The organism is Kitasatospora sp. NPDC006697 (genome assembly GCF_042869935.1).
Lineage (GTDB): Bacteria > Actinomycetota > Actinomycetes > Streptomycetales > Streptomycetaceae > Kitasatospora.
On record NZ_JBIAGU010000002.1, the window covers coordinates 281,479 to 336,366 of the forward strand.

The 54,888-nt window shown below is 73.2% G+C and carries 53 protein-coding genes (2 of these 53 cut by a window edge); 27 read left to right on the plus strand and 26 right to left on the minus strand.

The window, feature by feature from the left end; genetic code table 11:
* Positions 1-498: the beginning of a glycosyltransferase family 39 protein gene (locus tag ACFYNO_RS04395; RefSeq protein ID WP_388005010.1), read on the minus strand. 765 nt of this gene lie to the left of the window's left edge; only the first 498 of its 1,263 coding nucleotides appear in the window; the start codon lies at positions 496-498; its stop codon lies off the left edge, out of view.
* 127 nt (positions 499-625) lie between these two features.
* Positions 626-1,402 (minus strand): sigma factor-like helix-turn-helix DNA-binding protein, encoded by a 777-nt coding sequence (locus ACFYNO_RS04400; protein WP_388005013.1) that lies wholly within the window; start codon positions 1,400-1,402, stop codon positions 626-628.
* A gap of 76 nt (positions 1,403-1,478) precedes the next feature.
* On the opposite strand from ACFYNO_RS04400, the gene ACFYNO_RS04405 reads away from it, so the two are divergent.
* Positions 1,479-2,762: a DUF6350 family protein gene (locus ACFYNO_RS04405; protein ID WP_388005016.1), complete on the plus strand. Its 1,284-nt coding sequence runs from the start codon at positions 1,479-1,481 to the stop codon at positions 2,760-2,762.
* 16 nt (positions 2,763-2,778) lie between these two features.
* On the opposite strand, the gene ACFYNO_RS04410 is transcribed toward ACFYNO_RS04405, so the two are convergent.
* Entirely contained in the window at positions 2,779-3,513 is a 735-nt protein-coding gene (locus tag ACFYNO_RS04410; protein ID WP_388005019.1) for a hypothetical protein, read from the minus strand.
* A gap of 322 nt (positions 3,514-3,835) precedes the next feature.
* Here ACFYNO_RS04410 and purN point away from each other — a divergent pair, with 322 nt between their 5' ends.
* Both purN and purH read left to right on the plus strand, forming a co-directional pair.
* The gene (gene purN, locus ACFYNO_RS04415; RefSeq protein WP_388005020.1) at positions 3,836-4,540 is read left to right on the plus strand and encodes a phosphoribosylglycinamide formyltransferase; all 705 of its coding nucleotides are present in this window, start codon (positions 3,836-3,838) and stop codon (positions 4,538-4,540) included.
* The gene (gene purH, locus ACFYNO_RS04420) at positions 4,537-6,120 is read left to right on the plus strand and encodes a bifunctional phosphoribosylaminoimidazolecarboxamide formyltransferase/IMP cyclohydrolase (RefSeq protein WP_388005022.1); all 1,584 of its coding nucleotides are present in this window, start codon (positions 4,537-4,539) and stop codon (positions 6,118-6,120) included. Before purN ends, purH begins: the two co-directional genes overlap by 4 nt.
* Positions 6,121-6,186: 66 nt before the next feature.
* Here purH and ACFYNO_RS04425 read toward each other — a convergent pair whose 3' ends face one another.
* From ACFYNO_RS04425 to ACFYNO_RS04435, 3 genes are all read right to left on the minus strand, one after another.
* A complete protein-coding gene (locus ACFYNO_RS04425) occupies positions 6,187-6,642 on the minus strand; it encodes an RDD family protein (protein ID WP_388005025.1) in 456 nt (151 codons plus the stop codon).
* A gap of 88 nt (positions 6,643-6,730) precedes the next feature.
* A complete protein-coding gene (locus ACFYNO_RS04430) occupies positions 6,731-7,417 on the minus strand; it encodes an RDD family protein (RefSeq protein WP_388005028.1) in 687 nt (228 codons plus the stop codon).
* A 77-nt stretch (positions 7,418-7,494) separates the two neighbouring features.
* Positions 7,495-7,905, minus strand: coding sequence for a DUF2752 domain-containing protein (locus ACFYNO_RS04435; protein ID WP_388005030.1), 411 nt, complete (start codon positions 7,903-7,905; stop codon positions 7,495-7,497).
* Positions 7,906-8,200: 295 nt separating this feature from the next.
* Between ACFYNO_RS04435 and ACFYNO_RS04440 the strand changes: the two genes are divergently transcribed.
* From ACFYNO_RS04440 to ACFYNO_RS04465, 6 genes are all read left to right on the plus strand, one after another.
* Positions 8,201-8,614, plus strand: coding sequence for a DUF3017 domain-containing protein (locus ACFYNO_RS04440; RefSeq protein ID WP_388005032.1), 414 nt, complete (start codon positions 8,201-8,203; stop codon positions 8,612-8,614).
* A 175-nt stretch (positions 8,615-8,789) separates the two neighbouring features.
* Positions 8,790-9,782 carry a malate dehydrogenase gene (locus ACFYNO_RS04445; RefSeq protein WP_388005034.1) on the plus strand — a complete coding sequence of 331 codons (993 nt, stop codon included), beginning with the start codon at positions 8,790-8,792 and terminating at the stop codon, positions 9,780-9,782.
* A 72-nt stretch (positions 9,783-9,854) separates the two neighbouring features.
* On the plus strand, positions 9,855-11,204 hold the full coding sequence (locus ACFYNO_RS04450) for a hemolysin family protein (protein ID WP_388005036.1): 1,350 nt from the start codon (positions 9,855-9,857) through the stop codon (positions 11,202-11,204).
* 30 nt (positions 11,205-11,234) lie between these two features.
* Positions 11,235-12,275 (plus strand): tryptophan--tRNA ligase, encoded by a 1,041-nt coding sequence (gene trpS, locus ACFYNO_RS04455; RefSeq protein WP_388005038.1) that lies wholly within the window; start codon positions 11,235-11,237, stop codon positions 12,273-12,275.
* On the plus strand, positions 12,275-12,847 hold the full coding sequence (locus ACFYNO_RS04460) for a 2'-5' RNA ligase family protein (RefSeq protein WP_388005041.1): 573 nt from the start codon (positions 12,275-12,277) through the stop codon (positions 12,845-12,847). Before trpS ends, ACFYNO_RS04460 begins: the two co-directional genes overlap by 1 nt.
* A 247-nt stretch (positions 12,848-13,094) precedes the next feature.
* A complete protein-coding gene (locus tag ACFYNO_RS04465) occupies positions 13,095-14,903 on the plus strand; it encodes a stealth conserved region 3 domain-containing protein (RefSeq protein WP_388005044.1) in 1,809 nt (602 codons plus the stop codon).
* A gap of 74 nt (positions 14,904-14,977) precedes the next feature.
* Here ACFYNO_RS04465 and ACFYNO_RS04470 read toward each other — a convergent pair whose 3' ends face one another.
* On the minus strand, positions 14,978-18,538 hold the full coding sequence (locus ACFYNO_RS04470; protein ID WP_388005047.1) for a CDP-glycerol glycerophosphotransferase family protein: 3,561 nt from the start codon (positions 18,536-18,538) through the stop codon (positions 14,978-14,980).
* A gap of 185 nt (positions 18,539-18,723) precedes the next feature.
* On the opposite strand from ACFYNO_RS04470, the gene ACFYNO_RS04475 reads away from it, so the two are divergent.
* On the plus strand, positions 18,724-19,662 hold the full coding sequence (locus ACFYNO_RS04475) for a YihY/virulence factor BrkB family protein (protein WP_388005050.1): 939 nt from the start codon (positions 18,724-18,726) through the stop codon (positions 19,660-19,662).
* Between the two features lie 7 nt (positions 19,663-19,669).
* Here ACFYNO_RS04475 and ACFYNO_RS04480 read toward each other — a convergent pair whose 3' ends face one another.
* The gene (locus ACFYNO_RS04480) at positions 19,670-20,989 is read right to left on the minus strand and encodes a D-alanyl-D-alanine carboxypeptidase family protein (protein WP_388005053.1); all 1,320 of its coding nucleotides are present in this window, start codon (positions 20,987-20,989) and stop codon (positions 19,670-19,672) included.
* A gap of 128 nt (positions 20,990-21,117) precedes the next feature.
* On the opposite strand from ACFYNO_RS04480, the gene ACFYNO_RS04485 reads away from it, so the two are divergent.
* The gene (locus ACFYNO_RS04485; protein ID WP_388005056.1) at positions 21,118-21,360 is read left to right on the plus strand and encodes an SCO4848 family membrane protein; all 243 of its coding nucleotides are present in this window, start codon (positions 21,118-21,120) and stop codon (positions 21,358-21,360) included.
* Positions 21,361-21,422: 62 nt separating this feature from the next.
* On the opposite strand, the gene ACFYNO_RS04490 is transcribed toward ACFYNO_RS04485, so the two are convergent.
* Genes ACFYNO_RS04490 through sdhC form a run of 4 tightly spaced genes read right to left on the minus strand, consistent with a single transcriptional unit; the run spans position 21,423 to position 24,851 of the window.
* Entirely contained in the window at positions 21,423-22,199 is a 777-nt protein-coding gene (locus ACFYNO_RS04490; protein WP_388005059.1) for a succinate dehydrogenase iron-sulfur subunit, read from the minus strand.
* Complete coding sequence (gene sdhA, locus ACFYNO_RS04495) at positions 22,199-23,941, minus strand: succinate dehydrogenase flavoprotein subunit (protein WP_388005062.1); 1,743 nt, start codon at positions 23,939-23,941, stop codon at positions 22,199-22,201. Before sdhA ends, ACFYNO_RS04490 begins: the two co-directional genes overlap by 1 nt.
* 31 nt (positions 23,942-23,972) lie before the next feature.
* On the minus strand, positions 23,973-24,464 hold the full coding sequence (sdhD, locus tag ACFYNO_RS04500; protein ID WP_388005065.1) for a succinate dehydrogenase, hydrophobic membrane anchor protein: 492 nt from the start codon (positions 24,462-24,464) through the stop codon (positions 23,973-23,975).
* Between the two features lie 6 nt (positions 24,465-24,470).
* A complete protein-coding gene (sdhC, locus tag ACFYNO_RS04505) occupies positions 24,471-24,851 on the minus strand; it encodes a succinate dehydrogenase, cytochrome b556 subunit (protein ID WP_388005068.1) in 381 nt (126 codons plus the stop codon).
* 239 nt (positions 24,852-25,090) lie between these two features.
* Between sdhC and ACFYNO_RS04510 the strand changes: the two genes are divergently transcribed.
* On the plus strand, positions 25,091-25,423 hold the full coding sequence (locus ACFYNO_RS04510; protein ID WP_388005071.1) for a hypothetical protein: 333 nt from the start codon (positions 25,091-25,093) through the stop codon (positions 25,421-25,423).
* On the plus strand, positions 25,405-25,830 hold the full coding sequence (locus ACFYNO_RS04515; RefSeq protein ID WP_388005074.1) for a hypothetical protein: 426 nt from the start codon (positions 25,405-25,407) through the stop codon (positions 25,828-25,830). The genes ACFYNO_RS04510 and ACFYNO_RS04515 overlap by 19 nt, the downstream gene beginning before the upstream one ends.
* Positions 25,831-25,866: 36 nt before the next feature.
* Here the strand turns inward: ACFYNO_RS04515 and ACFYNO_RS04520 are convergent, their stop codons facing one another.
* From ACFYNO_RS04520 to ACFYNO_RS04535, 4 genes are all read right to left on the minus strand, one after another.
* On the minus strand, positions 25,867-26,385 hold the full coding sequence (locus ACFYNO_RS04520; protein WP_388005497.1) for a 2-oxo-4-hydroxy-4-carboxy-5-ureidoimidazoline decarboxylase: 519 nt from the start codon (positions 26,383-26,385) through the stop codon (positions 25,867-25,869).
* 301 nt (positions 26,386-26,686) lie between these two features.
* Entirely contained in the window at positions 26,687-28,186 is a 1,500-nt protein-coding gene (locus ACFYNO_RS04525) for an alpha/beta hydrolase (protein WP_388005077.1), read from the minus strand.
* Positions 28,187-28,195: 9 nt separating this feature from the next.
* Positions 28,196-28,957: an SDR family NAD(P)-dependent oxidoreductase gene (locus ACFYNO_RS04530; protein ID WP_388005080.1), complete on the minus strand. Its 762-nt coding sequence runs from the start codon at positions 28,955-28,957 to the stop codon at positions 28,196-28,198.
* Between the two features lie 123 nt (positions 28,958-29,080).
* Positions 29,081-31,207, minus strand: a complete 2,127-nt coding sequence (locus ACFYNO_RS04535) for a protease pro-enzyme activation domain-containing protein (protein ID WP_388005083.1) — start codon at positions 31,205-31,207, stop codon at positions 29,081-29,083.
* Positions 31,208-31,693: 486 nt separating this feature from the next.
* On the opposite strand from ACFYNO_RS04535, the gene ACFYNO_RS04540 reads away from it, so the two are divergent.
* From ACFYNO_RS04540 to ACFYNO_RS04580, 9 genes are all read left to right on the plus strand, one after another.
* Positions 31,694-32,908 carry an amidohydrolase gene (locus ACFYNO_RS04540; RefSeq protein ID WP_388005086.1) on the plus strand — a complete coding sequence of 405 codons (1,215 nt, stop codon included), beginning with the start codon at positions 31,694-31,696 and terminating at the stop codon, positions 32,906-32,908.
* 225 nt (positions 32,909-33,133) lie between these two features.
* Positions 33,134-34,192: a BMP family protein gene (locus ACFYNO_RS04545; RefSeq protein WP_388005089.1), complete on the plus strand. Its 1,059-nt coding sequence runs from the start codon at positions 33,134-33,136 to the stop codon at positions 34,190-34,192.
* Positions 34,193-34,491: 299 nt separating this feature from the next.
* Positions 34,492-36,099 (plus strand): ABC transporter ATP-binding protein, encoded by a 1,608-nt coding sequence (locus tag ACFYNO_RS04550; protein ID WP_388005092.1) that lies wholly within the window; start codon positions 34,492-34,494, stop codon positions 36,097-36,099.
* 5 nt (positions 36,100-36,104) lie between these two features.
* Positions 36,105-37,265, plus strand: a complete 1,161-nt coding sequence (locus tag ACFYNO_RS04555) for an ABC transporter permease (protein WP_388005095.1) — start codon at positions 36,105-36,107, stop codon at positions 37,263-37,265.
* Positions 37,262-38,533: an ABC transporter permease gene (locus ACFYNO_RS04560; protein WP_388005098.1), complete on the plus strand. Its 1,272-nt coding sequence runs from the start codon at positions 37,262-37,264 to the stop codon at positions 38,531-38,533. The genes ACFYNO_RS04555 and ACFYNO_RS04560 overlap by 4 nt, the downstream gene beginning before the upstream one ends.
* Complete coding sequence (locus ACFYNO_RS04565) at positions 38,530-38,940, plus strand: cytidine deaminase (RefSeq protein ID WP_388005101.1); 411 nt, start codon at positions 38,530-38,532, stop codon at positions 38,938-38,940. Before ACFYNO_RS04560 ends, ACFYNO_RS04565 begins: the two co-directional genes overlap by 4 nt.
* A 119-nt stretch (positions 38,941-39,059) precedes the next feature.
* On the plus strand, positions 39,060-40,337 hold the full coding sequence (locus tag ACFYNO_RS04570) for a thymidine phosphorylase (protein ID WP_388005104.1): 1,278 nt from the start codon (positions 39,060-39,062) through the stop codon (positions 40,335-40,337).
* Positions 40,338-40,416: 79 nt separating this feature from the next.
* Positions 40,417-40,755, plus strand: coding sequence for a helix-turn-helix domain-containing protein (locus ACFYNO_RS04575; RefSeq protein WP_388005107.1), 339 nt, complete (start codon positions 40,417-40,419; stop codon positions 40,753-40,755).
* A 107-nt stretch (positions 40,756-40,862) separates the two neighbouring features.
* Positions 40,863-41,159 carry a putative quinol monooxygenase gene (locus tag ACFYNO_RS04580; RefSeq protein ID WP_388005110.1) on the plus strand — a complete coding sequence of 99 codons (297 nt, stop codon included), beginning with the start codon at positions 40,863-40,865 and terminating at the stop codon, positions 41,157-41,159.
* Positions 41,160-41,219: 60 nt separating this feature from the next.
* On the opposite strand, the gene ACFYNO_RS04585 is transcribed toward ACFYNO_RS04580, so the two are convergent.
* Complete coding sequence (locus tag ACFYNO_RS04585) at positions 41,220-42,479, minus strand: MFS transporter (RefSeq protein WP_388005113.1); 1,260 nt, start codon at positions 42,477-42,479, stop codon at positions 41,220-41,222.
* Positions 42,480-42,546: 67 nt separating this feature from the next.
* On the opposite strand from ACFYNO_RS04585, the gene ACFYNO_RS04590 reads away from it, so the two are divergent.
* The 3 genes from ACFYNO_RS04590 (at position 42,547) to ACFYNO_RS04600 (ending at position 45,304) form a co-directional block, all read left to right on the plus strand.
* Positions 42,547-43,488: a LysR family transcriptional regulator gene (locus tag ACFYNO_RS04590; RefSeq protein WP_388005116.1), complete on the plus strand. Its 942-nt coding sequence runs from the start codon at positions 42,547-42,549 to the stop codon at positions 43,486-43,488.
* Between the two features lie 94 nt (positions 43,489-43,582).
* Positions 43,583-44,731, plus strand: a complete 1,149-nt coding sequence (locus ACFYNO_RS04595) for an adenosine deaminase (RefSeq protein WP_388005119.1) — start codon at positions 43,583-43,585, stop codon at positions 44,729-44,731.
* A 195-nt stretch (positions 44,732-44,926) separates the two neighbouring features.
* Positions 44,927-45,304: a hypothetical protein gene (locus ACFYNO_RS04600; RefSeq protein ID WP_388005122.1), complete on the plus strand. Its 378-nt coding sequence runs from the start codon at positions 44,927-44,929 to the stop codon at positions 45,302-45,304.
* A gap of 87 nt (positions 45,305-45,391) precedes the next feature.
* On the opposite strand, the gene ACFYNO_RS04605 is transcribed toward ACFYNO_RS04600, so the two are convergent.
* The 5 genes from ACFYNO_RS04605 to ACFYNO_RS04625 form a co-directional block, all read right to left on the minus strand.
* Positions 45,392-45,574 (minus strand): PspC domain-containing protein, encoded by a 183-nt coding sequence (locus ACFYNO_RS04605; RefSeq protein WP_388005125.1) that lies wholly within the window; start codon positions 45,572-45,574, stop codon positions 45,392-45,394.
* 59 nt (positions 45,575-45,633) lie between these two features.
* The gene (locus tag ACFYNO_RS04610) at positions 45,634-46,272 is read right to left on the minus strand and encodes a VanZ family protein (RefSeq protein ID WP_388005128.1); all 639 of its coding nucleotides are present in this window, start codon (positions 46,270-46,272) and stop codon (positions 45,634-45,636) included.
* 121 nt (positions 46,273-46,393) lie between these two features.
* Entirely contained in the window at positions 46,394-46,711 is a 318-nt protein-coding gene (locus tag ACFYNO_RS04615) for a hypothetical protein (protein ID WP_388005131.1), read from the minus strand.
* Positions 46,708-48,240 carry a sensor histidine kinase gene (locus ACFYNO_RS04620; RefSeq protein ID WP_388005134.1) on the minus strand — a complete coding sequence of 511 codons (1,533 nt, stop codon included), beginning with the start codon at positions 48,238-48,240 and terminating at the stop codon, positions 46,708-46,710. Before ACFYNO_RS04620 ends, ACFYNO_RS04615 begins: the two co-directional genes overlap by 4 nt.
* Positions 48,241-48,301: 61 nt before the next feature.
* The gene (locus ACFYNO_RS04625; protein ID WP_388005137.1) at positions 48,302-48,979 is read right to left on the minus strand and encodes a response regulator; all 678 of its coding nucleotides are present in this window, start codon (positions 48,977-48,979) and stop codon (positions 48,302-48,304) included.
* 262 nt (positions 48,980-49,241) lie between these two features.
* On the opposite strand from ACFYNO_RS04625, the gene ACFYNO_RS04630 reads away from it, so the two are divergent.
* Positions 49,242-50,006, plus strand: coding sequence for a SigE family RNA polymerase sigma factor (locus ACFYNO_RS04630; protein WP_388005140.1), 765 nt, complete (start codon positions 49,242-49,244; stop codon positions 50,004-50,006).
* A 156-nt stretch (positions 50,007-50,162) separates the two neighbouring features.
* Here ACFYNO_RS04630 and ACFYNO_RS04635 read toward each other — a convergent pair whose 3' ends face one another.
* Positions 50,163-51,122, minus strand: a complete 960-nt coding sequence (locus ACFYNO_RS04635) for an AraC family transcriptional regulator (RefSeq protein WP_388005143.1) — start codon at positions 51,120-51,122, stop codon at positions 50,163-50,165.
* Between the two features lie 147 nt (positions 51,123-51,269).
* Here ACFYNO_RS04635 and ACFYNO_RS04640 point away from each other — a divergent pair, with 147 nt between their 5' ends.
* The gene (locus tag ACFYNO_RS04640; RefSeq protein WP_388005146.1) at positions 51,270-52,259 is read left to right on the plus strand and encodes a zinc-dependent alcohol dehydrogenase family protein; all 990 of its coding nucleotides are present in this window, start codon (positions 51,270-51,272) and stop codon (positions 52,257-52,259) included.
* Positions 52,260-52,266: 7 nt separating this feature from the next.
* Here the strand turns inward: ACFYNO_RS04640 and ACFYNO_RS04645 are convergent, their stop codons facing one another.
* From ACFYNO_RS04645 to ACFYNO_RS04655, 3 genes are all read right to left on the minus strand, one after another.
* Positions 52,267-52,899, minus strand: coding sequence for an ATP-binding protein (locus ACFYNO_RS04645; RefSeq protein ID WP_388005500.1), 633 nt, complete (start codon positions 52,897-52,899; stop codon positions 52,267-52,269).
* A gap of 244 nt (positions 52,900-53,143) precedes the next feature.
* Positions 53,144-54,064 (minus strand): aldehyde dehydrogenase family protein, encoded by a 921-nt coding sequence (locus ACFYNO_RS04650; protein WP_388005149.1) that lies wholly within the window; start codon positions 54,062-54,064, stop codon positions 53,144-53,146.
* Positions 54,057-54,888, minus strand: the 3' portion of a protein-coding gene (locus ACFYNO_RS04655) for an aldehyde dehydrogenase family protein (protein WP_388005152.1). The gene runs 665 nt beyond the window's last position; the window shows 832 of its 1,497 coding nt (coding positions 666-1,497); its start codon lies off the right edge, out of view; its stop codon occupies positions 54,057-54,059. Before ACFYNO_RS04655 ends, ACFYNO_RS04650 begins: the two co-directional genes overlap by 8 nt.

Below are 54,888 nucleotides of genomic sequence, written 5' to 3' on the forward strand. Positions count from 1 at the left end.
CAGCTCGTCGGCGATCAGGTAGATGCCGATGGCGGCGGCCACCGAGCTGAGGATCGCGACCACCATGCCGGCGCCGTACGCGCCGATCCCGGTGACCTGCGAGACCAGCCGCATCAGCGCCGGGTAGAGCGGGAAGAAGGCCACCGAGTTCTGGTGCAGGTGCTGCACGCCGCCGACCGCGGCGATCGACTCGGGGTGGTAGCCCTGCACGGCGATCCGCTGGTACCACTTGCCGTCCCAGCTGCCCAGCACGTCCCAGGTGTGCTTGCCACCGCCGAGCGCGAGGTCCTTCGTCAGGTAGGAGCCGCTGGACGAGAGCAGGGCCATGAAGACGGCGAAGCCGCTGGCCTTGGCGGCGGTGAAGACGGCGACCGGGGCGGCGAGCCTGGCCGCCGTGGCCCGCACCGCGGCCCAGCCGCGGGCGGTCGCCGATCCGTCCTCGGGCTGGTCGGAGTCCCCCGCCCGGTCCGGCTGGGCGGGGCTGGATATCGCACTCAAGTTCTGGGCTCCACGGGTGGGGGCGGCAGCGGGTGGGTGGAACTCGGGGCAGGGTAGCCCGGAGTCTATGGCACGCCTTCCAGCCGGGGCAGGGCCGCTCGGAACCGATTCCCTCCCGAACGAACCGTCAGTGGCCCGGGGCGGACTGCTCCCCGCAGCCGGTGGTGCAGGGCGGCAGCGGGACCAGCGGATGGCCGGTCAGCTCGCCGCCGATCGCCCCGGCGGCGGCCAGCACCAGCAGGGCGCAGGCGGCCGGGCCCGCCGCGGTGCGCAGCAGCCCGCCGGCCCGCAGCCGGCGGGTGGCGGCGGTCGGCCGGCCGGCCGGGCAGGCCCGCTCGGCGGCGCGGTAGAGCAGGCCGCCCAGGCGCTCGCCGAACTCCGGCGCGGCCGGGTCGGCGCCGACCAGGGCGGGCACCAGCCGGGCCAGCTCGGCCCGGCCGGCGGCGACCCGGGCGGTGGCGGCGGCGGTGCTGGACTCCACCTCGGCGGCGATCTCGGCCGGGGTCAGACCGAGCGCGTCGTGCAGCAGCACCGCGCGGCGGCGCGGGCCGGAGAGCCGGGCCAGCGCGGCCAGCAGCGCCCGGTCGCGGCCGGCCGGGTCCTCCGGGCCGGGCACCGGGACGGTCCGGCGCAGCGTCAGCCGGGGCCGGCGCGGCCGCCACGGGGCCAGCGCGTGCTCGCAGGCCCGGGCCCGCAGCCAGGCCGCCGGGTCGTCGCCCGCCCCGGTCAGCGCCCGCCAGCGCGGCCAGGCCGCGCCGAACGCCCGGCGCACCGCCCGGTCGGCCCGGCGGCGGCTGCCGGTCAGCAGGTAGAGCTGTTGCCGCAGCTCGGGTGCGCAGGCGGCGTGGACCGCGTCGAAGGCGGTGCTGAGGGTGACGGCTGCGGGACCGCTCTCCTGGCGCATAGTCAGATCATCAGAGACACGGCGGCCGTCTCGCTCCTGCACAGGGCAGGACGGGTGACGCTGGACCATGTGCTCCATGACCCACCACCTGACGGGCCGTCCGTTCGCGCGCCCCGTCGGCGCGCCGGCCACCGCGCCGGCCCTCGCCGGGGCCGGCGCGGCCCTGCTCGGACTCGCCTGCACCGGTGTGCCGGTGCTGGTCTGCTGGCTGTTCTCGGCCCCGCCGGGCGACACCCCGGCCGACGCCGCCCGGCTGGCCGGGGCGCTCTGGCTGCTGGCCCACGGCGGCCCGCTGGTCCGCGCCCCGGGCGGCGCGCCGCTCACCGTCACCCCGCTGGCCCTCACCGCGCTCTGCGTGCTGCTGCTGGCCCGGGCCGGCGCCCGCACCGCCGTGCCGGGGGCGCCCGGGCGGGCGGGCGCCCCCTGCGGGGCGCTCTGCGCGGGCTACCTGGCGGTCGCGCTCCCGGTCGCGCTCGGCTGCCGGGGTGCCGGGGTGCTGCGCTCGCAGCCGCTGCCGGACCTGCTGGCGGTGGCCGTGCTCGGCTGGGCCGGGGCGGCGCTCGGCGCCCGCACCGGCCCGCGCTGGTGGCCGCCGGCCCGCCGCCGGCTGGTCGCCCGGCTCGGCCTGGCCGTGGACGCGCCCCGCTGGTGGCAGCGCCCGCCGCTGCCGCCCGGTGTGCTCGGTCCGGCCACCGGGGCCGGGCTGCTGGTGTTGGTGGCCGGCGGGGCGCTGCTGGTCGGCGCCGACGCCGTGCTGCGCGGCGATGCCACCGAGGCGGCGGTGCGGCAGGTGGCCGGCGGCAGCTGGGCGGGCGAGCTGGAGCTGCTGCTCTGCTGTCTGCTGGTGCTGCCCAACGCGGTGCTCTGGTCGGTCGGCTACGCCCTCGGTCCGGGCTTCCGGCTGGGCACCGGCACGCTGGTCGCGCCGGGCCGGGCCCAGCTGGGCGCGCTGCCGGACTTCCCGCTGCTGGCGCTGGTGCCGGGCTCCGGAACCGGCTGGCAGTTCGCGGTGCTGGCGGTGCCGCTGCTGGCGGCGGTGCTGGTGGCGGTGCTGCTCGGCCACGCGGCGGCCGGGCCGCCGGAGGCGGAGCCGTGGAGCGCCGCCGCGACGGCCCGCACCGCGGCGGCCGTGGCGGGCGCGGTGGCGGCGGCGGTGACGGCCGGGGCCTGGCTGGCGGGCGGGGCGCTGGGCCAGGGCCGGATGGCCCGGCTCGGCCCGGTGCTGCTCTGCGGGCCGGTGGCGGGCGGCTGGTTCCTGCTGGCGGCGCTGCCGGTGGCGCTGGGCCTGCGCTGGTACCTGCTGCGCGGCCGGCGGCCGGACCCGGGGCCGCCGGTGGAGCAGGAACCGGCGGAGCGGTGACCGGGCGCTCCGGAGGTCAGTTCTGCGGGTCCTCGGCGGCGGCCAGCCAGGACGGTGCGAGCCGGTCGCAGTTCTGGGTGGCCTGGCTGGTCAGGGCGTCGGCCCGGCAGGTGTAGTAGGGCCGGTAGGCGAGGTGCATGGTGAAGGTGCCGAGCACCAGGGCGAGCGCCACGGCGCCGGTGAAGAGGCCGCCGAGCGCGGCCGGCACCTGCGGCCGGGCCTTCTGGGCGTACGGCCAGGCGTTCGGCGCGGCGGGCGCGGCCGGGGCGGCGGCGGGCTGCTGCTCGCCCGCGGCGGCCGGGCGCTCTGTCTCGCGGGCCCGCAGCGCGCTGATCGCCCAGTACACCGCGAGCGAGCCGAGCAGCAGCGCCAGGCCCATCATCACGGTCGGCGCGACGGAGCTGCTGTAGCCGACGAAGAGCGCCCCGAACCCGCTGCTCAGCGCGTACCGGGCACGCCGGTGCACCGGGTTGGTCGGGTCGAAGGCGGGCGGCTGCGGGCCCTGCGGCCCCTGCGGGCCGGGCCATCCGGGACCGCCGCCGCCCTGCCAGTTCGGGCTCCAAGGGTGCGGCGGCGGCACCGGCGGCCGGCCCTGCTCGCCCTCGCCGCCGGACCCTTCGGCGCCGCCGGCCCGGTCGTCGCCGGAGCCGACCGGTTGCTGCGGGAGGCGCGGGCGCCACGGCTGCTCCGGGGCGTCCTGGGGCGGCGGCGCGAAGGGGTTGCGCTCGTCGCTGCTGTTGCCGCTGCTCATGTCGGTCGGGGTCCTCATCGTCGGGGGGCGTCTGGCCCGGTGGGCGGCGCCCGCAGGGCGGGTACCGCGACCCATGATCCCGCAGGCCGTCCGGCGGGTGCGGTCGGCCTGCCGCTAGCGGGTGTCCGGGCGGATCGGGCCGGGCCGGTCATCTACGCGCGGAGAGCAGAATCCCAGGTACAGCCCGCGTTCAACCAGCCGTTATCGTGGTGACGGTCGGCAGCTCGTACAGGTTCCCGGGGCCCGCACCGCCGCGCCGCACCCGGTCCGCCGACCGACCGCCGACCCGCCGCCTGTCCGTAGTGGCCCCACCACCGGGTGGATGTACCAGCGGGCGGGCACCCGAACGTACGGAGACCCGCAGCCCGTGGCCGCCGCTTCCTCGCTCGTCTTCCCGCCCCCGGCCGGTCGGCCGGCCCGACTGGTGGTGCTGGTGTCCGGCTCCGGCACCAACCTGCAGGCGCTGATCGACGCCGTGGCCGACCCGGCCTACGGCGCCGAGATCGTCGCGGTCGGCGCCGACCGGGACGGCATCGCCGGCCTGGAGCGTGCCGAGCGGGCGGGGATCCCGACCTTCGTGCAGCGGGTGAAGGACCACCCGGACCGGGCCGGCTGGGACGCGGCGCTGACCGCCGCCACCGCCGCCGCGCAGCCGGACCTGGTGGTCACGGCCGGTTTCATGAAGATCCTCGGCCCCGGCTTCCTGCAGGCCTTCGCCGGCCGGATCGTCAACACCCACCCCGCCCTGCTGCCCGCCTTCCCCGGCGCCCACGGCGTGCCCGACGCGCTCGCGTACGGCGTGAAGGTCACCGGCTGCACCGTCCACCTGGTCGACGCCGGCGTGGACACCGGGCCGATCATCGCGCAGGGCGTCGTCGAGGTGCTCGACGCCGACCACGCCGATGGCGGCGAAGCGCTGCACGAGCGCATCAAGACCGTCGAGCGCCAGTTGCTCGTCGAGGTCGTGGGCCGGCTGGCCCGCGAAGGTCACCGCATCGAAGACCGAAAGGTATGGATCCCGGCATGAGCGCCGCTCCCAACGCCACGCCCGTCATCAGCGAGAACGTCCGCCCGATCCGCCGTGCGCTGATCAGCGTCTACGACAAGACCGGGCTGGAGGAGCTGGCCCTGGGCCTGCACGCGGCCGGGGTCGCGATCGTCTCCACCGGCTCCACCGCCGGCCGGATCGCCGCCGCGGGCGTGCCGGTCACCGAGGTCTCCGAGCTGACCGGCTTCCCGGAGTGCCTGGACGGCCGGGTCAAGACCCTGCACCCCAAGGTGCACGCCGGCGTGCTGGCCGACCTGCGGCTGGAGTCGCACCGGGCGCAGCTGGCCGAGCTGGGCGTGGAGCCCTTCGACCTGGTGGTGGTGAACCTCTACCCGTTCACCGCGACCGTGGCCTCCGGCGCCACCCCGGACGAGTGCGTCGAGCAGATCGACATCGGCGGCCCGTCGATGGTCCGCGCGGCCGCCAAGAACCACCCCTCGGTGGCCGTGGTGGTGGACCCGGCCCGCTACGCCGACGTGCTGGCGGCGGCCAACCAGGGCGGCTTCGACCTGCTGACCCGCAAGCGGCTGGCGGCGGCGGCCTTCGCCCACACCGCGGCCTACGACGTCGCGGTGGCCCAGTGGTTCGAGACCTCCGGCTACACCGAGTCGCAGGAGGCGTTCCCGTCCTTCCTCGGCGCCACCTGGGAGCGCTCGAACGTCCTGCGCTACGGCGAGAACCCGCACCAGCAGGCCGCGCTCTACACCGACGGCACCGGCGGCCTGGCCTCCGCCGAGCAGCTGCACGGCAAGGAGATGTCCTACAACAACTACGTGGACACCGACGCCGCCCGCCGCGCCGCCTACGACCACGAGCGCCCGGCGGTGGCGATCATCAAGCACGCCAACCCGTGCGGCATCGCGGTCGGCGCCGACGTGGCCGAGGCGCACCGCAAGGCGCACGCCTGCGACCCGCTCTCCGCCTTCGGCGGCGTGATCGCCGTGAACCGCCCGGTCACCGTGGAGCTGGCCGAGCAGATCGCGCCGATCTTCACCGAGGTCGTCGTCGCCCCGGACTACGAGCCGGGCGCGGTCGAGGTGCTGGCCCGCAAGAAGAACATCCGGGTGCTGCGCGCGCCCGAGGCGCCCTGCGAGCGCCGGGAGGCCCGCCGGATCAGCGGCGGCCTGCTCTTCCAGCAGGTGGACAAGGTGGACGCGCCGGGCGACGACCCGTCGACCTGGACCCTGGCCACCGGCGAGGCGCTCTCCGAGGCCGAGCTGGCCGACCTGGCCTTCGCCTGGACCGCCTGCCGGGCCGTCAAGTCCAACGCGATCCTGCTGGCCAAGGACGGCGCCTCGGTGGGCGTCGGCATGGGCCAGGTGAACCGGGTGGACTCGGCCAAGCTCGCCGTCGAGCGGGCCGGCGACCGGGCCAGGGGTTCGTACGCCGCCTCGGACGCGTTCTTCCCGTTCGCCGACGGCCTGCAGATCCTGCTGGACGCGGGCGTCAAGGCCGTCGTCCAGCCGGGCGGCTCGGTGCGCGACGAGGAGGTCGTGGCCGCCGCCGCGGCGGCCGGGGTCACCATGTACTTCACCGGGACCCGGCACTTCTTCCACTGACCGGTGGAAAGGCCGACGGGCCGTGGGACCAGGCGGTCCCACGGCCCGTCGGCTCTTCCGCGGTGCTTACTGCACCTTGATGACCACGCTGCCGACGATCTTGTCGGCGAAGGTCTGGCGCTTCTCGTCCCAGAGCGGCCAGAGGAAGCCGATGAAGCAGGCGAGGGCGTCCAGGATGTGCGCGATCCGGCGGCCGATGCCCAGGCCGGCGCCGAGCACGGTGCCGTTGTCCAGGCGGACGGTGCGCAGGCCGACGACCTTCTTGCCCGGGGTCTGGCCGCCGGTGCCCTCCATGTAGCCGAAGACGACCAGGCCGATCAGGCTGACCAGGCTGCCCACCGCCTGGTTGACCGCCAGCTGCAGGAGCACGGTGGGTATCGCCACGATGACCCAGTCGATCAGACCGGAGGCGAACCGCAGCGGCCAGCCCGCCAGCACGGGGGCCGGCGGCTGCGGGGTGAAGGCGTAGTTGGGGTCGAGGTTGGGCTGGTAGCCCGGCTGCTGCTCGTACGGGTTGCTCATGCTGGTCCCCCTGGGACTTGACGGTGCATCGGTGAGGTGGCCCGGCACCCGCGGAGGGCGGGCGGCGGGAGCTGTGCGGGACTGCCGGTCAGGCGCGGATGACCAGGCTTCCGGTGACCTTGTCGGCGAAGCACTGGCTCTTCTCGTCCCAGAGCGGCCAGAGCCAGCCGAGGTAGCAGGCCGCGCTGTCCAGGACGTGCGCCAGCTTGCGGACGAAGGCCATGCCGAAGCCCAGCGGGCGGCCGTCGTACTCGCGGACCAGCCGGATGCCGAGCGCCTTCTTGCCGATGGTCTGGCCGTTGCTGCCTTCCATGACCAGCAGCCAGATGCCCAGCACCAGGGTGAGCAGGAAGCCGACGATCATGACCGCCAAGCCGCCGCCGCTCATCCCGCTGGAGGTGGAGGCGAGGGTCGGCACGCAGTCCGCGGTGGTCGGGTCGTTCGGGTCGTAGGTCGGGCAGCTGGTGGGGCGCAGCGAGGTCGCCACCATGCTGGCGCCCACGAAGATGCCGATCGTCGCCGGCAGCGAGACCACCAGCGAGTCGATCAGGTAGGCGCCGACCCGGGACCCCCAGCTCGCCAGCACCGGCGCGGGCGGCGGGGCGTAGCCGTACTGCGGCGCCGCGGCCTGCTGCGGGTAGCCGTACTGCGGGGCGCCCTGCTGCGGGTAGCCGTAGCCCGGCGGCTGCGCGTACGGGCTCTGCTGCGGCGGGACGCCGTAGGGCGCCTGCTGCGGCTGGCCGTAGGGGTTGTTGGGGTCGGGCGGGTAGGACACTTCGGGCCTCCGGGCGGGACGTGCACGTCTGCGCTAGTGGGGACGGTCGGGGGACAGCGGGTGAGACTAGTGGAGCGTCATGACAGGTGGACACCCAGGCGGTTGAGCTGCCAGACCCAGGCGGCGGCCGCCGCGGCCGCGATCAGCGCCGTGCGCCGACGGCTCGTCAGGCGCCACCACCGCTCGCCGGTGCCGAGCGGCGCGGTGAGCAGGCCGAGCACCGCGAGCACGGTGACCGGATTGGCCGTCAGGGCGGCCAGCCAGTACCCGTGTCCGGCCTCGATGAAGACGGTGGTGCTCCCGCAGGCCGGGCAGGGGATGCCGGTGAACCGGCGCAGCGGGCAGAGCACGCCGGGATCGTGCGCGTCGTGCAGGACGGCGACCCCGAGGGCCGCGCCGGCCGCCAGCAGGCAGCGCAGCGCGGTGCGGGACAGGCGGGTGCGCAGCGGGCCGGGGGCCGGCCGGGCGACCCGGACCGGGATGGTCACCGGAGCTGCGGGCGCGGGGGGAGGCGGGCCGGGTCCGGCGTCCGGTGCGGATCGTTCATGGTGCTTCCCCCTGACTGGTGCTCGCGCCTATGGTCGGTGCCGCCGACACACGGTGTCCAGGGCATTGACGAGGTCCGGACGCATCTGTGGCGCAACCGCAACCGGATCAATACGTTCCGTTAAGGCTGCCCTATGCTACGCGCGTGGATCATGGGCGGTGCCGCAGATCCGGGAGGATGGCATCATGACGGGCCGGACTCGCCACGGCCAGGACAGCGCAGCAGGGAACAGGCAGATGAGCGCGGTACGCACGAACCGGTCGACCCGCCGACGGAACGTCAGGGGCAGGGGCACGCCGCCGCCCGAGGGGGCCGGGCCGGCGCTGGGCCGCGGCCACTCGCTGCCCGCCCGCCAGTGGCCGATAACGCTGGTGCTGCTGGTGGCCGGGGCCGGACTGGCCGTCACCTGGGCCTCGGACTTCCGGTACGGGCTGCTGCTGCTCGGCTCCTCCTTCCTGATCGGCGCGGTGCTGCGGCTGCTGCTGCCGGACGTCGGGGTGCTGGCGGTGCGCAGCCGGTTCACCGACGTGCTGGTGCTGCTCTTCTTCGGTGCGGTGCTGGTGCTGCTCGCCCTGGTGGCGCCGCAGAACCCGTGGCTGCACGTGCCCGCGCTGGAGAACATCGGCAAGTACGTCGGCCACCGCCGCTAGCGGCCCGCCGGGCGCCGCCGGGGTGCTGTGACGCACCAGCCACGGCGCCGATCGGGTCCACGGGCCGCCCTTGCGATAACCTGACGCCGGTTCTCTCGATGTCGAGAGAAAACATCCTCGGCTCCAGCGCGCCGACGTGCCTGGGGCATGCTGGCGATCGCTGGAGAAGGAAACCATGACTCGCACCCCCGTCAACGTCACCGTCACCGGGGCGGCCGGCCAGATCGGCTACGCCCTGCTGTTCCGCATCGCCTCGGGCCACCTGCTCGGCGCGGACGTGCCGGTGAACCTGCGCCTGCTGGAGATCACCCCCGCGCTCAAGGCCGCCGAGGGCGTCGCGATGGAGCTGGACGACTGCGCCTTCCCGCTGCTGCGTGACATCACCATCACCGACCAGCTGAACACCGCCTTCGACGGCACCAACGTAGCGCTGCTGGTCGGCGCCCGCCCGCGCACCGCCGGCATGGAGCGCGGCGACCTGCTCGCGGCCAACGGCGGCATCTTCGGCCCGCAGGGCAAGGCCATCAACGACAACGCCGCGGACGACATCAAGGTCCTGGTGGTCGGCAACCCGGCCAACACCAACGCCCTGATCGCCCAGCGCAACGCCCCCGACGTGCCGGCCGCGCGGTTCACCGCGATGACCCGCCTGGACCACAACCGGGCCGTCGCCCAGCTGGCCAAGAAGGCCGGCGTCACGGTCGAGGACGTCAAGCGCGTCACCATCTGGGGCAACCACTCCGCCACCCAGTACCCGGACCTGTTCCACGCGGTGATCGGCGGCAAGGCCGGCTTCGAGGCCACCGGCTCGGACCAGGCCTGGCTCGAGGACACCTTCATCCCGAAGGTCGCCAAGCGCGGCGCCGAGATCATCGAGGTCCGCGGCGCCTCCTCGGCCGCCTCGGCCGCCAACGCCGCCATCGACCACGTGCACACCTGGGTCAACGGCACCGCCGAGGGCGACTGGACCTCCATGGGCATCGTCTCCGACGGCTCCTACGGCGTGCCGGAGGGCATCATCTCCTCCTTCCCGGTCACCACCAAGAACGGCGAGTTCGAGATCGTCCAGGGCCTGGAGATCTCCGACTTCTCCCGGGCGAAGATCGACGCCTCGGTCGCCGAGCTGGTCGCCGAGCGCGACGAGGTCAGCAAGCTCGGCCTGATCTGAGGCCGATCCGGCAGCGGTGGCCCGGCGGACCCTTCGGGGGCGCCGGGCCACCGGCGTTTACACTGGGCGGCCGTGACCGAAACCCTCCAGGACGCGGCTCTCGTCCTGGTCTTCATCGTCCTGGGCGGCCTCTTCAACATCGCCGAGATCTCGCTGATCTCGCTGCGCGAGGGGCAGATCCGCGCGCTCGCCGAGCGCGGTACCAAGCCGGCCGCCCGCGCCGCCCACCTGGCCGCCGACCCGAACCGGTTCCTGGCCGCGGTGCAGGTCGGCGTCACCTGCATGGGGTTCCTGTCGGCCGCCTTCGGCGCAGACACGCTGGCCGGCAAGCTCTCCCCGGCGTTCGTCCGGCTGGGCCTGTCCAGCGGGGTGGCGGACGCCGTGGCGCTGGTCTCGCTGACCCTGCTGATCTCCTACATCTCGCTGGTGCTCGGCGAGTTGACGCCCAAGCGGATCGGCCTGCAGCGGGCCGAGTCGCTCGCCCTGCTGGCCGCGCCGGTGGTGGACGTGATGTCGGTGGCGCTGCGGCCGGTGATCTGGCTGCTCGGGCGGTCCACCAACCTGATGGTCCGGCTGCTCGGCGGCGACCCCAAGGCCGGGCGCGGGGTGATGAGCTCCGAGGAGCTGCGCGGCCTGGTCGCGGCCAACACGGAGCTCGGCAGCGACGAGCGGGCGCTGATCGCCGACGTCTTCGCGGCCGGCGAGCGGCAGCTGCGCGAGGTGATGGTGCCGCGCACCGAGGTCACCTTCCTCGACGCCGACCAGCCGCTGAACGAGGTCCGCGAGGAGACCAGCACCTCGCCGCACTCCCGCTACCCGGTGGTGGACGGCTCCTACGACTCGCTGGTCGGCTTCGTGCACGTGCGCGACCTCTACCGGGCCCACGGCGAGCGGGCGCTGCGGGTGCGCGAGATCGCCCGCCCGGTCAAGCTGCTGCCGGCCACCAAGAAGGTGCTGGAGGCGATGAGCGAGATGCGCCGGGAGGGCCACCACCTGGCGATCGTGGTGGACGAGTACGGCGGCACGGCCGGCATCGTCACCCTGGAGGACCTGGTCGAGGAGGTGATCGGCGAGATCCGGGACGAGTACGACGCCCAGGAGACCACCGCCACCCGCCGGCTGGCCGGCGGCGGGATGGAGGTCAACGGCCTGCTCAACCTGCCCGACTTCGCCGAGGAGACCGGCGTCACGCTGCCCGAGGGCCCGTACGAGACGGTGGCCGGCTACGTGGTCGCCGAGCTGGGCACGCTGCCCGCGGTGGGCGACTCGGTGCGCACCGAGGACGGCCTGCTGCTCACCGTCGCCGGGCTGGACGGGCGGCGGATCGACCGGATCCGGGTCAGCGCCCCGCCGGCCGGGTCGCCCGGGGACGGGCCGCCGGCCGAGCAGCCCGGCGAACCGGGTCCCGAAGCGGGGTCCTGAGCCGGGGCGGAAGCTGGAAGAATGGCGGTCATGGTCAACGACGCGCTCCCCACCGAGGCGAAGGCTCGCCCCCGGGTGCTCTCCGGCATCCAGCCCACCTCCGGCTCCTTCCACCTGGGCAACTACCTGGGCGCGGTGCGCCAGTGGGTGGACCTCCAGGAGGCCACCGACGCCTTCTACATGGTCGTCGACCTGCACGCGATCACCGTCCCGCAGGACCCGGCGGCGCTGCGCGAGAACACCCGGGTCTCGGTGGCCCAGCTGCTCGGCGCGGGCCTGGACCCGGAGCGCTGCACCCTGTTCGTCCAGTCCCACGTGCCGGAGCACGCGCAGCTGGGCTGGGTGATGAACTGCTTCACCGGCTTCGGCGAGGCCTCCCGGATGACCCAGTTCAAGGACAAGTCGGCCAAGCAGGGCAGCGACAGCACCACCGTCGGCCTGTTCACCTACCCGGTGCTGATGGTCGCCGACGTGCTGCTCTACCAGGCCGACCAGGTGCCGGTCGGCGAGGACCAGCGCCAGCACCTGGAGCTGACCCGGGACCTGGCCGAGCGCTTCAACAGCCGGTACGCGCCCACCTTCACGGTGCCGACGCCGTACATCCCCAAGGCGACCGCGAAGATCATGGACCTGCAGGACCCGGCCGCCAAGATGAGCAAGTCGGCGGCCACCACCAAGGGCCTGATCAGCCTGCTGGACGAGCCCAGGCTCAGCGCCAAGAAGTTCAAGAGCGCGGTGACCGACACCGACACCGTGGTCAGCTACGACGAGGAGCTGAAGCCGGGCGTCGCCAACCTGCTGCGGATCCACTCGGCGCTCAGCGGCCGGACCGTCGACCAGCTGGTGCAGCACTTCGAGGGCAAGATGTACGGCGCGCTCAAGACCGAGCTGGCCGAGCTCTACACCGAGTGGGTGGCCCCGTTCCAGCAGCGCACCCGCAGCTTCCTGGACGACCCGGCGGAGCTGGACCGGGTGCTCGCGGTGGGCGCCGAGAAGGCCCGCGCGGTGGCGAGCACGACCCTGGAGACGGTCTACGACCGGATCGGCCTCCTGCCGGCCACCAAGCGCTGATGGCGCGGTCGCTCGCGCCGGCCGACGGCGGCGGCCAACCGGCTGCCGCCGGCTCCGTCGTGACCATCGGGGTCGCCGTCACCGTGCCCGAGCCGTACGGCTCCGCGGTGCAGGACGCCCGGGCCGGGCACGGCGATCCGCTGGCGCGAGCGATACCCACCCACGTGACCCTGCTGCCGCCCACCGAGGTGGCGGCCGGGGCGCTGCCCGCGGTCCGCGCCCACCTGGCGTCGGTGGCGGCCGGCCGGCGCCCGTTCCGGATGCTGCTGCACGGCAGCGGCACCTTCCGCCCGGTCTCCCCGGTGGTCTTCATCCGGGTCGAGGGGGGCGCCCAGGAGTGCCGGGAGCTGGAGGCGGAGATCCGCTCCGGCCCGCTGGCCAGGGAGCTGGCCTTCCCCTACCACCCGCACGTGACGGTGGCGCACGGCCTGCCCGAGCCGGTCCTCGAGGAGGCCCAGCGCTCCGCCCGGGCCTTCCACGCCACCTTCCCGGTGACCGCCTTCACCCTCTCGCGGTTCGGCGAGGACCAGGTCTGGCGCCCCTGGCAGGCGTATCCCTTTACCCGGCAGTGAATGCTTGCGCGGAATCGCCAATGATGTTTCCCAGTATTCTCCCAGGGTTTCCCGGGCTCTAGAATTTCATTACTTTCTTATCCGCTCCACCGTGTTCTGAGCGTTATACTCGGGCCTCAATGGTCTACGGGGATCAGCGACCAGAAAGCACACGTCTGGAGAGATGATGCGCTGTCCGAGGCCGGTCCGGCGTGTAATCCGCGCCGTCGCGCGTCGGGTCGGACTGCTGCCGGCGGCCGCCGCGCCGGTGCCGCAGCCGGTCGAGCCGCCCGAGGTGGTCCCCGAGCCGGAGCCCGAGCCGCCGACCCCCGAGGAGCTGCGGGCGGCCCGCGAGGACCGGCTGCTGGAGCTCCATCCCGAGCTGGTCAGGGGCCCGGACGGCCGGATCGCCGAGGTGCGCGACGACCTGCTCTCCGGCGACGCCTTCCTGCGCAGCTTCGACGAGGCGGCCGGGGTGCTGACCGCCGCCGGGGTGCGCTACGCGCCGATCCACGGCCGGCGGCGGCGCCAGTGGGTGGTGATCGCCCCGGGGCAGCGCGAGGCGGTGCTGGCGGCCTGTGCCGAGGCCTTCGAGGGCGAGGCGGTCTACGCCGACCTGCTGGGCCACGACGTGACCCTGACGACCGTGCTGGCCGAGGAGCTGCCGGCCGCGGTGGCCCGGCTGGAGGGCCGGACGGACCAGGAGGGGGCGGAGCCGGCGGCGGTCGAGCGGCCGCGGGTCAAGGGCGTGCGGCTCTACCGTGCCGTGGTGACCAGCGGGCGGACCCTGGCCTACGGCTCCGGGCACGGCTGTGACCTGGACTTCTGGGACGCGGCGGACGGCGACCAGGGCGCCGTGGCGGCGATCCACGAGCCGCCGTTCGGCTGGTGGGTGCCCTCGCTGGAGGCGGACGCCTCGGTGCGGATCGGCGGCCGCGACTACCCCGCGCCCGCCGTCTTCGCGCAGCCGCTGCTCTCCGACGTCACCTTCCCGATCGACGCGGTGGTCACCTGGGTGGATGACACCGACCCGGCCTGGCGGGAGCGGCGGGCCGGGACCCTGGCCGCGCTGCCCGAGCGGCCGGCCACCGGGGACAGCGCGGAGCGCTTCCGCAACCGCGACGAGCTGCGCTACTGCCTGCGCTCGATCGCGATGTACGCGCCCTGGATCCGGCACGTCTTCCTGCTCACCGACGGGCAGTGCCCGGACTGGCTGGCGGTGGACCACCCGGACGTCACGGTGGTGTCGCACCGTCAGATCTTCGCCGACCCGAACGTGTTGCCGGTCTTCAACTCGCATGCGATCGAATCGCAGCTGCACAGAATTCCGGGCCTCTCCGAGCATTTCCTCTATTTTAATGATGATATTTTTATCGGAAGGCCAGTCAAACCCGAACAGTTTTTCCAGGGCAACGGCGTGCCGCTGGTCAACCTCGACTCCCGGGTCATTCCGCCGGGGGGAGTGGAATCGGCCGACGACGAGTACGTCGCCCCGCAGAAGAACACCCGGGCGCTGATCCGGCGCGAGCACGGCCGGGGCACCGCCCACGTGCTGAGCCACGCCCCGCACCCGCTGACCCGCTCGCTGCTCGCCGAGAGCGCCGAGCTGTTCGCCGCCGAGCTGGCAGCCACCGCCCGTTCCCGGTTCCGGTCCCGCACCGACGTCGCCCCGGTCACCCTGGCGGTCGGCCACGGCTACCTGACCGGCCGGGTGGCCTGGGGCCGGATCGGCCACCGCTACGTCGACGTGGACCGGTTCGCCGCGCTGGAGCGGCTGCCGGAGCTGGTCCGGGAGCGGGACGCCGACAGCTTCTGCCTCAACGACGGCGACCTGGACCGGGTGCCGCGGGCCGAGCAGGACCGCCGGATCACCCTCTTCCTCCAGGACTACTTCCCGGTCGCCGGCCCGCTGGAGCGCACGCTGCCCGCGCCGGCCGCCCGGCAGCCGGCCCCGGCCGAGCAGCCCGTCGGCGAGGGCGCCGGGGAGGAAGGGGCCGAGGACCCCGAACCCGACCCCGCCGGCAGCCTGCCCGCACCCGGCCCCGCCCCCGACCTGCGGTCGGTGCCGACCGTCTGACGCCCCGCCATGCGGCGGACGCGACAACGGGCCGGGCCCCCGCCATCGGCGGGGGCCCGGCCCGTTCGCGTCGCTCAGCCCAGCAGGTTGTCGACCACCCGGGCGGCGGCCCGGCCGTCGTCCAGGTCGGCGTAGCGCTCGCGGAAGCGGTCGTACGCCGCGCGGTGCTCGGCGGCCACCTGGTCCACCCGGCCCAGCGCCTCGACCAGTTCCTCGGAGGTCCGCAGCAGCGGGCCGGGCGCCTCCCGCTCGAAGTCGAGGGTGAACCCGCACAGGTTGTCGCGGTAGTGCTCCAGGTCGTAGGTGAAGAAGAGCACCGGGCGGCCGGTGTTGACGAAGTCGAAGACCGAGGCCGAGTAGTCCGTCACCAGCACGTCGGCGACCAGCAGCAGGTCGGCCATGTCGGGGTAGCGCGAGACGTCCCAGACGTAGCCGTTGCCCGCCTCCGGGACCAGCCCGAAGCAGTTGGCGTGCGGGCGGACCAGCAGCACCTGGTCCTCGCCGAGCGCGGCCCGGGCCGCGGCCACGTCCAGCCGCAGGTCGATCTGGTAGCCGCCCTGCGGACGCTTGCGGTCCTCCCGGTAGGTGGGCGCGTAGAGGACGACCTTCTTGCCCTCCGGCAGGCCCAGCCGGCGGCGCACCTCGGCGGCCCGCTTCTCCCGGTCGGCGGAGAACAGCACGTCGTTGTGCGGGTAGCCGGTCTCCAGCAGCTCGCCCTCGAACTTGAAGGCACTGCGCAGCACCGGGCTCGCGAAGCTGGAGCCGGAGACCAGCTTGGACCACTGCGGCACCTCGCGGTCCAGGTGCTTCAGGTAGTTGCTGTCGATGAACCAGATCTTCTCGAAGTCGTGGCCGATCCGCTTCAGCGGCGTGCCGATCCAGGTCTGCAGCACCACCTGGTCCGGGCGCACCACGAAGAAGTCCGGCAGCTGGGCACTGGTCACCAGGTACTTGGTGGTGGCCATCGCCTCGAACCACTCCGGGCTCCACTGGCGCAGCGCCCGGGCGCTCTCCGGCAGGTCGGCCTGGCCGTCGTCCACCGTCCACAGGTGCTCCAGCGGCAGGCCGCGGCGGACCAGCTCCTGGTGGATCGCCCGCGGCGAGCCCGAGTAGGTGCCGCCGCCGGCCGTCATGTAGAGCACCGTCTCGCGCAGCGGCTTGCGCTGGGCGGCCGGGTAGGCCTCGCGGCGCTGCAGGCGCTGGCGGTAGCCGCTGCGCTCGTGCGGGCCGAGGTCGGAGTGCGCCTCCAGCCAGAGGGTGTCGTAGTGGCGGCGCTCCAGCGCCACCTCCTTGCCGCGGGCCCGGACGGTCAGCGGGAACTCGCCGTGCGCCTCGACGGCCACGTGCACGGCCGGCCAGTTGAACTCGGGGTCGCCGCCGAGCGGGCGGAAGAAGACGTCCCAGGTGCCCTTGTGCAGCGGCACCCGGCCGGCGATCGAGACCGGCGGCACGGCGGGCAGCGGGGTCTCGAACCGCCCGTCGCGGATGGTCACCGGGAGGTGGTACTCCTCCTGGCGCCAGCCGTGCTTCACCACGAGCTCGTAGCGGTGCTCGCCGGGCAGCGGGAACCGGCCGGCCAGGGTGAAGCCCTCGCCGTCGGTGCTGGAGACCCGGTCCACGAACGGCTGCACCAGGTGGTCGACGAACTGCAGGTGGCCGGACTCGGTGGGCTTGGTGAGCAGGCCGCGGGCCAGGCCGGCCGGGGCCAGCGGGTTGTACGGGTGGTCCAGGTGGGCCAGCTCCACCCGGTTGTCGACGATCAGCGGCAACTCGGTGCCGTCGGCCAGCAGCAGCTGGGCGAACCAGTGGTCGCTGGTGCGGGTGTCGCCGGTCGGGTCCAGGGCCAGCCAGGCCGCGCGCATCGCGGTCAGCTCGCTGACCGGGAACCGGCCGGTGAACGGCACCGGGCGGCCGGACGGGACGCCGAACTCCACCGGGAAGTCCACGCTGTTGCCGGACTCGCTGTGCTTCAGCTGCAGCCGCATGCCGGCCAGGTCGTTGCCGCGCGCGGTGCCGGTCAGCTCGACCTGGCCGTCCACCACCTTGACGCTGTCGACCGCGGCCCGCAGCTTCTCCACCGTCAGGACCACGAAGCTGTCCCGCAGCCGGGGCACGATCCGGGTGGTGGCGTCCACCCAGTGGATCGGGAAGTTCTGCGCGGTGTCGGCCCAGCCGCCGGAGACCCGGCCCTTGTAGACGCCGGACTTGCCGGCGCCGGCCACCAGCACCCGCCAGGTGCCCTCCTGCCACTGGCCGCGCCGCTTCAGCTTGGCCGGGTCGATCAGGGTGCTGAAGCCGGACCAGTCGCAGCTGTACAGGTCGTGCGGGGAGGAGGCGGTGGCCTCGGGGGAGTAGGTGGTCTTGGCGGCGAAGGTGACGAACCGCTTCCCCTTGGCCTCGCGCAGCACGATCATCTTGACCAGGTCGTGCTTGTGCTCGGCGCCCAGGTGCTCGGGGAAGGCGTGGCCGGTCAGCTTCAGCTTGCCGTCCACCCAGGCCGAGTCGTAGATCCGGCTGCGCATCACCAGGGCGTTGTCCAGGCGCAGCACGTCGGCCGGCACGCTCTTGCGGCCGCCGCGCAGGAACGGGTAGTCGGCGTACGGGCGGAGCAGGCCGCGGGCCGGGGCGGCGCCGTTGCTCTCCGCCTCGAACCGCATCTGCTCGATCATCTCGTCCACCCGGCCCTGCAGGGTCAGGTGGTACTTCAGCCGCAGCGGCGCGCGCAGCTTCTTGACCTGCTCCGGGCCGATCGCCCGGAGCAGCCGGCCCACGCAGGTGACGTAGGCGTCGCGGTAGTCCTGCTCGCCGTCGACCACCGACCAGAAGAACATCGGGATCTCCTCGACGAGGTTGTTCTCGTCGTAGGAGCGCAGGTACTCGCGGTACTTCGGCTCGGTCTGCTTGAGCAGCCAGGCGCGGACCAGCTCCATGGAGGTGACCCGGTCGATCAGGCCCTTGGGGTTGGTGCGCATCTGGGTGATCGACATCTCGCCGACCTCGCGCTCGCGCCAGTGGTAGATCGGCTCGGAGAGCACGTCGACGCTCTTGGCCAGGTAGTGGAGCGGCACGCTGACCGGGGCGTCCTCGTAGAGGATGCCCTCGGGGTAGAGCAGGCCGGCCATGTCCCAGAAGCTGCGGCGGTAGACCTTGTTCCAGGCGGTGCGGTCGGTGACCAGCTCCGGGCGCTCGCTGATGTGGGTCTTCAGCACGGTCTCGCGGAACGGCTTGGAGTGGCCGCCGGACGGGTAGTGGCCGACGGCGCGGAAGCGCAGCACGTTGCCGGTGCAGAAGTCGGAGCCGGTCTGGTCCAGCGTGCTGATCATCAGCTCGTAGGCGCTGGGCGGCAGGGTGTCGTCGCTGTCGACGAAGTTGATGAACTCGGTGCCCTCGGTCAGGTGCAGCAGACCGGTGTTGCGGGCCGCGCCGAGGCCGGCGTTCTTCTTCCGGACCAGCCGGAACCGCGGGTCCCGGGCGGCGAACGCCTCAGCGATCGCCGCGCTCCCGTCCTTGGAGCCGTCGTCGACCATGATGCATTCCAGGTCGGACATGGTCTGGTTCGCGATGGACTCCAGGCACTCCTGGAGGTATCGCTCGACGTTGTAGATCGGGACTACGACGGAGAGACGGGGGGCCATCAGCTGCGCGGGCCTTTCATCGGCGAACTACTTCGGCGAACTACTTCGGCGAACGGGGGGACGACCTGCGAGCCGGGGCGCCGGCACGGGCACAGGAGGTACACCCGCGATCCTATCCTTTGCCACAAGCGGCTCCGGGGCGGCGATCCGCCCGTGCACGGGCCGGGACTGGGAAGCTGGCACCCATGGGATTCCTCACCAGGCTGCCGCTGATCGGACCGGTCGTGCTGGCGGTGCTGCGCAGCCGTCCGTACCGGGTCTACCAGCACTTCACGGACGCCAAGGGCAACCGGCTGGCGGGAGCCGTCACCTTCTTCGGCTTCCTGGCGCTCTTCCCGCTGTTGACGGTGGCTCTGGCCATCGCGGTCTCGGCGCTGACCCCGGGCCGGGTGGACTCGCTCAAGCACCGGATCGCCGACCAGGTGCCCGGCCTGGCCGGCTCGCTCGGGCTGGACTCGCTGATCGCCAACGCCGCCACCGTCGGGCTGATCAGCGGGCTGCTGCTGGTCGTCTCCGGGCTCGGCTGGGTGGACACCATGCGCTCCTCGATCCGGGACATCTGGCAGCTGCCGGACGAGGACGGAAACGTCTTCAAGACCAAGGCCTGGGACTGCGTGGTGCTGGCCGGGCTGGGGCTGGTCTCGGTCCTCTCACTGGCCGCCTCGGCGACCGCCACCCGGCTGACCGGGCGGCTGGCCGACGCGCTCGGGCTGGCCGACCGGGGGCCGGGCCACTACCTGCTGGCGGCGGCCGGCTTCGTCATCGCGGTCGGCGCCGACCTGCTGCTCTTCCTCTACCTGCTCGGCCCGTTCCCGCGGATCCGGCACGAGCGGCGGCGGGACCTGCTGACCGCCGCGCTGATCGGGGCGGTCGGCTTCGAGCTGCTGAAGGTGCTGCTCTCCTCCTACCTGGGTACGGTGGCCGGGCGGAGCCTGTACGGCGCGTTCGGGGTGCCGGTGGCGCTGCTGCTCTGGATCAACTTCGTCTGCCGGCTGCTGATGTTCTGCGTCTCCTGGACGGCGGTGGCCGACCCGTCGGCCGCGGCGGCCCGGGCTCGGGCCGCCGCGGAGGCCGCCTACCGGGCGGCCGGCGAGCTGGAGGACGGGCCGCGCCCGCCGGCCTGACGGCGGATCAGCGGCGGCGGACCGCGGTGGCGCCGCCGCCCGGGTGCTCGCCGGGGGCGGTGGCCGGGCCGTCCGCCGGGCCGGCCGCGGCGGGCCGGCGCGGACCGGTCCGCAGGGCCAGGGCGCGGGCGCCCTCGCGGCGGCGCCGGTTCAGCAGCCAGCCGGCCGCGGCCGCGCAGAGCGTCACGGTGCCGAGCACCGCCCAGCCCTCCGGACCGAAGACCCGGGCGCCGTGCCGCGGCAGCCGGCCGGCCACCGGGCGCCCGGCGGGCTCGGCCCCGGCGGCCTGGGCGGCCTGAGCGGGGGAGGCGGACGCGGCCGGGGCGGCCTGCGGGGCGGCGGCCCCGGCGGGCGGGCTCTCCGGGGTCCGGGCGACCAAGGTGCCGACCGGGTGGGCCCCGGCGCCCGCAGCGAAGCCCCAGTCGAGCAGGGCGGCCGTCTCGTCGTAGACCTTCATGTAGGTCTCCGGGTGCATCACCGCGACCAGCAGGGTCCGCCCGTCGCGCTGGGCGGCGCCGACGAAGGTGGAGCCGGCGTTGGTGGTGTAGCCGTTCTTGACCCCGATCAGGCCCGGGTACTTGCCGAGCAGCCGGTCGGTGTTCTGGATGCCGAAGGTGCCGCGCCGCCCGGTCGTCCGGTCCACGGCACCGGGGAACTGGGCGTCCTTGGTGGCGCAGTAGGAGCGGAAGTCGGGGTCGCGCAGGCCCTCGCGGGCGAAGAGCGTGAGGTCGTAGGCGGAGGTGAGCTGGCCGTCCTCGTCGTAGCCGTCCGGCGAGACCACGTGGGTGTCGGCGGCGCCGAGCAGCCGGGCCTCCTCGTTCATCTGGCGCACCGTCTCGTCCACGCCGCCGTTCATGTGCGCCAGCACGTGCACCGCGTCGTTGCCGGAGCTGAGGAAGACCCCGCGCCAGAGGTCCTCGACCTTGTAGTCCAGGTCCTCCTTGATCCCGACCAGGCTGCTGCCCGCCCCGAGTCCCGCCAGCTCCTCCGGAGCCACCCGGTGCACGGTGTCCCGGCCGAACTTGGGCAGCACGGTGTCGGCGAAGAGCATCTTCAGGGTGCTGGCCGGGGGCAGCCGCAGGTGCGGCTGGTAGGCCGCCAGCACGTCGCCGCTGTCGGCGTCGGCCACCAGCCAGGACATCCCGGTCAGGCCGTCGGGCAGCTTGGGCGCGCCCGGGGCCAGTGAGACCTGTACGCCCGTCAGCCCCAGCCGCTCGCCGCCGACCGCGGCCGGCGGCGGCACCGGATCGGCGGCCGCGGCACCGGCCGGAGCGGCGAGCAGCAGGATTCCGCCCAGCGCCACTGCGAATCGGGTTGTACGACTCATCGGGTGATCATTCGAATACACACGGTGTCCATACCCGGTCCAACGCCCGCCGCCCCGCCGCGCCGCCAGCATCCCCCGCACGGGGACCCCCGACTGGGCCGAACGGCCGCCCGCCCATACTGGGTGCCATGAAGCTCAGCCGCCGCACCTCCTGGTTCCTCGTCGCCTTCGGGGTCTGGTCCGTGATCATCTGGACCACCTTCGTCAAGAACCTCTGGGCCGACTCCGCCCACCAGGCCTTCACCAACGGCGACCACTCGCACCCCACCGCCTTCTTCTGGATCCACCTCGCCCTCGCCGTCACCTCCTTCGTGCTCGGCGTCCTGGTCGGCCTGGTGGGGGTGCGCGGCCTGCGGGCCCGGGAGCAGTAGGGGACCAACGCCTGAGGGCCCGTCCGGTGGGTACCGGACGGGCCCTCAGGCGTTGGCTTCGATCAGAAGCGGCGCGTCACCAGGGCGCGCTTGACTTCCTGGATCGCCTTGGTGACCTCGATGCCGCGGGGGCAGGCCTCCGAGCAGTTGAAGGTGGTGCGGCAGCGCCACACGCCCTCGCGGTCGTTCAGGATCTCCAGGCGCTGCTCGGCGCCCTCGTCACGCGAGTCGAAGATGAAGCGGTGCGCGTTGACGATGGCGGCCGGGCCGAAGTACTGGCCGTCGTTCCAGAAGACCGGGCAGGACGAGGTGCACGCGGCGCACAGGATGCACTTGGTGGTGTCGTCGAAGCGCTCGCGGTCCTCGGCGGACTGCAGGCGCTCGCGGGTCGGCTCGTTCCCCTTGGTGATGAGGAACGGCATGACGTCCTTGTAGGCCTGGAAGAACGGGTCCATGTCGACCACCAGGTCCTTGAGGACCGTGAGGCCCTTGATGGCCTCGATGGTGATCGGCTGCTCCGGGTTCACGTCCTTGAGCAGGGTCTTGCAGGCGAGCCGGTTGCGGCCGTTGATCCGCATGGCGTCCGAGCCGCAGATGCCGTGCGCGCAGGAGCGGCGGTAGGTCAGGGTGCCGTCCTGCTCCCACTTGACCTTGTTGAGCGCGTCCAGGACGCGCTCCTTCGGGTCCATCAGGAGCTGGTAGTCGACCCAGACCGGGTCCGGGTGCTCCTCCGGGTTGAACCGGCGGATCCGCAGGGTCACGGTGACCAGCTGGGTGGCACCGGACTCGGCCGCGTCCAGCGCCGCCGAGTGCGGGGCGTCGATCGTGGGGGCGCTCATCAGTACTTACGCTCCATCGGCTGGTAGCGGGTCGTGACGACCGGCTTGTAGTCGAGGCGGATCGAGGTGGTGCCGTCGGCGGCAACCTCCTGGTACGCCATGGTGTGCTGCATGAACTTCACGTCGTCACGGGTCGGGAAGTCCTCGCGGAAGTGGCCGCCGCGCGACTCCTCGCGGGCCAGCGCGGAGACGACCAGCACCTCGGCCAGGTCGAGCAGGTTGCCCAGCTCCACCGCCTCGAGCAGGTCGGTGTTGTAGCGGAAGCCCTTGTCCTGGATCGCCACGTGCTTGTAGCGCTCGCGCAGCGCCGCGATGTCCTCGGCGGCCTGCTTCAGGGTGGCGCCGGTGCGGTAGACCATGGCGTTGACGTCCATGGTCTCCTGCAGCTCCTTGCGGATCTGCGCGACCGACTCGGTGCCGGTGGACTCGCGCAGGCCGTCGACCAGCGCCTGCACCTTCTCCGCCGGGTTGGCCGGCAGCGGCACGTACTCGTTGCCGTTGGCGTAGTCCGCGGCGGCGATGCCCGCGCGGCGGCCGAACACGTTGATGTCCAGCAGCGAGTTGGTGCCCAGGCGGTTGGCGCCGTGCACCGAGACGCAGGCGACCTCGCCGGCCGCGTACAGGCCGGGGACGACGTCGGTGTTGTTGCTCAGCACCTCGCCCTCGACGTTGGTCGGGATGCCGCCCATGGCGTAGTGCGCGGTCGGCTGGATCGGGATCGGGTCCGTGTAGGGCTCGATGCCGAGGTAGGTGCGCGCGAACTCGGTGATGTCCGGCAGCTTGGCGTCCAGCTGCTCCGGCGGGAGGTGGGTCAGGTCCAGGTAGACGTGGTCGCCCTCCGGACCGCAGCCGCGGCCTTCGCGGATCTCGGTGTAGATCGCGCGGGAGCAGACGTCACGGGACGCGAGGTCCTTCATGACCGGGGCGTAGCGCTCCATGAAACGCTCGCCGTCCTTGTTGCGCAGGATGCCGCCCTCGCCGCGGGCGCCCTCGGTGAGCAGGATGCCCATGCGCCAGATGCCGGTCGGGTGGAACTGGAAGAACTCCATGTCCTCCAGCGGCAGGCCGCGGCGGTAGACCAGCGCCTGGCCGTCACCGGTGAGGGTATGGGCGTTGGAGGTGACCTTGTAGAACTTGCCGGTGCCGCCGGAGGCGAAGACCACCGACTTGGCCTGGAAGACGTGGATCTCACCGGTGGCCAGCTCGTAGGCCACGACGCCCGCGGTCCGGCCCTCGTTGAGCAGCAGGTCCAGGACGTAGAACTCGTTGAAGAACTCCACGCCCTCCTTGACGCAGTTCTGGAACAGCGTCTGGAGGATCATGTGGCCGGTGCGGTCGGCCGCGTAGCAGGAGCGGCGGACGGCGGCCTCGCCGTGGTTGCGGGTGTGACCGCCGAACCGGCGCTGGTCGATCCGGCCGGCCTCGGTGCGGGAGAAGGGCAGGCCCATCTTCTCCAGGTCGAGGACCGCGTCGATGGCCTCCTTGCACATGATCTCGGCGGCATCCTGGTCGACCAGGTAGTCACCGCCCTTGACCGTGTCGAAGGTGTGCCACTCCCAGTTGTCCTCCTCGACGTTGGCGAGGGCGGCGCACATGCCGCCCTGGGCCGCGCCGGTGTGGGACCGGGTCGGGTACAGCTTGGTGAGCACCGCGGTGCGGGTGCGCTTGGTCGACTCGATGGCCGCGCGCATGCCGGCGCCGCCGGCGCCGACGATGACGGTGTCGTACTGGTGAATCTGCATGAGAGTTGACTCGCCTCTGGTCCTGCGCCGATTAGATGTTCGGGTCGAAGGTGAAGATCACCAGGGTGCCCAGCAGGACCGTGAAGACGGTCGCGGCACCCATCAGGGTCTTCAGCCAGAGCCGGGTGGAGTCCTTCTCCGCGTAGTCGTTGATGACCGTGCGCATGCCGTTGGCACCGTGCAGCATGGCCAGCCAGAGCATCAGCAGGTCCCAGCCCTGCCAGAGCGGAGAGGCCCAGCGGCCGGCGACGAAGGCGAAGTTCACCTTCGAGACGCCGCCGTCGAGCAGCAGCATGATGGTCAGGTGGCCCAGGATCAGGACCACCAGCACCACGCCGGACAGGCGCATGAAGAGCCAGGCGAGCATCTCGAAGTTGGTCCGGGTGCGGCGCGGGGTCCTCTTGGTGCGCACCCGAGGCGGCTCGATCACGAACGCGTCGGCCGGGTTCCCGGTGCCGAGGCCCTTGCCGGTGTGGGCCTGGGAGGAGGAGACCAGCTCCAGGTCGGTGGTGTCAGTCGACATGCCGGATCACTTCCCGAACCAGGTGAGCAGGGTGTGCTGCAGGATGCCCCAGAACGCGCCGGCCATCAGGACCACCCAGACGCCGACGACGCTCCACAGCATCTGCTTCTGGTACTTGGGGCCCTTGGACCAGAAGTCCACCGCGATGACCCGCAAGCCGTTCAGCGCGTGGAACAGGATGGCGGCGGTGAGGCCGTACTCCATCAGGTTCACCAGCGGGGTCTTGTAGGTCTTGATGACCGAGTCGTACGCCTGAGGCGAGACCCGGACGAGTGCGGTGTCCAACACGTGGACGAGCAGGAAGAAGAAGATGAGGACGCCAGTGACTCGATGAGCCACCCAGGACCACATGCCTTCGCGGCCGCGGTACAGCGTTCCAGCCGGCACGGGAAACCCTCCGGAAGCGGTTGAAGGGCTCGGCCGGCTTCGGTGTCGGTCAGCCCGGCCGGGTATGGTCCACCGGCCGCGGTCATCCTATCGACGCGTCTGAGGGAACCGCCTCCGGGGGGTTTGAGTGTGATCAATCAGGCACGGGCGGGCTAATCACGGCCCTTCGGGTGACGCAGGGTCACCAGAGCCCTGGGATAGCGTGACGGCTCCCCGTCGTCCGTCCCCGCGAGGCCGCCATGCCGTTCCGTCCCCGCCCCTTTCCGACGGCCCTGCCGGTGCTGGCCCTCGCGCTGCTGCTGGCCGGCTGCGCCACGGTGCGGCCCGGGCCCGGCAGCACCGACCTGGCCGGCGCCGGGCGGGTGCTGGACGCGGCCGCGCTGCGGGGGGCCGCGGTGACGGCGGGCGACCTGGGCGGCGGATACACCGTCAGCCTGCTGCCGGCCGGTCAGGGCGGGCCGCCGGCGGGGGCGGTGCAGCGCCGGGTCTCCGACGTGCCGGCCTGCCAGCCGGTGCTGGACGCGATCGGGCCGGCCGATCCGGCGGCGGCCCGGTGGCCGAGGCGGACCTGACGGTGGCCCGGACGGCGGCCCCGCGCACCCCGCTCTACCTGGGGCTGCTGGCCTACCCGGCCGGGCGGGCCGCGGCGCTGGGGACGGAGCTGGACCGGGTGCTGGCGCAGTGCACCTCGTTCACCTCCACGGTGCCGGGCACCCCGGGGCGGACCCGGCACCAGCTGAGCCGGGAGCCGCTGCCGAGCGGCGACACGCCCACGGACGGAGGAGCCGATTCGCTGACCGGATTCACCCTGCTGAGTGGTGACGGCGCCACCGCGCTCGCCCAGCGGGCCGAAGTGGCCCGGGTCGGCACGGTGCTGGCGGTGCTCTCCACGGTCGGGACGGCGAAGGAGCCGGCCGCCGGGCCGGACCCGGCGGTGCTCACGGCGCAGGCCCGTCGGCTGCGGGCGGCCCAGGGCTGAGGCACTGGGCCGCTGGACCGCCGGCAGCCGGCGGGGTCAGGAGCTGCTGCTCGCCACCAGGTGCTCCAGGCGGTTGAGCGCGATCCGGCGCAGCTCCTCGGCGGCCACCAGGCGCTCCTCGTCCGGCTCGTTGGTGAGCCGGGTGCGGATCGAGCTGAGCACGGTGTCCAGCATCTCCTCGGGCTCCACGCCGAACAGGCTGACCACGAAGACGTGGCCGAACCTGGCCTCGTAGGCCGCGTGCGCGGCCCGCAGCGCGGTGTGCGCGGCCTGGCTGCCCGGGGCCCGCATGCCGAGCAGCGGCTGCGGCATCCAGCTCTCGTCGGCCAGCGCCTCGGCCAGGTCGCTGGGGCGCAGGTCGTAGGAGGCCTCGCTCGCCGCGGCGAGCAGGGACTCCAGGTCGGGGTAGGGGCGGTGGGCGGTCAGTCGCAGTGCCCAGCGGTGGCTGCCGCAACAGGCGAGCAGGGCCTCCTCGGCGGCACCTGGATCGGCCTCGTTGAAACGGTGCAGGCCGACCGCCGGGAGGGCGGCATCGGTCGGACGGGGTGCGGGGATACCGACATGATCATGAGGATGGTCAGTCGGGATGTCGCTGGCCAGCGGGTCCTCCTCAGGAGGGCGGAAGTAGCGTGAGGGTGAACGGTGAGGTCGTAACCAGCATGGATCACGGCGTGGCGCGGACGGGGTCACCCACGCGGGGCCGTGCTCCTCCCGGGCAGCGGCACCACGGTAGTTGAGCGCTCATCAGTTGGGGAGAGCGCTGGCCGAATTCACCCTGACGAGCTATCAAGTTGTGACCACTGGGCGACCGGGTCATGAACGGGACCGGCCAGGACTACTCCGGATCCGAACCGGCTCAGGCGGGGCAGCTGGTCCCCTGGGGCGGCAGCGTGCCGCTGACCAGGTAGGCGTCGATCGCCGCGGTGGTGCAGGCGTTGCCGCTGCCGAACGCGGCGTGCCCCTCGCCCTGGCGGGTCAGCAGCACCCCGTCGGCCAGGCCCTTGGCCAGGTTGACGGCCTGCTGGTAGGGGGTGGCCGGGTCGTCGGTGGTGCCGACCACCAGGATCGGCGCGCTGCCCTCGGCCCGGACCGTGTGTGGGCGCTCGGGGGTCTGGAACGGCCAGTCGGCGCAGGCCGGTTGGGCCAGGTCCTCGGCGGTGGTGTCGCGGTTGAGCAGCCCGGCCGCGGTCTTCAGGGTGTGCAGCGCCTGTTGCACCTGCTCGGCGGTGGGCGCCGGGCTCGGCGAGTCGGCGCAGCTGATCGCGGTCTGGGCGTCGTCGGAGGCCGTGTAGTGGCCGTTCTGACGGCCGTTGTAGCTGTCGGCGGCGGCCAGCAGCTCGGAGCCGTCGCCCAGCCGCATCGCGCTCGTGAGCGCCTCGCGCAGCTGCGGCCAGGCGGAGGACTGGTCGCCGTACAGGTAGAGCAGGGCGCCGGTCCAGCCGAGTGCGGAGGTCAGCTTGCGGTGGTCCGGGTCGGCGGTGGCCAGCGGGTGGTCGCGCAGCCCGTCCAGGAAGACGGCGGCCCGCTCGGCGGCCGCGGCCGGGTCGGTGCCCAGCGGGCACTGGTCGGCGTGCGCGGTGGCGCAGTCGGCGGCGAAGGCCTCCAGCGACTTCTCGAAGCCGACCTGCTGCTGCACCGCGGCGTCCAGCCGGCCGGCGGCCGGGTCCACCGCGCCGTCCAGCACCAGCCGGCCGGTGTGCTTCGGGAACTGCTCGGCGTAGAGCGCGCCCAGGTAGGTGCCGTAGGAGACGCCCAGGTAGTCGAGCTCGGGCTGGTCGAGCGCCTGGCGCAGCGCCTCCATGTCCCGGGCGGTGTCCCGGGTGCCGACGTGCGGCAGCAGCGGGCCGGCCGCCCGCTCGCAGGCGGCCGCGTAGTCCTTGGCCCGCTGGGCGCGCCGAGCGCTGCGGGCCGCCGGGTCGGCGGGGTCGTCCTGCTGGTCCAGGGCGTCCCGCCGGCCGTCCGTCAGGCAGTGGATCGGGGAGCTGTCGCCGGTGCCGCGCGGGTCGAAGCCGACGATGTCGAAGCGGTCGTGCAGCGGCCCGTCGAAGAGCCTGGTGCCGTCCCGGACCATGGCCACCCCGGACTCGCCCGGGCCGCCCGGGTTGACCACCAGCGAGCCGACCCGCTCCGCCGGGTGCGCGGCCGGCTCGCGGACCAGCGCCAGCTCCAGGCCCGGTCCGTCCGGTCGGCTCCAGTCCAGCGGCACCCGCAGCCTGCCGCACTCCAGGCCGCCGCCGCAGGCGGTCCAGCGGATCGCGTCGGCGGCGCCGCTCGGCGCGGCCGGCCGCGGGCCGCCGCCGGTGCAGCCGGCCAGCAGCAGCGCGGCGGCCAGCACCGGCAGCAGGCGGGAGCTCATGGCCAAGGCCTAGTCCCGGTGGACCTTGTAGTTGGAGGCCTGGGCGCGCGGCCGGACCACCAGCAGGTCGATGTTGACGTGCGAGGGCCGGGTGACCGCCCAGGCGACCGTGTCGGCGATGTCCTCGGAGCTGAGCGGGTGGGCCACGCCCTGGTAGACGGCCGCGGCCTTGGACTCGTCGCCGCGGAAGCGGGTGAGCGCGAAGCCCTCGGACTTCACCATGCCCGGGGCGATCTCGATCACCCGGATCGGCTCGCCGACCAGCTCCAGCCGCAGCGTGGCGGCGATGGTGTGCGCGGCGTGCTTGGCCGCCACGTAGCCGCCGCCGCCCTCGTAGGCGGCCAGCGCGGCGGTTGAGGAGAGGATCAGCACGGTGCCGTCGCCGCTCTCCCGCAGGGCCGGCAGCAGCGCCTGGGTCATGTGCAGCACGCCCAGCACGTTCACCTGGTACATCGCCAGCCAGTCGGCCGGGTCGCCCTGCTCCACCGACTCGGCGCCGAACGCCCCGCCGGCGTTGTTCACCAGCAGGTCGATCCGGTCCAGGGTGCGGGCGAAGGCGTCCACCGCGGGGCGGTCGGTGACGTCCAGGGTGACCGCGGTGGCCGTACCGCCGGCCGCCTCGATCTCCTTGGCCAGCTCCTCGATCCGCTCGGTGCGGCGCGCGGTGAGCAGCACCGAGAAGCCCTCGGCGGCCAGCCGCCTGGCGGTGGCCGCCCCGATCCCGCTGCTCGCGCCGGTGACCACCGCGACCCTCTGCCGCCAGCTCTCCATCTGCCGCCCTCGCCGTCTCGTCGTCGTGCCGTACCGGTCCGCCGCCCATCATCGCAGGCGGCGCGGGAACGCGCGGGGCCCGCGGCCGTTCGGCCGCGGGCCCCGCAACGGGTTGATGACCGCTTACTGCTGGTCGTCACCCTGGCTGTTGTCGTCCTGCGCGGCCGGGTGGCCGTGCAGCTTCAGACCGAGCTCGAAGGACTTGAAGAAGCCGGTGCCCGGGGTGCCGACGCCGGTGGCGGTGTCGTAGCCCTTGGCGGCGGCCAGGCCCTGGTCGGCACCGATCTTGTAGAGCCGGACCTTCAGCACGCCGTTGACGGTGCCCAGGTCGACCACGTTGCCCCGCTTGGTGTGCACGGCGGAGTCGTTGACGTCGTGGAAGGCGCGGGTGCCGGCCCGGTCGTAGAGAGCCGGGTTGGCGAAGCCGACCGGGCGGCCGCCGCGGTCCTGGATCACGTTGGCGATCATCGCCGCGAACTCCGGCGAGGAGACCGAGGTGCCGCCGTAGCCGCCCTCGCTGTAGGCGCCGCCGGCCGGGGTGTAGCCGACCAGGGTGGAGGCCACCAGGTCACCGCTCATCGCGACGTCCGGGGTGGCGCGCAGCGGGGTGGCCGACTGGGTGCCGTCCGCCGCGGTCTTGGCGATCGAGTCCGGCACCACGCCCTGCTGGTACCACGGCTGCTGGACGTCCTTGGAGACACCGCCGCCGCCGCCGAAGTAGAAGAAGCCCGGCAGCGGGTTCCAGGACTTCTGGTCGGCCGAGAGCACCGAGCGCTGGTCGCCCATGGAGACCTCGTGGCCGTAGTCGCCGGCCTTGTTCTTCAGCTCCAGCGCGGTGCCGCCGACGCCGGTGATCCACGGCGAGGCGGACGGCCACTGGGTCTGCGCCTGGTTGGTGTCGGCCTGGCAGTTCACACCGGTCGCGGCGGCGGTCGGCGAGTTGTCGCCGCAGTCGCCGGAGGAGGCCATGAAGGTGATGCCCTCGATCGCGCCCTGCTCGAAGACCTGGTTGTCGGCCGCGATCACGGCCGGGTCGATGTCACCGCTCTTGCCGTGCATGATCTCGCCCCAGGAGTTGGAGACGACATCCGCCAGGTGGTGGTCGACGATGTTGCTCAGCGCGGCGGTCAGGTCCTGGTCGTAGCAGGAGTTGGCGCCGACGTAGACGACGTTGGCGTCCGGCGCGAGGCCGTGCACCATCTCGACGTCCAGCGCCTCCTCGCCCGACCAGTCGCCGCAGTCGCTCTGGTGCTGCCACTGGTCCTTGGTGACGACCTCGGAGTACTGGCCGGGAGCGAACGGCTTGTCACCGTGCAGGGTGGAGAAGTGGTCGGCGTCGGCCTCCATGGTGCCCAGCGCGTAGGCGTCCACGATGGCGACCCGGGCGCCCTTGCCGGTCATGCCGGACTTGGTCACGCCGTAGGCCTGGCGGAGCTGGCCCGGCAGGTACGCGCACGGGGCGAACGGCTCGTTCTTCTCGTAGCCGGCCGGCGCGCCGTAGGCGGTCTTGGAGCCGTAGCCGTCCTCCGAGCAGGTCGGGTCGGTCGGCAGCGTCTTCGGGGTGGTGGCGTTGGCACCGGCGATACCGGTGCCGCCACCGCCGACGCCGCTGTTCGCGCGGGCGCCCTCGGCGGCGGCCTGCGAGATCGCGTGCGAGGAGGCCTTCTGCACCGAGTCGGACAGGCCGGCGACGGCGAGCACGGCACCGGCGACCTGGGCCGGGACCACCGCGTCGCTGGCGGGGGCCTTCAGCACGCCGTCCGCGGTGCGGTAGTTGTGGAACTGCGCGCCGAGCGCCTTGGTCAGCTGGTCGGTGGTGCCGCTGACGTCGAGGTAGTGCGGGGTGCTGGCGCCGATCTTCAGGCCGGCGCCGGTCAGCCAGTCGCTGACGGCCTTGACCTGCTCGGGGCTGGCGCCGAACTTCGCCTGCACCTGGTCGGCCGAGAGGAACTGGCCGTACAGCGGCGAGTTCTGGTCCGAGACGGCCTTGGCGAAGGCGTCCAGGCCGGCCTGGTCCCGGCTGGCGAGGTAGACCCGGGCGGTGGCGGAGGTGCCCGCGGGCACGGCACCGGCGTCGGCCTGGGAGGTCGCCCAGTCCGGGTGCGTGCCCGGCAGCGCCTTGGCGGCGGAGCCGGCGGGGGTGGTGTCGGCGATCGCCGGGGTGGCGATCGCGATGGTTCCCAGAACGAGGGCGGCGGCGGCCGGAGCGGCCACTGCTATCCGGGAGAGCCGGCTGCGGTTGGCTGGCACGTGGGTTCCCCACTCTCACTTGGGTCACCGCGCCCGCGGGGGCGGACGGGTGACGGCGACTCGGCCGCACTTTGTGGGCACCGCCGGACGCGGGCAGGACGGATCGCGCCAGCCGGAGTCGGCGGCTGCCGGTGACCGGTGGTGCGGGGTTTGACTGTGCGGACGTTGTCTATTCGTTCGAACGGTCGAAGCTCAAGACTTCGCCTGAATTTTTTGCCAGCGCATGACCTGACCGACCGGATCTTGATACACGGCGGCCACCCGCCCGTAGCGAGCCGGCCACATGCTGGGTACAGCGCGGCTGACCGGGCGTTACTCCCGAGGGGCCGCCCTCGTTGCACAGGTTCATCGCGGGGGGCGCTCACCGCGAAGGAAGGCGGCTGAAACGTGAGGTCATACCCAACCGCAGGCCGCGTATGCGCCGATTCGGGGAGTGATTCTGCCGAAGTCAGGCCAAACTCCCGCCGGGCCCATACCCTTGTTGAGGTGAACCGTCCTCATACATTGACGCTCCGTTCGCGGGTGTCGGCGCTGGAGGCCGAGCTGGTCGCCTTCCGCCGCGATCTGCACCGCCATCCCGAGCTGGGCCGTCAGGAGTTCCGCACCACTCAAAAGCTGACGGACCGTCTGGTCGCGGCCGGACTGGTCCCCCAGGTGCTGCCCGGCGGCACCGGACTCATCGTCGACCTGGTGCCGCCCGGCACGCCGTCCGGCACCCCGCTGATCGCCTTCCGGGCCGACATCGACGCGCTGCCGATCCCGGACGCCAAGACCGAGGTGCCCTACCGCTCCACCGTCCCGGGGCAGGCCCACGCCTGCGGCCACGACGTGCACACCACCGTGGTGCTGGGCACCGCGCTGGTGCTCGCCGAGGAGCTGCGGGAGGGCCGGCTGACCCGGCCGGTGCGGCTGATCTTCCAGCCCGCCGAGGAGGTGATGCCCGGCGGCGCGCTGGACGTCATCGCGGCCGGCGGGATGGCCGGGGTCGGGCGGATCTTCGCCGTGCACTGCGACCCCAAGGTGCCGGTGGGCCGGATCGGCCTGCGCACCGGGGCGATCACCTCGGCCTGCGACGCCCTGGTGCTCAGTCTGGACGGGCCCGGCGGCCACACCGCCCGCCCGCACCTGACCACCGACCTGGTGACGGCGGTGGCCCGGCTGGCCGCCGACCTGCCGGGGGCGCTGGCCCGCCGGATGGATCCGCGCTGGGGCGTCTCGCTGGTCTGGGGCCGGATCGAGTCCGGCTCGGCGCCGAACGTCATCCCGCAGCACGCCGAGCTGGAGGGCACCGTGCGCTGCCTGGAGCTGGACGGCTGGCGCGAGGCGCCGGACGTGCTGCACGAGCTGATCACCAAGATGGCCGAGATCCACCGCGCCAAGTGGAGCCTGGACTACAAGCGCGGGGTCCCGCCGGTGGTGAACGAGGCGCAGTCGATCATCCAGTTCGATACGGCGATGACACGTCAGTTCGGTGCCCAAGGTGAAGAAGTCGTGGAGAGCACCGAGCAGTCGCTCGGCGGGGAGGACTTCTCCTGGTACCTGGAGCACGCTCCGGGGGCGCTGGCCCGGCTCGGGGTGCGCGGTCCGGAGGAGACCCAGGTCCGCGACCTGCACCAGGGCCGGTTCGATGTGGACGAGCGGTCGATCGGGATCGGGGTGGAGCTGTTCGCCTCGCTGGCGCTGGAGCACGCCGAGCTCTGAGCGGCGCGCGGGGCGGGTGTGACCGGGGGCATGTTCCGGTCGGCCGGGTGGGTCGTGGGAGACTCGGCGGGTGCTTTGCGGTAGCTCTTGCCGCATTGCACACCCCTCGTGCCACGGTTTGATAACAACCCGAATGGCCGGGTGCCCTGTAATACAACCGTGTTCTACGCGCGTTACGGTGGCGTCCAATCACGCCAAGCGGGCGTTGTAGAAGGAGATATTCCCTTGCGCCGTACAGTAAAGCTCGCCGCGGTGGTGCTCTCGGGTTCCCTGGGCATCGCCTCGCTCGCCGCTTGCGGCGCAAAGAGCAACAGCACCTCCTCTTCGACCAGTGGCTCCGGTCTGAAGGTCGGCATGGCGTACGACGTCGGCGGCCGTGGTGACCAGGGCTTCAACGACTCCGCGGCGGCCGGCCTGGACAAGGCCAAGACCGACTTCGGCATCGTCCCCAACGAGGCCGAGGCGAAGACCGGCGAGTCGGACGCCGACAAGCAGCAGCGCCTGGAGAACCTGGTCGCGGGCGGCTTCAACCCGATCATCGCGGTCGGCTTCGTCTACCAGACCGCGGTGGACAACGTCGCCAAGGAGCACCCGAACGTCAAGTTCGCGATCATCGACTCCGACGACCCGAGCCAGCCGTCCAACGTGACCTCGCTGGAGTTCACCGAGCAGCAGAGCTCCTACCTGGCCGGCATCGCGGCCGCGCTGAAGACCAAGACCAAGCAGGTCGGCTTCATCGGCGGTGTGCAGTCCGAGCTGATCAAGAAGTTCGAGGCGGGCTACCGCGCCGGTGTCGAGTCGGTCGACAAGAGCATCAAGGTCGACGTCACCTACCTGACCACCCCGCCGGACTTCTCCGGGTTCAACGACCCGGCCAAGGGCAAGTCCGCCGCCCAGGGCCAGCTGGACAAGGGCGACGACGTGATCTACGCCGCCGCCGGCGCCTCCGGCACCGGTGCGATCCAGGCCGTGGCCGCCAAGCCGGGCGCCTGGGCGATCGGCGTCGACACCGACCAGGCCAAGCAGCCGGCGCTGCAGACCTACTCCAAGTCGATCCTGACCTCCGCGCTGAAGAACGTGAACACCGCGGTGTACTCGTACATCCAGAGCGTCAAGAACGGCTCCCCGGAGACCGGCATCCAGCGCTTCGACCTGAAGTCGGGCGGTGTCGGCCTGGCCACCACCGGCGGCAACATCGACGACATCAAGGCGAAGCTGGACGACGCCACCCAGAAGATCACCTCGGGTGCCACCCAGGTCCCGACCGCTCCGCCGGCCGGCTGAGCCGAGGCCGTACCGCAGTAACCGAGCAGTGCACAGGGGAGGGGCCCGGTGGGTCGCGCGCGAGCGCATCCCGCCGGGCCCTCCCGTCTCTCCGCACCGCCTTCCCCCCGGCGCCCGCCGCGCGCTCCCGCGGCCCGCGCAACCCACCGGCCTCCGTACGGCGCACCGACGCGCCCGCCGAACACCAGGAGATCGCCATCAGCGCTTCCACCCCCTCCCTGAACAAGGGAGGCAACCCCGGCGCGGGGACCGCGGCCGCCGTCGAGCTGCGCGGCATCACCAAGCGCTTCCCGGGTGTCGTGGCCAACCACGACATCAACCTGACCGTGCGCACCGGCACCGTGCACGCCCTGATGGGCGAGAACGGCGCCGGCAAGTCCACCCTGATGAAGATCCTCTACGGCATGCAGAAGCCGGACGAGGGCACCATCGCGATCAACGGCGAGCAGGTCGAGTTCGCCACCCCGGGTGACGCCATCGCGCGCGGGATCGGCATGGTGCACCAGCACTTCATGCTGGCCGACAACCTGACGGTGCTGGAGAACGTGGTGCTGGGCGGCGAGAAGCCGTACGGCATCGGCTCCCGGGCCCGGGCCCGGATCAAGGAGATCTCCGACCAGTACGGCCTGGGCGTCCGCCCGGACGCGCTGGTGGAGGACCTGGGCGTGGCCGACCGGCAGCGGGTGGAGATCCTCAAGGTGCTGTTCCGCGGCGCCCGGATCCTGATCCTGGACGAGCCCACCGCGGTGCTGGTGCCGCAGGAGGTGGAGGCGCTCTTCGCCAACCTGCGCGAGCTCAAGGCCGAGGGCGTCACCGTCATCTTCATCTCGCACAAGCTGCACGAGGTGCTGTCGGTGGCCGACGCCATCTCGGTGATCCGCCGCGGCACCACGGTCGGCGACGCCGACCCCAAGCAGGTGACGGCCCGCCAGCTCGCCGAGCTGATGGTCGGCAGCGAGCTGCCCAGCCCGCAGAGCCGGGAGTCCACCGTCACCGAGACCCGGATGCTCGAGGTCGAGGCCCTGCGGATCGCCAAGCCGGACGCCGAGGGCATCGAGCGGGTGGTGCTGGACGACGTCTCGCTGACCATCCGCAAGGGCGAGATCCTGGGCATCGCCGGGGTCGAGGGCAACGGCCAGGCCGAGCTGGTCGAGGCCATCATGGGCATGCTGCCGCTGGACGCCGGCACCGTGGTGCTGGACGGCCAGGACCTGACGCCCAAGCTGACCCGGGCCCGCCGGGAGGCCGGCATCGGCTACATCCCGGAGGACCGGCACCGGCACGGCCTGCTGCTGGAGGCCCCGCTCTGGGAGAACCGGATCCTGGGCCACGTCACCGAGGCGCCCAACTCCAAGGGCCTGCTGCTGGAGCCGGCCGCGGCCCGCCGCGACACCGAGCGGATCGTCGAGGAGTTCGACGTCCGCACCCCCGGCATCGAGGTCACCGCGGCCTCGCTCTCCGGCGGCAACCAGCAGAAGCTGATCGTCGGCCGGGAGATGAGCCACCGGCCGAAGCTGCTGATCGCCGCCCACCCGACCCGCGGCGTGGACGTCGGCGCCCAGGCGCAGATCTGGGAGCACATCCGGCAGGCCCAGCGCGAGGGGCTGGCGGTGCTGCTGATCTCCGCCGACCTGGACGAGCTGATCGGCCTCTCCGACACCATCCGGGTGATCTACCGCGGCCGCCTGGTGGCGGACGCCGACCCGGCCACCGTGACCGCCGAGGACCTGGGCACCGCGATGACCGGTGCCGCCGCCGGACACCTGGAGTCCGACGAGACCGCGCTCGCCGAGGCGGCCGTGGTCGCCGACGAGGAGCTGGGCCGGCTCGACGTCCCGCTGGAGGACGCCATCGAGGACGCCCTCCCCACCGACACCGCCGGCGACGACGCCGAGGCGGAGGAGTGACCGACATGACCACTTCGACTGAGCCGGCCAAGCGCGGCTGGCTGCAGCGGATCGACCGCGAGCGGCTGCTGCTGTCGATCGCCGCGCCCGTGCTGGCCGTCATCGTCTCGGCGGTGATCTGCTGCGTGCTGCTGGCCGCGGCCGGCTACGACCCGATCGAGGCCTTCCGGCTGATGTTCAGCTACGGCTTCGCCTCGGACGGGCAGGTGGCGATCCTGAACAAGGCGACCACCTACTACCTCGCCGGTGTCGCGGTCGCCTTCGGCTTCCGGATGAACCTGTTCAACATCGGTGCCGACGGTCAGTACCGGCTGGCCGCGCTCTTCGCGGCCTACGTCGGCGGGGCGGTCGACCTGCCGGCGTTCCTGGAGATCCCGCTGGTGCTGCTGACCGCGATGCTGGTCGGCGGGTTCTGGGCGGGCATCGCCGGTGTGCTCAAGGTGACCCGCGGGGTCAGCGAGGTCATCTCGACCATCATGCTGAACGCGATCACCGTCGGCGTGATCGGCCTGCTGCTGGTGCCCGGCCGCTTCGTGCCGGAGATCAAGACCGGCAGCAGCAACGGCATCCAGACCAAGACGATGGCCGAGTCGAGCAACTTCTTCACCTTCGACACGACCGGCGGCAAGCTCTACGGCTTCATCATCGTCGCGGTGATCGTCGGCGTGCTCTTCCAGCTGACCCTGAACCGCACCCGGTTCGGCTTCGACCTGCGGGCCACCGGGCGCTCGGAGGAGGCGGCGGCCGCCAGCGGCGTCAACGTCAAGCGGATGGTGCTGACCAGCATGTGCGTCTCCGGCGCGCTGGCCGGCCTGATCGGCATGCCGGACCTGCTCTCCGCGCCCACCGGGCACTACTTCGGGCAGAGCTTCCAGGCCGGCGTCGGCTTCACCGGCATCGCGATCGCGCTGCTCGGCCGCAACACCCCGATCGGCATCGCGCTGGCGACGCTGCTCTGGGCCTTCCTGGACGCCACCGCCGGGCAGCTGTCCACCCACAGCTTCCCGCCGGAGATCGTCAACGTCATGCAGGGCACCATCGTGATCTGCGTGGTCGTGGCCTACGAGCTGGTCCGCCGGTTCGGCATCAAGCGCCAGCAGCAGAAGGTCGGCGCCCAGCTCGCCGCTCAGGCCGCCGCGGCGGCGAAGAAGGAGGTGGCGGCATGAGTACCGCAACCGAGGCCCGTCCCAAGCCGGCCGGGCAGGCGCCCGCCAAGGGCGGCCGCAAGCTCTCCTGGCCGGTCCTGCTGCTGCTCTCGGCCGGCGTGCTGGTGCTCTTCTCGGCGGTCGGCATGATCACCGGGAACCACAGCCTGACCTCCTCCGGCCAGATCGCCGCCGCGCTGGGCGCGGCCGTGCCGATCGGCATGGCCGGTCTGGGCGGCCTCTGGTCCGAGCGGGCCGGCGTGGTCAACATCGGCCTCGAGGGCATGATGATCGCCGGCACCTTCGCCGGCGCCTGGACCGGCTACCTGGTCAACCCCTGGGCCGGCCTGCTGGCCGGCATGGCGGCCGGCGCGGCCGGCGGCCTGCTGCACGCGGTGATCACGGTCGGCTTCGGGGTGGACCACATCATCTCCGGTGTCGGCATCAACATCCTGATCCAGGGCCTCTGCCTCTACATCAACAAGATCTACTACCAGGACTACCGGGACGTCGGCGCCGGCGCCTCGAAGTCCCCGCCGACCCCGTCGCTGCCGACCATCACCGTGGGAGGCCTCTCCTCCTGGCTGGACGGGATCGAGAAGCACCACTGGTTCCTGGTCTCGGACCTGGCCGGCGTGCTGGGCGGCCTGGTCACCGACCTGTCGGTGGTCACGGTGATCGCGGCGGCGCTGCTGGTCGCCACCTACTTCATCCTCTGGCGCACCAGCTTCGGCCTGCGGCTGCGCTCCTGCGGCGAGAACCCGACGGCGGCGGAGTCGCTGGGCGTCAACGTCTACAAGTACAAGTACATCGCGGTGATCGCCTCCGGCGCCTTCGCCGGCCTGGGCGGGGCCTACCTGTCGATGGTCGCGGCCAACGTCTACCAGGACGGGCAGACCGGCGGCCGCGGCTACATCGGTCTGGCCGCGATGATCTTCGGCAACTGGCTGCCGGGCGGCCTGGCCACCGGCGCGGGCCTGTTCGGCTTCACCGACAGCCTGCAGCTGCGCGACCCGAGCTCGGTGCACGTGCTGCTGCTGGTGATCGCGATCGTGCTGGCGCTGATGGGCCTGTGGAACCTCTACCGGCGCAAGTGGACCGGTGCGGCGATCACCCTGGTGCTGGCCGGCGCGGTGGCGATCTGGTACGCGACCACCTCCACGGTGGAGCGGCCGCTGATCGTGGCCTCGCCGTACGTGATCACCCTGGTGGTGCTGACGCTCTCGGCCCAGCGGCTGCGGCCGCCGAAGGCCGACGGGCAGATCTACCGCAAGGGGCAGGGCAAGTGACGGGCCGCCAGGCGGTGGCCGCCGGCTCCGTCGACTGGGAGGCGCTGCGGGAGGCGGCCCGGGGCGCGATGTCCCGGGCGTACGCCCCGTACAGCAAGTACCCGGTGGGCGCCGCGGCCTACGTGGACGACGGCCGGGTGGTCACCGGCTGCAACGTGGAGAACGCCTCCTACGGGCTCGGCCTGTGCGCCGAGTGCGGGCTGGTCTCCGCGCTGCACGCCAGTGGCGGCGGGCGGCTGACGGCGTTCACCTGTGTGGACGGCGCCGGCGAGCCGCTGATGCCGTGCGGGCGCTGCCGGCAGCTGCTCTGGGAGCACGGCGGGCCGGAGCTGCTGGTGGAGCTGCCGAGCGGGATCAAGCCGATGACCGAGGTGCTGCCGGACGCCTTCGGTGCGGAGCGCCTGTAGGCCGGTCGGTAGTAGTCACAGCCCCTGTGACGCGCGTAGAGTGAGGCGCGGGGCGGCCTGAGCAGTGGGCCGCCCCGCGCTTCTCCGTTCTCATCTGCGCCGCCTCCTGGAGCCATGCCATGGACGTCATCTCCGTCATCACCGCCAAGCGCGACCGCCGCGAACTGACCGACGATCAGATCGACTGGGTGATCGACGCCTACACCCGCGGAGTGGTGGCGGACGAGCAGATGTCCGCGCTGGCCATGGCGATCCTGCTGAACGGCATGAACCTGCGCGAGATCGGCCGCTGGACCGAGGCGATGATCCGCTCCGGCGTCCGGATGGACTTCTCCGGCCTGGGCCTGCCCACCTCCGACAAGCACTCCACCGGCGGCGTCGGCGACAAGATCACCCTGCCGCTCGCCCCGCTGGTCGCCGCCTGCGGCGCCGCCGTCCCGCAGCTCTCCGGCCGCGGCCTCGGCCACACCGGCGGCACGCTGGACAAGCTGGAGTCCATCCCCGGCTGGCGGGCGCTGCTCTCCAACGAGGAGATGCTGCAGGTGCTGCGCGACACCGGCGCGGTGATCTGCGCGGCGGGCGACGGCCTGGCTCCCGCCGACAAGAAGCTCTACGCGCTGCGCGACGTCACCGGCACGGTCGAGGCGATCCCGCTGATCGCCTCCTCGATCATGTCCAAGAAGATCGCCGAGGGCACCGGCGCGCTGGTGCTGGACGTCAAGGTCGGCTCCGGCGCCTTCATGAAGAACCTGGCGGACGCCCAGGAGCTGGCCCGCACCATGGTCGGCCTCGGCCGCGGCGCCGGGGTCAACACGGTGGCGCTGCTCACCGACATGTCCACCCCGCTCGGCCTGACCGCGGGCAACGCCCTGGAGGTCCGCGAGTCCGTCGAGGTGCTGGCCGGCGGCGGCCCCGCCGACGTGGTCGAGCTGACCGTGGCGCTGGCCCGCGAGATGCTGGCCGCGGCCGGCGTGCACGGCAAGGACCCGGCCGACGCCCTGCGTGACGGCTCCGCGATGGACCACTGGCGCCGCATGATCACCGCCCAGGGCGGCGACGTGGACGCCCCGCTCCCGGTCGCCAAGGAGCAGCAGGTCATCACCGCCCCCGCCGGCGGCGTCCTCACCGCCCTCGACGCCTACGCCGTCGGCGTCTGCGCCTGGCGCCTGGGCGCCGGCCGCGCCCGCAAGGAGGACCCGGTCCAGGCCGGCGCGGGCGTCGAGCTGCACGCCAAGCCCGGCGACACCGTCACCGCCGGCCAGCCGCTGCTCACCCTGCACACGGACACCCCGGAGCGCTTCGAGTACGCGGTGGAGGCGCTGGCGGGCGGCATCGACGTGGCGCCGGCGGGGACGGAGTACGCGCGGACGCCGCTGATCCTGGACCGGATCGGGTAACTGGGCGGAGTCGGTCGAGTACGCTGGGTCATATGGGTGGCGAGCGGTTCACGGTCGAGCTGGAGCCGGAGGTGCCGTCGTGAACCACTCGCAGTGGAAGACCGCGCGGACCCGCGCCCTGCTCGGCGAGCAGGTCGAGGAGGGCCCGACCGTGACGGCTTGGCGGCGGGAGAACCGCTACGCCTTCGCGTTCGGGCAGGCTCTGTACGACCGGCGAACCGAGCTGGGGCTCACCGAGGAAGAACTGGCCAACCGGATCGGCCTGACCCTGGAGCAGGTCGAGGAGATCGAGGGCGGCGCAGTCGTCCCGACTCTCTCGATGCTGGAGCAGTTGGCGGTCGCGATGGATGCGGAACTCGACATCCACCTGGTGCCGGGGACGGTCGCCCGGCTCAGGTTCCCGGCCTCGGCCGCCTGAGCCACCTCGACAGCGCGCACGGGGAACGAACCCGCCCCTCCCGCTTGTTCTGTGATCGCAGTGCCCCCGGTGGAGCACCGGGGGCCATGAGCCGATTGGGGAGCGGAATGTCGGAGCGGGTGCACGTGATCGCTGAGCTGCGGCCGAAGGCGGAGCGGGCGGGGGAGTTCCGGGAGCAGGCCGAGGCGATGGCGCGGGCCAGCCGGGCGGAGGAGGGGTGCGTCTCCTACCAGCTGTACGTGGACCCGGCGGACCAGGGGCGCTGGGTGATCGTCGAGGAGTGGGCCGACCGGGCCGCCCTGGACGCCCACCTGGCCAGCGCCCACCTGGCGGAGTCGCTGGCCAGGACCGCCGAACTGCTCGCGGGGGAGCCGCGGCTGAGGATCCTGGCCGAGTCGGCGTGAGCCGAGGCTCCGATCCCCGGAACCCGCGGCAACCGGTCGGCGGTCTCGCGGCGTCGGTGCTCAGGCCGGCAGGGCGGCCGCCCGCACAGCCCGCCGGGTCGCGTAGAGCGTGATCCCCGCCGCCGCCGTCATCGCCGTCAGGCCCACCGCGGCCGAGCCCGGCCAGCCGAGGGCGTGGTAGGCGTCGGCGCCGAGGGTGCCGCCGAGGCTGTTGCCCAGGTAGTAGGCGATCAGGTAGAGCGCGGAGGCCTGGGCGCGGCCGTGGGTGGCGGTGCGGCCGACGGCGGATGAGGCGGTGGCGTGGCCGGCGAAGAAGCCGGCGGTGATCAGGACCAGGCCGAGCAGGGTGGCCCAGAGCGGGGTGGCGAGGGTGAGGAGCAGGCCGGCGGTGGTGCAGGCGATGGCGGCGTAGAGGGTGCCGCGGCGGCCGAGGCGGGCGGTGAGGCGGCCCGCGCCGGCCGAGGAGGCGGTGCCGACCAGGTAGACCACGAAGATCGAGGCGGCCACCGACTCCGGCAGGTGGAAGGGCGCGGCGATCAGCCGGAAGCCGACGGTGTTGTAGACCGCGCCGAAGACCGCCATGAAGAGCGCGCCCAGCCCGTACAGCCGCAGCAGCAGCGGGTCGCGCAGGTGGGTGCCGACGGTGCGGGCCAGGGCGTGGGCGTCCACCGGGGTGCGGCGGAAGTGGCGGGCGGGCGGGATCAGCAGCCGGAACGCCGCGGCCGCGGCCAGGGCCAGCAGGGCCGAGACGGTCAGTCCCCAGCGCCAGCCCCAGGCGGCGGCGCTCCAGCCCGCCACCAGCCGGCCGCCCATGCCGCCGATGCTGTTGCCGGCCACGTAGAGGCCCATCGCGGAGGCCAGCGCGCTCGGGTGCACCTCCTCGGCCAGGTAGGCCATCGCGGTGGCCGGCAGCCCGGCCAGGGCCGCGCCCTGCACGGCGCGCAGCACCACCAGGGTGGTCAGGTCCGGGGCGAACGGCAGGGCGAGCGCGAGCAGCGAGGCGGCCAGCACCGAGCCGGTCATCACCGCCGTGCGGCCGAAGCGGTCGGAGAGCGCGCTGGCCGGGAGCAGGGCGAGGGCCAGGCCCAGGGTGGCGGCGGAGGCCGTCCAGCTGGCCTGACCGGGCGTCAGCCCGAGGTCGGCGGAGAGCAGCGGGAGCAGGCCCTGGGTGGAGTAGAGCAGCACGAAGGTGGCGATGCCGGCCGCGAAGAGCGCCAGGTTCGAGCGGCGGAAGTCGCGCTGCCCGGGGAGGAGTCGAGAGCTGGTGGCAACGGCATTCGGCGCGCCGGCGGCGAGTGCCTCGGTATCGGCGGAAGGCATGGCACCGACGGTAGACCCGGCCGATTCCATGCGTCCAATGCATGGATGAGCCATGATTGATGCTGTGATGCATGAGGATCAGCCCTCGTTCGACCTCGGTCCGGGCTCCCCGGCCGCGCTGCTGGCCCCCCGGCTGGCGCAGTTCGCCGCCGTCGCCCGGCTGGAGCACGTGACCCGGGCGGCCGAGGAGCTGGGCTTGCCGCAGCCCACGCTCTCCCGGGCGATCGCCCGGCTGGAGGCCGAGCTCGGAGTGGCGCTGCTGGTCCGGCAGGGCCGCGCGGTGCGGCTGACCAGGGCCGGGCGGCTGCTGCTCGGCGCGGTGGAGCGCTCGCTGGCCGAGCTGGACCGCGGCGCCCGGGTGGTGCTGGCGGAGAGCGACCCGGCGACCGGGCGGGTGGCCTTCGGGTTCCTCCACACCCTGGGGACGGACGCGGTGCCCGCGCTGCTGCGCGGCTTCCGGGCGGACCACCCGCAGGTCGGGTTCCAGCTGGCCCAGGACTACGTGGCGGCGATGCTGGACCGGCTGCGCTCGGGCGAGCTGGACCTCTGCCTGGTCTCGCCGCTGCCCGACGCGCCCGAGCTGACGGTCCGCCGGCTGGACGAGCAGCAGCTGCACCTCGCCGTGCCCGCCGACCACCGGCTGGCGGGCCGGCGGACGATCCGGCTGGCCGAGGTGGCCGAGGAGCCGTTCGTCGCGGTGGAGCGCGGCTACGGGCTGCGCACCCTGACCGACGACTTCTGCGCCCAGGCCGGGTTCGTGCCGCGGATCGCCTTCGAGGGCGAGGAGGTGGAGACGCTGCGCGGGCTGGTCGCGGCCGGGCTCGGGGTGGCGCTGCTGCCGCTCGGGCTGGTGCCGCGCCCTGGGGTGGTGGACCTGGCGGTCACCGCGCCGCGCACCCGGCGGGCGATCGGGCTGGCCTGGCTGGCGGGCCGGCCGCTGCCGGCGCCCGCCGAGGCCTTCCGCGACTTCGTGCTCACCCGGCGGGGCCGGCTGCTCGACCACGGGTGAGACCTGGGCCGGACGCTCGATCCGCGCTTGAACGGCGGGTGAACCGACCGGCGAGCCCTTGGGATTCTACGCGCGTAGGCCTTACACTCCCGCAATGGAGAAGCAGATCCCCGTCCCCGCGGGCACCACGGCCCCGCGCACCCCGACCGCCGACCAGATCCGCCGCGCCCCCAAGGCCGTGCTGCACGACCACCTGGACGGCGGCCTCCGCCCCGAGACGATCGTCGAACTGGCCGCCGCCTGCGGCTACACCGGCCTGCCCACCACCGACCCGGCCAAGCTGGGCGTCTGGTTCCGGGAGGCCGCCGACTCCGGTTCGCTGGAGCGCTACCTGGAGACCTTCGCGCACACCTGCGCCGTGATGCAGACCCGCGAGGCGCTGGTGAAGGTCGCCGCCGACTGCGCCGAGGACCTGGCCGCCGACGGCGTGGTCTACGCCGAGGTGCGGTACGCCCCCGAGCAGCACCTGGAGGGCGGCCTGACCCTGGACGAGGTGGTCGAGGCGGTGCAGGAGGGCTTCCGGCTCGGCGAGGCCGCCGCCCGCGCGGCCGGCCACCGGATCAAGGTCGGCACCCTGCTCACCGCGATGCGGCACGCCGCCCGCTCCACGGAGATCGCGGAGCTGGCCAACCGCCACCGGGACAACGCCGTGGTCGGCTTCGACATCGCCGGTGCCGAGGCCGGGTTCCCGCCCACCCGCCACCAGGCCGCCTTCGACTACCTCAAGGGCGAGAACAACCACTTCACCATCCACGCCGGCGAGGCCTTCGGCCTGCCCTCGATCTGGGAGGCGCTGCAGTGCTGCGGCGCCGACCGGCTCGGCCACGGCGTGCGGATCACCGACGACATCACCGTCCACGAGGACGGCACCGTCACCCTCGGCCGGCTCGCCGCCTACGTCCGGGACAAGCGGATCCCGCTGGAGATGTGCCCCACCTCCAACCTGCAGACCGGCGCCGCCGACTCCTACGCCGCGCACCCGATCGGCCTGCTGGCCCGGCTGAAGTACCGGGTGACGGTGAACACCGACAACCGGCTGATGAGCGGCACCAGCATGAGCCAGGAGTTCGCCCACCTGGTCGAGGCCTTCGGCTACGACCTGGACGACATGCAGTGGTTCACCGTCAACGCGCTCAAGTCGGCCTTCCTGCCGTTCGACGAGCGGCTGGCGATGATCAACGAGGTGGTCAAGCCGGGGTACGCGGAGCTGCGCTCCGAGTGGCTCTTCGGCACCTCGGCCTGAGCTGACCCGAGGTCAGAAGCCTTTATTCATAAGGTCCGACAGGTCACCCACAGGGGTGACACGCTTTTGGCCCCGGCCAGCGGCACTGTCTACGGTGGGCCGGTCACTGCTGACACGGCGCGGCGGCGTACCCCGGGGCGGCTGCCGCTCCGGACCGAGCCGGGCGCGCCGGCCCGAGAGACCCGAGGACCCACCATGAAGCAGGCCACTCTCAAGGCCGCCGGCACCGCGGCGCTCGCCATCGCGGCGGTTGCCGCCGGTACCGCCTCGGCCGCTGCCTCCGCCGGCGGCGGTCTCAGCGCGCTGCCCACCAACGGCCTGCCCGACACCGGTGGCCTGACCGGCACGCTGAGCAAGGCCCCGGCGGTCGGCGGCCCGGTCGCGCAGACCACCGGCATGCTCAACCAGGGCGCCGGCCAGGCGGCCCAGGCCGGTGACCAGACCGCTGCCGCCCCCACCCGCGGGCTGCCGATCAGCGCCGTCTCCAGCGTCACCAAGCAGGCCGGCGGCCCGCTGGGCGGCGTGGTCGGCAGCGCGGTGCCGCTGAGCGGCGGGCTGCCGCTGGGCGGCTGAGCCGCCGCAGGTCGTGGCGAGGGCGCGGTTCCCGGTGACGGGGGCCGCGCCCTCGGCGCATCCGCAGGCGCGGCGGGGCCGGCTCGGTCAGGGCTCCTGCGGCAGCAGCAGCCAGAGCGCCAGGTAGATCAGGAACTGCGGCCCCGGCAGCAGGCAGGAGAGCAGGAAGATCAGGCGGACCGTCCACGGGGTCAGGCCGAAGCGCTCGGCGACCCCGGCGCAGACGCCGGCGATCACGCGGTTGTGACGGGGGCGGGCCAGAGTGCGCATCGTGTTCTCCCTGTCCAGGGGTTGTTCGGATGCCTCCATCCTGGCCCCGGGCGCCCCGGTCAGGCGTCCGCCCGGATGCCGATCCGCGACCCCCGGGTCTCACCGGGCCGGCCGATCCGGGAATCGGGGTCGGTCTCAGGGTCGGCCCTGAGAACGGCGGGCTCCGCCGGGTCGGCCGGCTCCTCCCGCAGAGTCGGCCCGGCCGCCGTCCGGCGCCGGCAGCAGGCCCGGGTGACCGGCAGCACCAGCAGGTGCAGCAGCGCCGCGCCGACCACGCCGAGCAGCACGTCGTCCACGTTCAGCACCCGCCCGGCCGAGGTCTCCAGCACCTCCAGGCCGGTGGCGATCAGCGCCGTGCTGCCCACCGCGTGCAGGAAGGACGGCAGCCAGCGGGTGTTGAGCCGCCCCCCGGCCAGCGGCAGCAGCACCCCGAGCGGCGCGGTCTGCGCCAGCGCGGCCGCCACCTGGCGCGCCGCCCCGCCGCCGCCGGGGCCGAAGGCCCGGTGCAGGGTCGCGAACGGGGAGAGGTTGGCGTCGTAGGCCCAGGCCACCGCGGGAAGCTGACGCAGGGTCAGCCAGCCGAGCAGCGCGAAGTGCAGCGTCAGCAGGACCAGCGCCCCGGAGCGGAGCGGGGCGGGGAGGCTCGCAGTGCCCCCGGGTCGTACCTCGGGAGCCTGTTCTCGCTCTGGAATCCGCACCCTGCCCATGCTGGTGCCATCTCGCTGCACGTCACTGGAGACGCGGCCGTGCGGCGGCCCGGTTCCCTGCCCGGTGCGGCCACCAGGTGTCCTCACTCACAGTGCGGCCGGGCGGCGGTGCCTACTGGCAGTGCGGCGTGCCGCTCGGGGTGGGCGTGGGGGACGGGAGCGCGCTGAACAGGCTGCCGGCGGGCAGCGAGGGCGCGGCCGTCACCGCGGGCCCCGGGCTGAAGGGGCGCGCCGTGCCGTGCTGCGGCACTGCCGACGGGGTGGCCGGCGCCGCGGGCGGGCGCAGCGGGCTGGGGCAGGAGGTCCGGCTGGCCGGGGCGCCGGCGTCCACCGGGATCGCCGTCGGCCGGATGCCGCAGCCGGCCGCCAGCAGGGCCACCGCCGCCGTGCCGAGCAGGGCGGCCGCCCTGCTCCGTCGTGTCCGCCTCACTGCTCCGGCCTCCGCTCGATGGGCTCGCCGCCCGCCTGCGGCGGGGCGGGCGGGCGCAGCGGCAGGCGCAGGGTGAAGACCGCGCCGTGCTCGCCGTTGCCGGCGGTGATGGTGCCGCCGTGGATCTGCGCGTTGGCCATCGCGATGGACAGGCCCAGGCCGCTGCCCTCGGAGCGGGCGCGGCCCTTGTCCGCCTTGTAGAAGCGGTCGAAGACGTGCGGCAGCACGTCCTCCGGGATGCCCGGACCGCTGTCGCTCACCCGGACCACCACCTCGCCGGCCCCGGTCGGGCCGGTGCCCTGGCGGACCGTCACCTTCACCGGGGAGCCGCCGTGCTTGAGCGCGTTGCCGATCAGGTTGGCGAAGACCACGTCCAGCCGGCGCGGGTCCACCACGGCGAGCACGCCGCGCGGCGCGTCCACCTCGACCGCGTCGTACCAGGCGCGGCCGTCGATGCAGGACATCACCAGGTCGGCGATGTCCATCTCGTCGGCGACCAGCTTGGCGGTGCCCGCGTCGAACCGGGTCACCTCCATCAGGTTCTCCACCAGGTCGGAGAGCCGGCGGGTCTCGCTGACCACCAGCCGGACGGCCGGCTCGATCATCGGGTCCAGCGACTCGGCCTCGTCCTCCAGGATGTCCGTCACGGCGGTCATCGCGGTCAGCGGGGTGCGCAGCTCGTGCGACATGTCGGCGACGAACCGGCGGCTCTGTGCCTCCCGGGCGCTCAGCTCCTCGACCTGCTCGGAGAGCGCCTCGGCGGTGCTGTTGAAGGTGCGCACCAGGTCGGAGAGCTCGTCGGTGCCGCTCACCTCCAGCCGGGTGTCCAGCTTGCCCTCGCCCAGCCGGCGGGCGGCGTCGGCGAGTTGGCGCACCGGGCGGAGCACGGTGGCGGAGGCGGCCTGGGCCAGCAGGGTCGCGGCGATCAGCGCCAGCAGGGTGGCCACGGCCAGCGACCAGCCGAGGGTGTTCAGGTCGGCCCGCTCGTTGTCCAGCGACTTGAACATGAAGGCGGTCGGTCCGCTGGGCGCCACCCGGGTGCCGCCGACCACGTACGGGTGGCCGTCCAGGTCCACCCGCTGCCAGTACAGGTGGTAGGCGTACGGGTTGCCCGGGCCCACCGGGCGCGGGGTGGTGACGGCCGTCAGCAGCGCGTGCGGCACCTGGGCCATGGTGAAGCGCGGGTCCGAGCCGGCCGCGCAGCCGGGCTGGCCGTCGTCGGTGACCACCACGTTGTAGCTCAGCCCGGAGCTGGCCACGTCGGTGGCCAGCCCGATCAGGTCGGGGCAGGCGGCGTTCAGCGGCAGGGTGGAGACATTGCGGCTGAGCGAGACCCGGAAGTCGTTCAGCGCGGTGTCCTGGGCGCGCTTCAGCACCGCGTCGCGGTTCAGCCAGTAGGCGATCCCGGAGGCGGAGACCGCCGCGGTCAGCGCCACCACGGCGAAGACGGCCGCCAGGCGGACCCGCAGTGAGCTGAGTCGGAGCCGCCGCCGCCAGGCCTGGCGGCGGCCGTTCTGATGGTCGGTCACGTCTGGGGTCAGCCGTTCGCTTCGGGGTCTCGGGTGGCGCTAGGTCGGTCGGACCGTCCGGTCAGGAGGGCGGGTCCAGACGATAGCCCACCCCGCGGACCGTGCGGATCAGCGTCGGCGCCGAGGGCACGTCCTCCACCTTGGCCCGCAGCCGCTGCACGCAGGCGTCGACCAGGCGGGAGTCGCCGAGGTAGTCGTGCTCCCAGACCAGGCGGAGCAGCTGCTGGCGGGAGAGCGCCTGGCCGGGGCGGCGGCTCAGCTCCAGCAGCAGGCGCAGCTCGGTCGGGGTGAGCTGGAGGTCCTCGCCGTCCTTGGTCACGGTCATCGCCGAACGGTCGATCACCAGCGAGCCGAAGGCGGAGGAGTCCGAGCTCTCCCGCTCGCCGCGGCGCAGCACGGCGCGGATCCGGGCGTCCAGCACCCGGGGCTGCACCGGTTTGACCACGTAGTCGTCGGCGCCGGACTCCAGGCCCACCACCACGTCGATGTCGTCGGAGCGGGCGGTCAGCAGGATGATCGGCAGCTGATCGGTGCGGCGGATCCGGCGGCAGACCTCGAAGCCGTCGATTCCGGGCAGCATCACGTCCAGCACGATCAGGTCCGGGCGCTGCTCCTTGAACAGCCGGAGACCGTCCTCGCCGGACGCGGCGGCGGCCACTCGGTGGCCCTGGCGGGTGAGCGCGAGTTCGAGGCCGGTCCGGATGGCATCGTCGTCCTCGATCAGTAGCAGGTAAGGCACATCGGCCATTCTGGCTCACCCGGTGTGCCGCCGGGAACCGTCCGGGACAGCTGGGACGTCGATGGTGGCGAGCGCCACTCAGGACGGAGCCCTGTCAGCAGGGCTCAGGCCCCGGGGCTTGTGACACCGCTGTGACAGACGGCGGACACCGCCATGACGGGCCGAGGGCAGGATTTTCCTTGTCACCGCGACCGACCGCCACAGAGCGGGCGGGACGGGGACGGTGAAAGGAACCGCTCGGACCGACCATGGGGGCGCCACGATGAACGCAACGCTTGAGACCCGGAGCTTCTGGGACGCCAAGCGCAACGCGCAGGCGTTGGCGGGGTCGGCCGAGGCCGCGGGATGCTCGGGGGGACGCCGGGGGAGCGTGGGCAACCGCAGCCACGGGGGGAACGGGGGGACGAAGGGGGCGACCCTCTACCGGGTGGGGCCGGTGGCGGAGAGCCTTCCCGAGACCGGACAGGGAGGCGCGCCGGGGGAGCCCGCGGCCGCCGAGGCGGACCACCTCACGGAGTTCACCGCGTACGTGCGCGAGCGGCGCGCCTCCCTGTACGCCACGGCCTACCACCTGACCGGTGACCGGCACGAGGCCGAGGACCTGCTGCAGAGCGCGCTCTTCAGCACCTACCGCGCCTGGGGCCGGATCGCCGACAAGGCGGCGGTCGGCGGCTACCTGCGCCGCACCATGACCAACCTGCACATCTCGGCCTGGCGCCGGCGCAAGCTCAACGAGTACCCGACCGAGGAGCTGCCCGAGACCGTCGGCGACACCGACGCCATGGGCGGCACCGAACTGCGGGCCGTGCTCTGGCAGGCGCTGGTCAAGCTGCCGGAGAACCAGCGGACCATGCTGGTGCTCCGCTACTACGAGGGCCGCACCGACCCGGAGATCGCCGACATCCTGAACATCAGCGTCGGCACCGTCAAGAGCAGCATCTGGCGCGCCCTGCGCCGGCTGCGCGACGACGAGCAGCTGAACCGCAACGGCGACACCGTGCACGCCTTCGGCGAGCTGGTCGCCTGACGCACCACCAACTCCCGTCGGGGGACGGGTGATCTGGGCGCGGGTCGCGCGGGGCTCGGGGGAGCCCCCGTCGGCAGGGAAGCCGCGTCCGTCAACCGGCAGCCGGCCGGCGTCTCGGGAGAGGACGCCGAGCCGGCTGCCGGCTTTTCGGCCGCCTCAGCCGACCGTGCCCGTGACCGGTTCCGGCTGCTCGTCGCCGCCCACCGGGCGGCTCGCCGTGCGGTAGCGCCCCGGGGAGCTGCCGTACTCGCGCTTGAAGGCCTTGGCGAAGGCGAACTCGCTGAGGTAGCCGGTACGGTGGGCGACGGTGCGCAGGGGGGAGTCGGTGCTGCGCAGGAGGTGGCCGGCGAGGGTCATCCGCCACCAGGTGAGGTAGGCGAGCGGGGGCTGGCCGACCAGGGTGGTGAAGCGGCGGGCGAAGGCGGCGCGGGAGAGGCCGGCGACGGTGCCCAGTTCCTCGACGGTCCAGGGGTGGGCCGGGTCCTCGTGCAGGGCGCGCAGGGCGGTGCCGACCGGCTGGTCGTGCAGGGCGCGGGCCCAGCCGGTGATCTCGCGGTGTTCGGCGTACCAGGCGCGCAGCACGTGCAGCAGCAGGGCGTCGAGCAGGGCCGGCAGCAGGGCGTCGGCGCCGGGGCGCTGCTCGGCGAGCTCGTCGGCGAGCAGGTCGACCACGCTGCGCAGCCGGGGGTGCCGGCCGTCGCCGGTGGTGAGCCGCAGGTGGGGCGGGAGTTCGGCGAGCAGCGGGTGCGGGCGGGCCTGGTCGAAGAGGTAGGCGCCGCAGAGGGTGGCGCTGGTGGCGTCGGCCGGGTCGGCGAGCGGCGGCTGCGGGCGCAGCCGGCCGTCGGGGGTGAGCCGGGCGGCGTGCAGCGGGGAGGCGGGCTGGTCGGAGAGGGCGTAGCCGCCGCCGTGCGGCAGCAGCACCAGGTCGCCCGGCTGCAGCCGGACCGGTGCCGTGCCGCCCGGCGGGTGCAGCCAGACCTCGCCGTCCAGCACCGCGTGGAACCCGATGCCGTGGCCCGCCTCGAAGCGGATCCCCCAGGTGCCCGCCCGGTGCTGGCGGCTGGCGTGCGGCCGGCCGGTGCGCATGGCGGTGATCGCGTCGCTGAGCACGTCCATGCCCGCGAGAGTAGCCGCCGCCGGTGTCGGGAGGAGGGGCCGAGACGATCGGACAGCGGGCCGAGACGCTGCGGCATGGGCCGCTGCGGGCCGGCTGCCTACCGTTGATCACGTCGGCAAGAGAAGGTTCCTGACGGGGAGTTGATGATGGCGAAGGCAGTGCTGTTCGACCGGCTGGGTGGGCCCGAGGTGTTCCGGGTGGCCGAGGTGGAGGTGGGTGCACCGGGCCCGGAGGAGGTGCTGGTGCGGGTCGCGGTGATCGGGCTGAACCGGGCGGAGGCGCTGTTCCGGGACGGCGGCTACTACTACCAGCCGGAGTTCCCGGACTCCCGGATCGGCATGGAGGCGGCCGGGGTGGTCGAGCGGGTCGGCCCCGCGGTGACCCGGTTCGCGCCCGGCGACCGGGTGGTGAGCACGGTGAGCGGGCACATGAGCCGGGTCGGCGTCTACGGCGATCTGGTGCTGATGCCGCAGGAGGCGCTGGAGCCGATCCCGGACGGCGTGGACGAGGCGACCGCCGCCGCCTCCTGGCTCTCCTACGGCACGGCGTACGGCGCGCTGGTGGAGCACGCGCAGCTGCGGGCCGGCGACCACGTGGTGATCACCGCGGCCTCCTCCAGCGTCGGGGTGGCCGCGATCCAGGTGGCCAACCACCTGGGCGCGGTGCCGATCGCGGTGACCCGGACGGCGGACAAGCGCGCGGAGCTGCTGAAGCTGGGCGCCGCACAGGTGGTGGTCAGCGAGGAGGAGCCGGTGGCCGAGCGGGTGCGCGAACTGACCGGCGGGGCGGGCGCCGAGCTGGTCTTCGACGCGGTCGGCGGGCCGCAGCTGCCGGAGCTGGCGCAGGCGGTGGCCGACGGCGGGCTGCTGGTGGTCTACGGCTGGCTGGACCGCCGCCCGCCGCTGCTGCCGCTCAACTGGTCGATCCGGATCCTGGGCTACGCGTACGGCGCGCTGGCCAGGGACCCCGCCTTCCGGCGCCGCCAGCGGTACTTCCTGGCGGCCGGGCTGCGGGCCGGCACGCTGGCCCCGGTGGTGGACCGCACCTTCCGGGGCCTGGCGGAGACGGCCGCCGCCCACGCCTACCTGGAGGGCAACGGCCAGATCGGCAAGGTGCTGGTGACAGTGGAGGACTGACGGAGCGTCAGACCCTGGCGGGGGTGGGCTGCGGCGCCTGGACGAGGGCCCGCACCCGGCGCTCCGCGCGCGGCCCGTCGCAGGCTTCGGAGCCGAGCGCGACCTGCCGGGCCACGATGTCCCGCTCCGCCCGCATCAGCCGCCAGCCGCGCCGCAGCAGGTAGCCGACCGACTTGCGCCCCTCGCGCAGGTCGCGCCGGAACCGGCGCCAGGCGGTGGTCAGCGGGTGGTTGCGCAGGCAGAGCGCGTCGCCCAGCAGCTCCTCGGCCCGGCAGGCGGCGACCAGCTCGGCGGCGAAGATGCCCTCGGCGATGAAGGCCGGGGCGCCGTCCAGGCTGAGCTCGCGGGAGCCGGCCCGCCCGTTGGCCGGGATCGAGTAGACCGGCACCTCGGCCCGCCCGGTCTCCACCAGCCGCCGGATCGCGGCCAGCGCCTGGGCGCCGTGCCAGGAGTCGGGGGAGTCCCAGTCGGTGCCGCCGCCGTCGGGCAGCAGCGGCAGGGTGGGGTCGTCGCCGTCCTTGTAGAAGTCGTCCAGCTGCAGCACCGGCAGCCCGGTCCGCGCGGCCAGCGAGGACTTGCCGGACCCCGAAGGCCCGGACAGCAGCACCACGAGGGCGCGAGGGGCGGGGGCGGGGTTCATGGCGGGGTCACTCACGAGACACCAGTCTGACGCATCGCGGGCCCTGCCGGTAACCCGTCGGACACCATCATCCGTTGGTGACGAGACAGTTGCACTGGGCAGTCCCGCTCGGGAACGGAGGACGGGCCCGCACCAGGGGGGGGAGAGGTGCGGGCCCGTCGGCGGTCCGTCCGGGCCCTGGGGGGGGGTAGGGCACTGGGGACGGACCGGCTTGTGGGACCGGTCGTACTGCCGGTTCTGCGGACTACTGGCCCATCGGGTGCCAGACCGTCTTCGTCTCCAGGAAGGAGAGTAGCCGGTCGGTGCCCGGGGCAGTGGTCCAGTCCTGCGCCGACGGGTCCACCGCCGGGCGCAGCACTCGCTTCAATGTATCGGCCGCGGCCGCCTCCAGCGAAGCCGCCGCGCCCGGGCCGTCCGCCGCGATCGCGCCGGCCAGGTCCAGGGCGTTGACGTCCTGGTGCGAGGCCAGGGTCGGCGCCAGGTCGGCGGTGCGGCCGGAGATCAGGTTCACCACGCCGCCGGGCACGTCCGAGGTGGCCAGCACCTCGCCCAGCACCAGCGCGGGCAGCGGGGCGTCCGCGGCGGCCGCGACCACCGCGGTGTTGCCGGTGGCGATCACCGGGGCGAGCACCGAGACCAGGCCGAGGAAGGAGTGCCCGTAGCCGGCCTGCGGGGCCACGATGCCCACCACTCCGGTGGGTTCGGGCACCGAGAGGTTGAAGAACGGCCCGGCCACCGGGTTGGCGCCGCCGGCGATCTGGGCCACCTTGTCGGTCCAGCCCGCGTACCAGACCCAGCGGTCGATCGCCTGGTCCACCAGCGCGGCGGCCTTCTTGCCGCCCAAGCCCTCGGCGGCGGCCACCTCGGCGGTGAACTGCTCGCGCCGGCCCTGCAGCATCTCGGCCACCCGGTAGAGCACCTGGCCGCGGTTGTAGGCGGTGGTGCCGGACCAGCCCTTGACGGCGGCCCGGGCGGCCAGCACGGCGTCCCGGGCGTCCTTGCGGGTCCCGAGCGGGGCGTTGGCCAGCCACTGGCCCGTTGCGTCGGTCACCTCGTACACCCGTCCGCTCTCGGAGCGCGGGAACTTCCCGCCGACGAACAGCTTGTAGGTCTTGTACACCTGAATTCGAGCAGGGGCGTCAAGACGCGCAGCGACATCAGACATCGAGGTAGGCCTCCAGACCGTGCCGGCCACCCTCGCGGCCGTAGCCCGACTCCTTGTAGCCGCCGAACGGCGAGGTCGGGTCGAACTTGTTGAAGGTGTTGGCCCAGACCACGCCGGCCCGGAGCCGGTCGGCCATCCAGAGGATCCGCGAGCCCTTCTCGGTCCAGATGCCGGCGGACAGGCCGTACTGGGTGTTGTTGGCCTTCTCCACCGCCTCGGCGGGGGTGCGGAAGGTCAGCACAGAGAGCACCGGGCCGAAGATCTCCTCGCGGGCGATCCGGTGCGCCTGGCTCACGCCGGTGAACAGCGTGGGGCGGAACCAGTAGCCGGCGCTCGGCAGTTCGCAGGCCGGGGCCCAGCGGTCGGCGCCCTCGGCCTCGCCGGCCGCGGCCAGCTCGGTGATCCGGGCCAGCTGGGCGGCCGAGTTGATCGCGCCGATGTCGGTGTTCTTGTCCAGCGGGTCGCCGACCCGCAGGGTGGCCATCCGGCGCTTCAGCGCGTCCAGCAGCTCGTCCTGGACCGACTCCTGGACCAGCAGCCGGGAGCCCGCGCAGCAGACGTGGCCCTGGTTGAAGAAGATGCCGTTGACGATGCCCTCGACCGCCTGGTCGATCGGCGCGTCGTCGAAGACGATGTTGGCGGCCTTGCCGCCGAGCTCCAGCGAGAGCTTCTTGCGGCTGCCGGCCAGCTGCTTGGCGATCGCCCGGCCGACGGCGGTGGAGCCGGTGAAGGCGACCTTGTTGACGTCCGGGTGCGCGGTCAGCGCGGCGCCGGTGCGGCCGTCGCCGGTGACGATGTTCACCACGCCCTTGGGCAGGCCCGCC

Excerpts from the sequence above, each read along its gene's own strand:
- ACFYNO_RS04400 (WP_388005013.1), bottom strand. The coding sequence starts at position 1,402 with ATGCGCCAGGAGAGCGGTCCCGCAGCCGTCACCCTCAGCACCGCCTTC.
- ACFYNO_RS04405 (WP_388005016.1), top strand. The coding sequence starts at position 1,479 with ATGACCCACCACCTGACGGGCCGTCCGTTCGCGCGCCCCGTCGGCGCG.
- ACFYNO_RS04410 (WP_388005019.1), bottom strand. The coding sequence starts at position 3,513 with ATGAGCAGCGGCAACAGCAGCGACGAGCGCAACCCCTTCGCGCCGCCG.
- purN (WP_388005020.1), top strand. The coding sequence starts at position 3,836 with ATGTACCAGCGGGCGGGCACCCGAACGTACGGAGACCCGCAGCCCGTG.
- purH (WP_388005022.1), top strand. The coding sequence starts at position 4,537 with ATGAGCGCCGCTCCCAACGCCACGCCCGTCATCAGCGAGAACGTCCGC.
- ACFYNO_RS04425 (WP_388005025.1), bottom strand. The coding sequence starts at position 6,642 with ATGAGCAACCCGTACGAGCAGCAGCCGGGCTACCAGCCCAACCTCGAC.
- ACFYNO_RS04440 (WP_388005032.1), top strand. The coding sequence starts at position 8,201 with ATGAGCGCGGTACGCACGAACCGGTCGACCCGCCGACGGAACGTCAGG.
- ACFYNO_RS04445 (WP_388005034.1), top strand. The coding sequence starts at position 8,790 with ATGACTCGCACCCCCGTCAACGTCACCGTCACCGGGGCGGCCGGCCAG.
- trpS (WP_388005038.1), top strand. The coding sequence starts at position 11,235 with ATGGTCAACGACGCGCTCCCCACCGAGGCGAAGGCTCGCCCCCGGGTG.
- ACFYNO_RS04460 (WP_388005041.1), top strand. The coding sequence starts at position 12,275 with ATGGCGCGGTCGCTCGCGCCGGCCGACGGCGGCGGCCAACCGGCTGCC.
- ACFYNO_RS04470 (WP_388005047.1), bottom strand. The coding sequence starts at position 18,538 with ATGGCCCCCCGTCTCTCCGTCGTAGTCCCGATCTACAACGTCGAGCGA.
- ACFYNO_RS04475 (WP_388005050.1), top strand. The coding sequence starts at position 18,724 with ATGGGATTCCTCACCAGGCTGCCGCTGATCGGACCGGTCGTGCTGGCG.
- ACFYNO_RS04480 (WP_388005053.1), bottom strand. The coding sequence starts at position 20,989 with ATGAGTCGTACAACCCGATTCGCAGTGGCGCTGGGCGGAATCCTGCTG.
- ACFYNO_RS04485 (WP_388005056.1), top strand. The coding sequence starts at position 21,118 with ATGAAGCTCAGCCGCCGCACCTCCTGGTTCCTCGTCGCCTTCGGGGTC.
- ACFYNO_RS04490 (WP_388005059.1), bottom strand. The coding sequence starts at position 22,199 with ATGAGCGCCCCCACGATCGACGCCCCGCACTCGGCGGCGCTGGACGCG.
- sdhA (WP_388005062.1), bottom strand. The coding sequence starts at position 23,941 with ATGCAGATTCACCAGTACGACACCGTCATCGTCGGCGCCGGCGGCGCC.
- sdhD (WP_388005065.1), bottom strand. The coding sequence starts at position 24,464 with ATGTCGACTGACACCACCGACCTGGAGCTGGTCTCCTCCTCCCAGGCC.
- ACFYNO_RS04510 (WP_388005071.1), top strand. The coding sequence starts at position 25,091 with ATGCCGTTCCGTCCCCGCCCCTTTCCGACGGCCCTGCCGGTGCTGGCC.
- ACFYNO_RS04525 (WP_388005077.1), bottom strand. The coding sequence starts at position 28,186 with ATGAGCTCCCGCCTGCTGCCGGTGCTGGCCGCCGCGCTGCTGCTGGCC.
- ACFYNO_RS04530 (WP_388005080.1), bottom strand. The coding sequence starts at position 28,957 with ATGGAGAGCTGGCGGCAGAGGGTCGCGGTGGTCACCGGCGCGAGCAGC.
- ACFYNO_RS04555 (WP_388005095.1), top strand. The coding sequence starts at position 36,105 with ATGACCACTTCGACTGAGCCGGCCAAGCGCGGCTGGCTGCAGCGGATC.
- ACFYNO_RS04560 (WP_388005098.1), top strand. The coding sequence starts at position 37,262 with ATGAGTACCGCAACCGAGGCCCGTCCCAAGCCGGCCGGGCAGGCGCCC.
- ACFYNO_RS04570 (WP_388005104.1), top strand. The coding sequence starts at position 39,060 with ATGGACGTCATCTCCGTCATCACCGCCAAGCGCGACCGCCGCGAACTG.
- ACFYNO_RS04580 (WP_388005110.1), top strand. The coding sequence starts at position 40,863 with ATGTCGGAGCGGGTGCACGTGATCGCTGAGCTGCGGCCGAAGGCGGAG.
- ACFYNO_RS04585 (WP_388005113.1), bottom strand. The coding sequence starts at position 42,479 with ATGCCTTCCGCCGATACCGAGGCACTCGCCGCCGGCGCGCCGAATGCC.
- ACFYNO_RS04590 (WP_388005116.1), top strand. The coding sequence starts at position 42,547 with ATGCATGAGGATCAGCCCTCGTTCGACCTCGGTCCGGGCTCCCCGGCC.
- ACFYNO_RS04595 (WP_388005119.1), top strand. The coding sequence starts at position 43,583 with ATGGAGAAGCAGATCCCCGTCCCCGCGGGCACCACGGCCCCGCGCACC.
- ACFYNO_RS04600 (WP_388005122.1), top strand. The coding sequence starts at position 44,927 with ATGAAGCAGGCCACTCTCAAGGCCGCCGGCACCGCGGCGCTCGCCATC.
- ACFYNO_RS04605 (WP_388005125.1), bottom strand. The coding sequence starts at position 45,574 with ATGCGCACTCTGGCCCGCCCCCGTCACAACCGCGTGATCGCCGGCGTC.
- ACFYNO_RS04630 (WP_388005140.1), top strand. The coding sequence starts at position 49,242 with ATGAACGCAACGCTTGAGACCCGGAGCTTCTGGGACGCCAAGCGCAAC.
- ACFYNO_RS04635 (WP_388005143.1), bottom strand. The coding sequence starts at position 51,122 with ATGGACGTGCTCAGCGACGCGATCACCGCCATGCGCACCGGCCGGCCG.
- ACFYNO_RS04640 (WP_388005146.1), top strand. The coding sequence starts at position 51,270 with ATGGCGAAGGCAGTGCTGTTCGACCGGCTGGGTGGGCCCGAGGTGTTC.
- ACFYNO_RS04645 (WP_388005500.1), bottom strand. The coding sequence starts at position 52,899 with ATGAACCCCGCCCCCGCCCCTCGCGCCCTCGTGGTGCTGCTGTCCGGG.
- ACFYNO_RS04650 (WP_388005149.1), bottom strand. The coding sequence starts at position 54,064 with ATGTCTGATGTCGCTGCGCGTCTTGACGCCCCTGCTCGAATTCAGGTG.